This window comes from Helicobacter sp. 12S02232-10, assembly GCF_002272895.1.
Classification (GTDB): domain Bacteria; phylum Campylobacterota; class Campylobacteria; order Campylobacterales; family Helicobacteraceae; genus Helicobacter_J.
Genome location: NZ_MLAQ01000009.1, coordinates 1 through 57,671, shown reverse-complemented (window position 1 = coordinate 57,671; position 57,671 = coordinate 1). Strand labels below are relative to the sequence as shown.

The window sequence follows — 57,671 nt, the reverse complement described above, 5'->3', positions numbered from 1 at the left end:
TAAAAAACGATTTCCAAGTTTTTGATTGGCTGAACGTAATTCCATTGGGGAAGTGGAGATACAAATTAGTCTTTCGATATCAAGTATTTTATCTAAGTCTTGAGTTTGAGTGTATTGATGCGTGAGTTTGAGGCTCAAGAGCTCAGTATAAAGGAATTGAGTTGATAGATTAGCTTGAAGGTATTTTAGTGCGCTTTGAGCATCTTTTACCAAATGCATTTGAATGTAAGTTTCTAGCCCGAAAGAATGAGTGTAGCTCCCAATAGGGAAAAGTGCGTCATTGATTTGTAGAAGCAGAAAGTCTTTATTTATTTCCAATTTTTTCTCCCGAAAGTATGATCTTGAGATCAGGGCTTTCCTTGATCTTGAAATTTGGCTCTGTGTGTGCCATACTTACTGAAATGCGCTTAGAAGAATCCAGTTTTGAGCTTGAGACCGCGTTTTCTATTCCAAGTTTGTCCAGCAGGACTTTAATGGGTTTTTCAAACGGGGTCTTAAACTCAAATTCATTTTCACCAAAAAATAGAGCCGCGTGGCGGTTACCTATTTCATAGCAAATTTTTGCCACTTCGGTGACAGTGTGGGCATAAATACACAGAACTTCTGTCGGCAAAATATTTATGGCAATAATTTTAATGCCTTCTTCAAAGAGAATATCACCTTGAGAAAGCCCCATTTTAGGAGCATCTATTAGTTTTACAGAAATTTCTTCACCCTTTCGGGTTTTCCATCTTGCGATTTTTTTTCTGGTGTCATACCATTCCAAATCAACATAGTCAATTTGGAATTTTGACTCTTCTTTATCGGATAAATTTCCTTTGAGGCATTCTATAGGCATTTTTACTCTTTGATTCTCTTATTAAAGCCAATAGCCTGTGATGATAAGCCAAGCAGGAATCCAAGCTGTAACAATACCTTCAAAAATAGCAAGGTAGGGAACCCAAGGCAATTCTTTTTTCAAAACGGTTTCAATCCAGCCAGTTAGCCATAGGATACCCCATAAGCCCCAAATCACAGCAAACCAGAAACCTTCATCAGTTCCGCTTTTGTAGCTGAGATAAGCAGCAGGAATTGAGTTGATAGCAACAAAAAGACTATACCAACCATAAGGTCTCCAGTCTAAGTTCCAGATATTATTGACAGCTACGAAAAGATAGGTAAAGCCGAAGAGCAATCCTGTAGCAGCAGCATAAAGATCTGTAAGGTTATTTTCAAAATCCCCATGAACAATCACGATAATATTTGCAATTACTGAAAGCAAGCCAGCAAATACGTTCATTACGGCAGTACTTTTGCCATCAGCTTTCATTATTCGGCAAAAACCGTTGTTCATCAAAACAATGGCGACATACATTAATACAAGTCCTAACATTGATTCATCCTTTTAATTAAATTAATATCCCCCAAGTCGGGAGGTTAGACTAGAACAAATTGTAAAGTTGAGCAAGGCTAAGCTTGTCTGCTGGTTTAGAAGTTACCTTTTTACCATCGACTTTAACCTCGTAGGTTTCGGGATTAACATCAATATGAGCAGTCACATCGTTGTTCTTCATATCTTTTTTAGTGACATTGCGGCAGTTTTTAACCGGAAGAACAATTCTATCAAGCTTTAATTTTTCTTTAATACCATCTTCATAGGCCACTTTGGAGACAAAGGTGATATTGGTATCAAATTTAGCTTTCCCGTGATGTGCAAACATTTCACGATAGATTACAGGTTCAGGAGTCGGGATGGAAGCATTTGAATCTCCCATTCTTGCACCTGCAATCATACCACATTTGATAATCATTTCAGGTTTGATTCCAAAAAATGCAGGATGCCAAATTACAAGATCTGCGTATTTACCTATTTCCACAGAACCGATATATTCAGAAATTCCGTGAGCAATAGCGGGATTGATAGTGTATTTGGCAATATAGCGTTTGATTCTGAAGTTATCATTATCGCCTGTTTCTTCTTTGAGTCTGCCAAATTCTTTTTTATTTTTATCTGCTGTTTGCCATGTTCTGGTGATAACCTCACCAACACGTCCCATTGCTTGTGAGTCAGAACTTGTGATAGAAAAAATTCCCATATCATGAAGTGCATCTTCTGCTGCAATGGTTTCAGGTCTGATTCGAGAGTCGGCAAATGCAACGTCTTCTTTGATTTTTTTATCCAAGTGGTGGCAAACCATTAGCATATCTAAATGTTCATCAGCTGTGTTTTTTGTAAATGGAATGGTTGGATTAGTAGAGGCAGGTAGGATATTGGGTTCTCCAGCAATTTTGATAATATCAGGAGCGTGCCCGCCACCAGCACCTTCGGTATGGAAAGTATGGATAGTTCTTCCTGCAATGGCTTTGATTGTATCTTCAACACAACCTGCTTCATTTAAGGTATCTGTATGGATGGCAACTTGCACATCATATTCATCAGCTACATTTAAAGCGTGGTTGATGACAGAAGGAGTAGCACCCCAGTCTTCGTGGATTTTTAATCCTAAAGCACCGCCTTTGATTTGCTCAGCGAGAGAATTTTCATTGGAGCTGTTGCCTTTACCGAAAAATCCGAGATTCATTGTGTATTCTTCAGCAGCACGAATCATTTCTTTAAGGTTCCATTTGCCTGGAGTACAAGTTGTGGCATTGGTTCCATCAGCAGGTCCAGTTCCTCCACCTATCATTGTAGTAATACCGCTATATAGAGCTGTAGGAATTTGTTGGGGTGAAATGAAGTGAATGTGAGTATCTATACCGCCTGCAGTAACAATCATTCCTTCAGCAGCAAGTGCTTCTGTTGCAGCTCCTACGGTCATATTGCCACAGACACCATCTTGCATATCTTTATTGCCTGCTTTGCCTATACCAGCAATTTTTCCATCTTTGATGCCGATATCAGCTTTATAGATACCATTATAATCGATGATCATTGCGTTGGTAATAACTAAGTCAAGTTCGTGAGAATCTGAACTAACGCTTTGAGCCATACCATCGCGTAATGTTTTTCCACCACCGAATTTAAGTTCTTCACCATAGGTTGTGTAGTCTTTTTCGATTTCTGCAAATAATTCAGTGTCTGCCAATCGGACTTTATCGCCTACGGTTGGACCAAACATTGAAGCATATTGTTTTCTTGATATTTTTGTCATTGTAACTCCTTATTTAGAAAAGCCCTTGGCTTTGGCATTATTCATTGCTATGTGTTTGTTGTCGTCATTAACTTGAGAGTCGGCTAGATTATTGAAACCAAATGTTCTTTTATTGCCGCCTACTTCAATGAGGGAAACTGTTTTAGTTTCGCCAGGTTCAAATCTGACTGAAGTTCCTGAAGGAATGTCAAGTCTTTTGCCATAAGCTTTTTCTCTGTCAAATTCCAAAAGCTTGTTGGTTTCAAAGAAATGGAAGTGTGATCCGACCTGAATTGCTCTATCTCCTTTGTTAGTGACTTTGATTTCAATTGCTTGTTTGCCTTTATTGATTTCTATGTCTTCATTTTTAAGGATAAATTCACCGGGGGTAAGTTTTCCATTATCTTCAATAGGAGTATGAACTGTTACAAGTTTGGTTCCATCTGGGAAGCCTGCTTCAATACCCACTTCGTGAATCATAGAGGCTACGCCGTCCATTACATCTTCGGCTTTGAGAATTTTTTTACCTTCGCTCATTAGTTCTGCAACGGTTTTTTTACCTTCTCTTGCCATTTCCATAATCTCACTGCTGATCAAAGCAATCGCTTCGACATAATTGAGTTTAATTCCTCTTTCTTTGCGTTTTTTGGCTAATTCTCCAGCATAGTGGAGCATTAGCTTATCTAACTCTTTTGGATTGAGTTTCATCGTTTCTCCTTAATGAAATTTTCTGAAGTAGCTTTCTTGCTAGATCGAAATTTAATTTTAAGACTATTTTGTTAATAGTTGTCAAAAAATTGACAAAATATTGATTATTTCTTTTGGTCTGAAAGCACGATCAATACGAAAAGTAACGTTATTATCTGTTTAATATTTGTAATATTTTTAGAAATATGCTTAGTGTTGCTTCGCTAATAAAAGTTTATATTAATGAACTAAATAAGATTTATGCTTAGTCTATAAATATTATTTGGATTTATCATTTATGTGGTATAATTGCCAAAATAAATAATCATAAAAATTAGGAGTTACCTATGAGTAAAAACAAAAAACATACTTTTCAGACTGAGATCAATCAATTGTTAGATCTAATGATTCACTCACTTTATTCCAATAAAGAAATATTTTTGCGTGAATTGATTTCAAATGCTTCAGATGCGCTTGATAAATTGAATTATCTTACGCTTACAGACACAAAGCTAAAGGATTTAAAATTCGATCCTCGTATTAATCTAAGCTTTGATGAGAAGAAAAAAACCCTCACTATCGAAGATAACGGGATTGGAATGACTGAAGAGGAGCTCATTGCAAATCTTGGGACCATTGCAAAATCAGGAACAAAAAGTTTTCTGGCTTCTTTGAGTGGGGATAAGAAGAAAGATTCCGCTCTTATTGGGCAGTTTGGAGTCGGATTTTACTCTGCATTTATGGTTGCAGATAAAGTTATTGTGCAAACTAAAAAGGCAGGCGAAGACAAAGCTTATACTTGGATAAGTGATGGGAAGGGGGAATATGAAATATCCTCGTGTGTAAAAGACTCTCAAGGGACACAAATTACGCTTTATCTCAAAGATGAGGATTCAAGTTTTGCAAGTCGGTGGGAAATAGAAAATATTGTTAAAAAATATTCCGAACATATCCCGTTCCCAATCTATTTGAGTTATATTGAGACAAAATTTGAAGGTGAGGGCGAAAATAAAAAAGAAATCAAAGAAGACAAAAACGAACAGCTCAATACCGCTAAGGCGATTTGGAAAATGAGTAAAAATGATCTCAAAGATGAGGATTATAAAGAGTTCTATAAAAGTTTTGCACACGATAATACCGAACCGATGAGATGGATTCATAGCAAAGTGGAAGGAACATTGGAGTATTCCACTTTATTTTTTATTCCAAGTGTTGCCCCATTTGATCTTTACCGAGTGGATTATAAATCCGGAGTGAAGCTTTATGTTAAGCGAGTGTTCATTACTGATGATGATAAAGAATTGTTGCCGCAGTATTTGCGTTTTGTGCGTGGTGTGATTGATAGTGAAGATTTGCCTTTAAATGTTAGTCGGGAGATCTTGCAACAAAACAAGATTTTGGCCAATATCAGGTCAGCTTCAGTCAAAAAAATATTGGGTGAGATTGAAAATATTGCCAAAGACAATGTGGCTTATGAAAAATTTTATTCCCAGTTTGGAAGAGTTTTAAAAGAAGGGCTTTATAGCGATTATGAAAATAAGGAAAAAATTTTAAATCTCTTAAGATTTCATTCGTCTAAACAAGAGGGAAGCATTTCTTTAAAAACCTATAAAGAAAATATGCCTGAGGGGCAAAAAAGCATCTATTATATTATCGGAGAGAATCTAGAGCTTTTAAAAGCTTCCCCGATACTTGAAAAATATGCACAGAAAGGGTATGAAGTTTTATTGATGAGCGATGAGGTAGATGGCTTTGTGATGCCTGGAGTTGGTGAATACGATAAAACACCTCTGAAAGATGCAAGTGCATCTGAGACGCTTCAAGAACTTGGAGAGCAAAAAGTTGATGAGAAGGTTAAAAAGTCTTTTGAAAAGCTCATAGCGTCTTTTAAAGAAGCTTTAGGCGAGCAGGTCAAGGATGTGATTCTTTCCAACTCTCTTTCTTCTCCGGCAGCACTTGTAGGAGATGAACAAAATGCAATGATGATAAATTTAATGCGTCAAATGGGTCAAGAGCCTCCAGTTCAGAAAAAAACGATGGAAATCAATGCAAACCACCCTATTTTAGAAAAGCTCAAAAATAAAGATGATAAGGAACTTTTATCTGATATTGCTCATTTGTTGTATGCTTCTGCAAAACTTTTGGAATCAGGTTCAATCGAAAATGCAAAAGATTTTGCAGATCGTTTGAATAATACGATTTTAAAAACTCTCTAATTTTAAATTGCCCCAATTTTGGGGCGTATTCATAAAACCTGCGATAATGCCCATATTTTCTACAATCAATATTGATTTTTAATATTTTGATGTTATTTTTACTTTTTCTTTTGATCGATCTGAAATATAATAAAATTTTTCAATAATCTGATTCAAATACATCATACAATTGTGTTTCACTATTAAACATTCATTAAAAATAAAATAAAAATTCTTTTAAATTGTTCTAAATTTATGAGATACTGAATGTCTGATCATAAAATTTGGAGAAAAAATGAAAAAAGAATTCAATATAGCTGTTATTAAGGGCGATGGAATCGGTAATGAAGTAATGCCTGAGGGGTTGAAAATTTTAGAATATGTCGATTCGAAGTTTGGCTTGAATTTAAAATTTAAAGAATTTGATTTTGCAAATTGTGATTATTATCTCAAGCACAAAAAGATGATGCCTGATGATTGGTTTGAGATTTTAAAAGATTATGATGCAATTTATTTTGGGGCTGTAGGGATGCCCCAGATCGTTCCTGATCATATTTCTTTGTGGGGGTCGCTTTTAAAATTTCGAAGAGATTTTGACCAATATATTAACCTACGTCCAGTGCGTCTTTTAGATGGTATTCCTTGTCCTTTGGCAGGGAAAAGAAGTCAAGATATTAATTTTGTAGTGGTCAGAGAAAATACTGAAGGGGAATATTCTTCTGTCGGAGGAAAAATGTTTGAGGGAACACCTAATGAATTTGTAATTCAAGAATCCATTTTTACTAGAAGAGGTGTGGATAGAGTACTTGAATATGCTTTCAAACTGGCTGAAAAATCTGAGAGGAAGACACTGACTTCAGCGACAAAATCCAATGGCATTTCGATTTCTATGCCTTATTGGGATGAACGCACAGAGATGATGGCAAAGTCATTTCCAAATGTCAAATATGATAAGCAACACATTGATATTTTGTGTGCAAGATTTGTTTTGCAACCTGAACGCTTCAATATAGTAGTTGCTTCCAATCTTTTTGGTGATATCCTTTCTGATCTTGGTCCTGCGTGTGCGGGAACTATTGGAGTCAGTGCAAGTGCAAATATCAATCCTCAAAGGAATTTCCCCTCACTTTTTGAGCCTGTACACGGCTCAGCCCCAGATATTTTTGGTAAAAATATTGCCAATCCAATCGGAATGATTTGGTCAGGTGCTTTGATGTTGGAATTTTTGGGTGAAAAAGAACCTATGTATCAAAAGGCTTCCAAAGAAATTATCCAAGCTATAGAAAAAGTAGTCAAAGAAGGTCCTAAAACTCCTGATATGGGCGGAAATGCCAAGACCTTTGAGGTGGGTGATGGGATTTGTGCAGTACTTAAAAATCTTTAGGGAGAAATTTTATGTATAAGCAACGTTATCGATATCATATTTTCTTTTTAGTGCTTTTGCTTGCTTTGATCAACTATATTGATCGGGGAGCGTTGTCCTATTCAGGGGAGTTTATTATCGATGAATACGGACTTGATAAAAGCTCTTGGGGGGCAGTGCTTGGATTTTTCGGTTATGGTTATATGTTTGGAGCACTCCTTGGAGGTGTGCTTTCTGATCGATTCGGTCCTAAAAAAGTATGGCTTTTTGCAGGAGTATTTTGGTCGATTTTTGAAATCCTTACAGCGTGGGCAGGAGACATTGGAATGATGTTTTTTGGTGGTTCAGTTTTAGCAGGTTTTGGAGTGATGAGAATTCTTTTTGGATTTGCTGAAGGACCTGCATATTCTGTAATTAATAAAACTATCAGCAATTGGGCAGCACCCAAAGAAAGAGGATTTGTCGTTTCAATGGGGCTTTTAAGTACGCCTTTAGGAGCCTTATTGACTGCTCCTGTAGCGGTATTTTTACTGAGCTATTCAGGAAGTTGGCGGGTTGCATTTATTGTATTGGGGATTGCGGGGCTAATTGCATTATTTTTTCTGATGCAAGCACTGACGGATTATCCCCATCAAAATCCTAAAGTGAGTCAAGAAGAACTTAAAATCATCGGTGAAAAAAGTTTATGTGACACTATTGATAAAACCAAAGCTGATTTAAAATGGTGGCATTTTTTTAAAAGCAGAACCTTGATTTTAAATACGGTTGGGTATTTTGCATTCAATTATGTGAATTTTTTGCTTTTGACTTGGACACCCAAATATCTCCAAGATATGTTTGGTTATGATTTGTTTTCTTTGTGGTATATGGGGATGATTCCTTGGATTGGGGCTTGTGTTACTATTCTTTTGGGTGGCAAAATTTCTGATTTTTTACTGAATAAAACAGGAAGTCTAAAAATTGCTAGAGGCTATTTTGCTGCTATTTTGTTATTTTTGACCACGATTAGTTTTTTGTCGATAAATTTGGTAACTTCAGTAGCTTTAGTGATTGCTATTATTGCTTTGGGGAATGCCTTGAATTCCTTTGCAAATACTGTTTATTGGAGTGTTGTGATCGATACTTCACCTAAAGAAAAAGTAGGCACATTTAGTGGCATAATGCATTTTTTAGGCAATATCGCTTCTGTGCTTGCCCCTACGCTTACAGGATATTTGGTAAGCTCAAAAGGTTATGAAGCTATGTTTATGGCAGCTGCAGCAGTTACTTGCGTGGGAATGTTTTGTATGTTTTTGATCAAACCAGGAAAATTATAGACAAACAAGAAACAGGAGATTAAAATGAAAATATCTATCGGTTCTTTAGGCGGGACAATTTCAATGACTTCAAAAAACAAAGGCGAGGGTGTTGTTCCTAAGCTTTGTGCAAAAGATTTTATTGCAGCACTTCCTGATATTGAGGCAGAACTTTATGCAGAAAGTCTTTTTGCTCTCCCAAGTGGGCATTTAAAATTTGAAATGCTTTTAAGTGCCCTAGATTGGGCGAATACTCAAATAAAAAATGGTGCTAATGGCGTGATCCTTACACAGGGAACAGATACACTTGAAGAAAGTGCTTTTTTATGTGATTTGTTTTGGAATCATCGCGAGCCTTTGATTTTAATGGGAGCAATGAGAGATGCTAATGCTATTGGGGCAGATGGCATTAGGAATCTTTATAGCAGTATTTTATGTGCCCTTAGTCCTAATAGCACAGAAAGAGGGGTGATGGTGGTAATGAATGATACCATCCATACAGCTAGATGGGTGAGAAAATCTCATAGTTTTTCGGTAAATACTTTTTGTTCAGATGGCAAAACTTGTGGCTTTATTTCTGAGGGGAAAGTAGAGTATTTTTATCCTAAATTGAAACGTTTCATTTTACCTATGCCTTCTGTTATGAAAAAAGTATTTTTGTGGGAACAGACTTTAGATGGGGATGCAAGTGTTTTGGAATGGGTCAAACAAACCCAAGATGGCTTAGTTATCAAAGGATTCGGAGCTGGACATATTAGTTTGGAAACAAGTGCGCTACTTGATAGTGTGATAGAAAAAATGCCTGTCGTTGTCTGTACAAGGACAACAGATGGATCCGCAGCTTATCAAACCTATGGTTATAAAGGGGCTGAAATTGATTTGAGAGAGCGGGGAGTTTTGATGGGAGGCTATTTAAGCGGGAGAAAAGCTAGGATTTTATTATGGGCAATCTTAGGGAATGGTTTGAATATGGAGATATATCAAGATTTTTTAGATACCCTTATTGATTAGATAAAGACTTGGTTTTTCAGATATTAAAGATTTTGGATTGCTATTTGTATTTTAAACTTAATAAAAGTTGCCAATTTTTCTAGATAATCTTTAAAGTCTAAAGAACTTTTCAATCAATTTAAATAAAAAGGAGATCAGATGCAAAAAAGACAGCTTTGGTCAAGTCGTCTTACCTATATTTTAACGGTAGCAGGAGCTACGGTAGGGTTTGGAGCAACTTGGCGGTTTCCTTATTTAGTTGGAGAAAACGGAGGTGGGGCTTATGTATTGGTTTTTATCATTGCAATGATTGTTGTGGGCATACCAGTTATTTTGGTAGAAAATGTGATTGGGAGACGTGCCCATATGAATTCTGTAGATGCTTTTGGCGGGTTTGTAGAAGAGAAAAAGATTTCTAAATATTGGAAAATTATCGGTTATATGGGTTTGGCAGGTTCTTTTGGTATTTTGGCTTATTATATGGTGCTTGGGGGATGGGTCATCTCTTATATCGTGAATATTCTTAATGGCACTTTGAATCTTTCTGCTCCTATAAATAAAGAAATAACCTCACTTTTTTATTCCACACATATTGAGCAAGCTCCTTTAGAGATAGGCATTTTTACTTTTATTTTTGTCGCACTGAATTGGTTGATTTTATCTAGGGGGATTATTGATGGGATTGAGCGTTCGATGAAATATCTGATGCCTTTGCTTTTCTTATGTTTGATGGCGATGGTGATTCGTAATCTTACAATGCCTGGAGCAATGGAGGGGGTAAAATTTTACCTTACGCCTGATTTTACCAAGATCACACCCAAGCTCTTTATTTTAGTTTTAGGGCAAGTATTTTTTGCTTTGTCTTTGGGGTTTGGAGTGATGATCACGCTTTCTTCTTATCTGGATAAGAATGAAGACTTGATAAAAACGGCTGCAATGACAGGGGTTTTAAATACTTTTATTGCAATTATGGCGGGATTTATGATTTTTCCTTCGCTTTTTAGCTTTGGTTTGAATCCAGATTCTGGGCCTTCTTTGGTTTTTAAAACTCTTCCGATCGTGTTTTCGCATATGCATTTTGGGAATGCTTTTGGAATTGTGTTTTTTTTACTTCTGATTGTGGCAGCACTAACTACTTCTTTGCCCATCTATGAAGTTATTATCACTGCAATTGTTGAAAAACTCAAATGGAGGCGTCAAAACGCGATTGCTTTTGTTTTGGGGATGATTTTTATTTTCGGGAATATTCCTTGTATTTTGACTTATGGTCCTTGGAGTGAGGTTAAAATTTTTGGAAAAAATATTTTTGATGCTTTTGATTTTATCAGTGGGAATATTTTATTTGTTTTGACGGCTTTGGGGGCGAGTATTTTTGTAGGATGGGTGCTTAGAGAAGACGCAATCAAAGAGCTTAAAAACGGAAATTCTGCAAATGCAAAATTGGTTGGGATTTGGTATAAATATGTCAAGTACGCCATTCCTATAATCATTTTGGTAATTTTTATCAGCGGTTTTATCATTTCTTTTTAGTTTTAATTGGGATTTGGGAAGAAGTTTAAATTTTGATTTCTCATATCCATTCTATTAAAATATATTAATTTTTAATAAAGTATTAAGAAATAATGAATAAAATGTCAATAATATTACTATATAAAAATTAGTAATAAAATTTTTCAGGAGATAATGCAAATGGTCCAAAGGAAGAGACATTTTATTTCAGTTTCACTGATGTTGTTTTTGACAGGCAGTTTTTATTCAGTTTTTGGAGATGAGACCAAAGATTACGAACTTAACAAGATTGTTACAACCTCTACGCGAACCCCCACTTTGATTTCAGAGGCACCAGGTAATGTTACTGTGATGGATCATAAAGAAATCAAAGACAGGACATCCCAGCAGTTGAGTGATATGATGCGGGTAATGGCAGGCATAAAGGTGGATAAAGATGCAGGCTATAACGGAAGACCCCAAGTCTTTATGCGAGGAATCCCTTATGGGACGCTTGTAATGCTAGATGGAGTAATTTTGAATGATTTAGAAGGAGAAATGCGCATTATTCAATCAATTTCAAGTATGGATATTGAAAAAATAGAAGTTGTTCGCGGTCCTTTTAGTAGTTTGTATGGAACCGGCGGGATAGGGGGTGTTATCAACTTTATCACTTCAATGCCTACAAAACTTGAATCAAAAGCGGAGTTGGGTTATGGCAATGAAATTGTCAATGGGGGTGCAGAACAAAATAGAGTTCGCGGGTATTTCAGCATAGGAGATGCTTTCTTTGATAAACGTTTGCGTGTAAAAGCAAGCTATGGATTTACAACAAGCGATGGGTATGCACGTGTGCCTGCATTAATGAAAAAAACATTTGATACAGCTGATAATATTACGGTTAATGGACATACTCCTGCAACAGGAGAGAATGTAGGCAATGTGGGTCGCACGGGATATTTGACAAATAATGTCCATATCAAAGCAGAATATGATTGGGCAGATAAAGATACTACGAGTTTGACGTTTAATATGTCTACGATTAATGAAAATCAAAATTCTGTCAAAACAGATTTAAGAGATGCAAATAATCAGCCTGTTTATGGCGGTAAAATCAGTACCGGCACTACTCCCAATAATTTTTACAGCCCTTTTTATGGGATTGGTTGGTCAGGATTTCGGTTTGAACAAAACTACATCGCTTCAATTTCTCATAAACACTATTTTGATGATGATTCTTCACTCACTACCACGATTTCTAGTGTGGATTTGGTTTCACATTTTGCTGATGGAAATGCTTCTAATAGCAATACGAGTATTTTTGGTGGTCCTGGGGAGTCTTTGGATAATGCTGCGAGCAGTAATTATTTAGATGTGATTTATCAAAATAAACTTTCAGATAAACATACTTTAATGGTAGGTTTTCAAGGTAGGATGATGAGTGCTTCTAACGATAGGAATTATGTGGGTAATTGGACGCAGAGAGATTTTTGGAAGACCTATACCGGTCTTTACAGACAAGATAAAAGCAGTGCTTGGACGATTGCAGCTTGGACACAATTTACGAGTAAATGGAGCGATATTTTTAGCACCAATTTGGGATTGAGATTGGATTATTGGCAGACTTATAATATGACTACGATGGATAAAACTTCTACTGATCCAAGCAGACAGGTTTTGCCCGATACGAAAAAATTCTTTCCCTCTCCAAAATTTGCACTCAATTACAAGCCTTATAAATATACTGTGTTGAAAGGTTCCATCGGGTTGGCATTTCGTGCGCCCAATACAAGAGAGATGTATGCACACGCCCATAGCGGGGATTATCAAGAGAGTAACCCGCTTCTTTCTCCAGAATATGGCTTAGAGTTTGATCTTGGGATTGAACAAGGAAATGCTTATGGCGGGCTTTTTAAGGCATATTACTATCAGACTGAAATGTATAATGCTATTTATAAAAATGGTTCAGGGACTGTTGATGATCCTTATAAAAATATTAACGGCGGACACGAACGCATTAATGGGGTTGAACTTGAAGTTGATCAGAAAATTTATGGGGATTTGTCCTTGATGGCTAATTATACTTTTACCAACGCCCGAGTGATTAAAAATAATGCTGATCCTTCTACAAACGGGCATTATATTGCTTTTATCCCACAACATATGGGGCATTTGGCATTATTGTATGGGGGAGAGGATAGGGAAGGATTTTATGGTTCTTTGCAAATGAATGTACAATCAGGAGCTTACACAAACATAAAAAACACAAAAACTCCTAGCCATACTTTTGGTTCAGTCGATCCGCGAGCGACATTTGATGCTAAAATCGGGTATGAATTCCATAATAAAACCTCACTTTCGCTTAGCTTTTTGAATTTTACCAATGCCCAATATTATGATTATTATAAGACAATGGGAGCTTCATTTTATGTTCAAATCGCAAGCAAGTTTTTTTAGAAAATCTTAAATTGTTTTTGTATTGACAAAATTATTTTTTCTATAATGAGTTACTCTATCGGCAAGCTTTGGTTTTTCCTGCTTACATAAGATTTTGCTATAATCTAATCTTTTAAATTTAGCAGGAACAACCAAATGACAACAAAATGCATATTATTATCTTTAGGGTTGATGATGGGAGTACTTTTTGCTCAAGAAACCCTTACCCCTCAGGAAGCAGCGGATTTTTTTTATCAGAGGTTTGGAGATAAAAATTATCCCCATAAAAAAGTCAATCATACTAAAGGATTTTGTATCGCAGGTCACTTTGACCCTCGAAAAGACATAGATGAATTTGTAAAAATCCCTTTATTGAACACAAAAAGTAAAGTTGTTGCAAGATTTTCCACAGGTGGAGGAAATCCAAATGCAAGTGATCGATTTAGTGTTCATGGTTTGGCACTTAAATTGACTAATGGGAAAGATTATTGGGATTTAGCGATGTTAAACACTGTGATTAATGCAGGAAAAACTCCTGATGTGATTGTGGAATTTTTGAAAGCTGTTTCTGATCCTGATAAGAAAAATTTAGAGGTACTTGCTGGAAAATACCCAAGTGTGCGACGATTTTTGGACTATGGGAAGACACTTGGAGTGCCTTTAAGTCTTGCTAATGTGCAATTTAATACCCAACACGTTTATAAAATTTTAGGGGCAGATGCAAAGATAATGAATGCAAAGATTATTTTTGTTCCCCACGCAGGAATCATTGAGCTTTCTGATAAAGAAGCAAAGAAAGCAGGCGATAACTTTTTAGAAAAAAGATTTCAAGAAGATCTTAAAAAAGGTAGCGTGAAGTATTATATGTATTTAGTTTTGGCTAATCCTAAAGATGTGCTTGATGATATTAGCATACCTTGGGAAAATACAAATAGAAAGATTTTTTTAGGCACATTAGAGTTGGACAAATTTAAAGGCAATTCGTGTAATCTCGATGTATTTTTGCCTGGCATACTCCCTGAAGGTGTCCAAGCTCCCATTGATCCTGTCTTTGAATTTCGCAATCAGGTTTATGGTATCACCCATCAAAGACGGCAATAGTTTTTAACAAATGCTTGATAATGTTGTTGCCAATCCTCCAAGTGAAGTTTCTTTATATTTGAGATTCATATCTTTTCCGGTGTTATACATTGTCAAAATGACTTCATCAAGCGTTACTTTTGGAGCGCTTTTACGGCTCATTGCCATTCTTGCTGCCATAATGGCTTTGATAGCTCCAAAGGCATTTCTTTCAATGCAAGGGATTTGGACAAGACCTCCTACAGGATCGCAAGTTAGTCCCAAATGATGTTCCATAGCGATTTCAGCTGCATTGGAAGCGATAAAAGCATCAGCTCCAAGAACAGAGGCCATAGCAGCAGCAGCCATTGAGCTTGCCACTCCGATTTCAGCTTGACAACCCGCTTCAGCACCGCTAATGCTCGCATTTTTTTTGTAAAGAGAACCGATGAGCATTGCTGCAAGTAAAAAATCCACTGCTTTTTGATCGCTAAAACCTACGGTATGGTTTTTCAGATACAATAAAACGGCTGGATTAACTGCACAAGCCCCATTTGTAGGAGCGGTGATGACTTTTGCACCACTTGCATTCTCTTCAGCTATAGCGATGGCATATAGAGAAATGAAATCAATGATTCCAAGCGGGTCGGTTGTGGCTTGCAATCTACTGAAGAGACCAGGTGCTCTTCTGTGGAGCTTGAGTTTTCCAGGCAATGTGTTATTTTTAGGATGGATACCATTGTGATACACTTCTTGCATTGTTGTCCATATTTCTAAGCAATAGCGATTGATATGTTCAAGAGTATTAAACTGGAGTTCGTATTCAAGGGAGGCTTGAATCAAATTTTTACCTTGCTTATGGCAAAAATCAAGAATGTCTTTGGAATGATTGAAAATAATTTTGAGATCAGGATTTTCTTCTTTTTCTATACCATTTTCCTTGATTTTTTGTAATTCTTGCTGTGTTTTGACAAATCCCCCTCCAACAGAATAGTAGGTTTCTTCATCTAATATGTTTCCATTTGAATCAATCGCTTTTAGTGTCAGTCCATTTTCGTGTAAAAGAAGGAATTGTTTTGAAAATAGAAGGTCTTTTTCGTAATTAAAATCAATTTCTTTTTGCCCGCACAAGAGAAGTTTTTTGTCTTTGAGTGCTTTGGCGATCGTGGTTTCTTGGGTCAAAGTATCGAGATTTTTCGCTTCTAATCCGCTTAATCCCCAAATGATGGCTCTATCGCTTAAATGCCCTTTGCCTGTGAGGGATAAAGATCCATAAAAGCAAACTTGTATTTTTGTGATTTTTTCCAATTTATTCCTAATTTTTTGGCAAAATAAGTTCCCTGCAAGCATTGGTCCTAAAGTATGTGAAGAGGAGGGACCAACCCCTATTTTAAATATATTTAGATTGCTCATATTATTTCCTTATATTTCATTCAAATTTTTGGATTATATGATTAATCTTTAAACTAAAATGTCCTAAATTAACCCATATTTAAATAATAACTTCATTATGTGTTTCTTTTTGTTACTTTATCGAAATATTTTGATGGATATATTTCAAATTGCAACATTGTTTTGTATATAATCAATTCACTATAACACTCTAAATAACAAGCTAAGGATAGGGATGAGCAAGAATGATTTTTTATGGGTATTGAGCCTTTATGGAACTGCCATTGGCGCAGGTGTTTTGTTTTTGCCGATAAAAACAGGCGCAGGTGGTCTTATTCCTTTGATAATGATGCTTGTATTGGCATTCCCGATTACTTTTTTTGCTCATCGTGCTTTGTGTCGTTTTGTATTGTCTTCTTCGGTAAGTTCTGATGATATTACTGCAGTCGCGCAAGAATATTTTGGTAAAGCTGGAGGAATGGTGATTACACTTTTGTATTTTTGCGCTATTTTTCCCATCTTGCTTATTTATAGCGTTGGGATTACAAATACGCTTGAGAGTTTTATTATCCATCAGATGGATTTACAATCCCCTAATCGTTTGTTATTGGCTTTTATTTTAGTTGGGATTTTGGTTTTGATTGTAAGCTTTGGGCAAGAGTTCATTGTTAGGGTTATGAGTACTTTAGTTTTTCCTTTTATCATAGTTTTGATGTTGATTGCGATTTCTTTGATACCTGAGTGGAATTTAAATTTATTTAATAATGTTGATTTTTCTTGGCATCAAGACCTTAAAAAGCTTTGGTTGATGTTGCCTGTAATGGTTTTTGCTTTTAATCATTCCCCTATTATTTCTTCTTTGGCTGTCTATACTAAGGAAAAATACGGGGATATGGCCGATCAAAAAAGCTCTCGCATTATTGGTGCAAGCAATGTTTTAATGATTGTAAGCGTGATGTTTTTTGTCTTTTCTTTTATGATGTGTTTGAGTTATGATGATTTTATCACAGCACAGGATCAAAACATATCTATATTATCTTTGCTTGCAAATATTGCAGGAAGATTTCAAAATCCGATTGTTAAGGCGATTGCTCCGATTTTAGTTTATGCAGCACCACTTATTGCTTTTATTGCGATGGGTAAGTCATTTTTCGGGCATTATTTGGGCGCTCAAGAAGGTTTTAATCGAATTTTGTTTCAGATTTCTAGTGGTAAAATTCCACTAAAAACTGCTAAAAAAATTACTATCGTCTTCACTTTTATCGTTTCTTGGTTGGTAGCTTATGCAAACCCCCAAATTCTAAATATCATTGATAATATCGTCGGGCCGGTGTTGGCAATCATATTATTCATTATGCCTTTATATGCGATTTATAGATTTGATGCGTTAAGAAAATACAAAAGACCTTTGGAAAATTTATTCATTCTTATTTTTGGTTTATTGACCATTTCAGCAGCCGTTTATAGTATTTTTTATTCTTGAGAATGGATATTGGCATTATCATTTTGATTGCTTGAATTTTTGCAATGCAACTCGTATCGAAGCGATTTAAAATAAAGAGTGAAAAAGATTACGAGTATTGATGGTTGTAAGCCATTATGTTTTTTGGCAAATGAGATAAATGACAAATAATGAAAAGATGATAAAAAGTAACATATAGCTTTGAAAATGTGGAAATTTTTTTACAGTTCTTATTTTTCATAAATTCTTAAGTATAATCAATGTCTTTGTGAATAATATTTCCAATATAAAAATAATAAAGAGGTTGTAATGAATAGAACCGGCAGATTATTTATGTTATTTTTAGGTCTTGTTGCAGGAAGCTATGGAGAAGATACAAAAAGTTATCTGCTTAATAGGCAGGTGAGTACAGCTACACGTATGGAGACTACTACCGATAAGGCTCCTGGAAATGTGAGCGTGGTCACTTCTGAAGAAATGAAAGAAAGAAGCCCTCAAAAAGTAAATGATTTTATTAAAAATTATGAAGGGATTCATATTCTCAATGACGCAGGGCTTAATCCGCGTCCTGCCATTACAATACGCGGGATCAGTAAGGGAACTTTGGTAATGCTTGATGGGGTGATATTGAGTGATTTGGAAGGAGAAAATCGGATTCTTGATGAGCTTTCTCTTTATGATATTGAGCGGGTGGAGGTAGTACGCGGACCTTTTTCAAGTCTGTATGGAACCGGAGCGATTGGAGGCGTGGTAAATTTTATCACTTCTATGCCCACAAAGTTTGAAAGTATGGCACTTTTGGGATATGGCAATGCATTTAAAAAACGTGAGGCGGATATGAATTTGACTAGAGGATATGTGAGTCTAGGAGATGCGTTTTTAGATAAAAGATTACGCATTAAAGCGAGCTATGGCTTCACAAGTTCAGGAGGATACCCCAGCGTGCCAGCTTTTGGAAATCAGGCTGATTTTTCAAAACTGAGTGGTAGTGGTATTACTGGTTTTTTTGTCGATAAAGCAGGCAACTATATTGCTGGAGATGCTGGAAGAAGGGAATATGTTTTGAATGATGGAAGAGTGAAGATGGAGTATGATTGGAGTGACAATGATACGACTGGTGTTATGGCTTCTATTTCCAATCATCATTATAATTTTGTAAATCCTAAAACAACTTTGAAAAACGCTCAAGGGCAACCCGTATACGGCAACCAAGATTACAATCCATTTGTGGGGAGCGGTTATGCAGGAATTGGGAGCTATACACACTATATAGGTTCCATCTCCCACACGCATACATTTAGTGATGATTCGACATTGAAGGCTGTTTTTTCAAGTGTAAATCTTTACAGTTATTGGCTTGATGCCTCCACCTCTTCTGTTCCAGCTCCGAATTTGGCGGGGGGTAGGGGATATTCTCAAGATATTTATACTTCTAGTAACTATTTGGATCTCATCTATACTAAAACATTTGACACACAGATCTTGACTGCGGCATTACAAGGGCGTTATATGTGGTTAGAACAGCTTAATTACGGATTGAGTGATTGGCGGGTAAGAGATTACGATTTAGGATTGCAAAATGCTTTTGGAGGCAGGGCATTTTTGGCAGCGGGATTTGTCCAGCTTGATAGCAATTGGACATCTAATTTAAACACAACTTTGGGGTTGCGTTATGATTATTGGGAAAATTTTGACAATTATACTCAAGTGAATGCGCAACGAAGTTTGGTTGGAAATATTGTTCAAAATAGTGTATCTCCAAAGGCTTCCATCAATTATAATCTTTGGGATAGAGTGATTTTTAAAGCTTCCGCAGGGACTGCTTTTCGCGTGCCTACTCTTAGAGAGATTTTTAGGATTAGCACAGCGACCCAAAAGTGGCTTGACAATCCTAATTTGAAACCCGAAAAAGGTATTTCTTTTGATGTGGGTGGGGATATTAATACTTTTTTTGGAGGTCTGTTAAAAGTCTATTATTTTCAAACTGAGCTTGATAATATGATTTATCGATCAGGGAATGGCAAAGATATTAATCCCTACCAGAATAAAAATGCAGGACACGGGCGTATAAATGGGGTTGAGATAGGATATATACAGCCATTGGGTGCTGCTTTGACTTTAAATGCAAGCTACACCTATACGAATGCTAAAATTATTAAGAATTCTGCAAATCCCGCTACGCAAGGAAAATTCATCCCAAATACTCCGCAACATATGGCCCATATTGCTTTGCTTTATGGTGCTAAATACGGGTTTTATGGGTCGATTGCTGGGAATTTCCAGTCTGACTCTTATAGTGATGATACAAATACAAAGATTTTTAAACATACGTTTGGATATTATGATACACAACTTTATTTTGACGCGAAATTAGGGTATGTGATGAAAAATAATTTTGATTTAAGTATCAGTTTTTTAAATTTTACAAACAACAGATATTATGATTATTATCAAGTTGCAGGAGCGTCTTTCTTTGCACAAACAAGCATAAAATTTTAATACAAGGCACAAAATGTTAGAAGAAATACAAGATTATTGGAACGATCGTTCAAAGACTTATGCGCAGGACAATCTTGAAGAATTAGCGAGTATGAAGAGGGAAAAATGGAAAGCTGTTTTTTCAAAATATTCTCCGATGCCTTTTGAGAAAGTCAGCGTGCTTGATATCGGTTGTGGTCCGGGAATCTTTTCAATTATGCTTTCAGAATTGGGTGGGGATGTGAGTGCTTTGGATTATACGCCAAAAATGCTTGAAGAAGCTAAAAAAAATGCTTCAAAACAAGGGGTAAGTATCAATTTTTTTCAAGGAGATGCGCAAAAACTTCCATTTGAAGAAGGGTATTTTGATTTGGTGGTCTCAAGAAATCTGACTTGGAATTTAAATGATCCGCTTAAGGCTTATCAAGAATGGTATCGCGTACTGAAGAAAGGCGGGAGAATGCTGAATTTTGATGCAAATTGGTATTTACATCTTTATGAACAAGAGCATAAAAAACGTTATGAAAAAAATAGGGAAGAGGTTGCTAAGCTTGGAATCCCTGATCATATGACAAATGCTTACCCCAATTCTCAGAAAATGGAAGAAATTGCTAAATCCCTACCGCTCAGCAAAATCCATCGCCCGCAATGGGATATAAAAGTGCTTGAATCAATTGGTTTTGAAATATTGGCTTTTGATAGGGAGTTTTATCAAGAAATTTGGGATGAAACTGAAAAATTAATGTTTAAATCTACCCCAATGTTTCTCATTGCGGTGCAAAAATAAATCATTGCAGAACAATCTTTTTCAAAGAGCAAAAATGCGCAAAGTTTTGTCCAAGCAAACAATTTTCCAAACTTTTTTGCGAAAATAAAAACTTGCCATCACAGACAAAACCAAATTCTTCCAAATTTGTATTGTTAAGCAAACTACGAATTTCTTTTAATAAAAAACTATCTGTTTGAAATTTTGAAAAAATTGCAAAGAATTAATCCATATTAGGCTTTTGCAGATAGGCAGTAATTTTTAAGAGGGTTTGAGGGATCATTTTTCTTGTAACTCTTCACTCAAGAATTTTCCTGTATAACTATGCGTTTTTTGATAATTTTTTGCTATTTGAGAAGGTGTGCCCATATCTACGATTTTTCCTCCTTTGTCTCCACCTTCAGGTCCAATATCAATGATATAGTCAGCATTTTTTATCATATCTAGATTGTGTTCGATTACAATCATTGAATTTCCTAGCTCTACAAGATGATGGAGGACTTTTGTGAGTCTGTCTACATCCGCAAAATGCAAACCTGTAGTCGGTTCATCTAGAATATAAAGCGTCTTTCCTGTATCTTTACGACTGAGTTCTTTGGCGAGTTTGATTCTTTGGGCTTCACCCCCGCTTAGGGTCACGGCATTTTGCCCAAGCGTAATATATCCTAGACCTACATCTTGAAGTGTTTTTAGTCTAGAGAAGATTTTTGGAATCTTGGCAAAAAATTCACAGGCATCATCAACACTCATATTTAAAACATCTGCAATGGATTTGCCTTTATATTTGATTTCAAGCGTTTGAGGATTGTATTTAGCGCCATTGCACGCATCGCATTTAACCATCACATCAGGTAAAAAATGCATTTCGATTTTTATTTCCCCTTCCCCTTGACATTTTTCGCAACGACCACCTTTGACATTAAAACTAAAACGCCCCACACCATAGCCCAAAATCTTTGATTCTTTGACTTCGGAGAATAAAATTCTAATATCATCCATCACGCCTGTATAAGTGGCTGGATTGCTTCTAGGGGTTCTACCGATGGGGGTTTGATCAAGATATATTACTTTATCAAGCATTTCAAGACCACTGATTTCGACTCCATCGCATTTTTTTACTTTTCTAGCATTATTAAGAAGCTCTTGGGCGACGGGCAAGAGAGTTTGGAGGATCAGAGAGCTTTTTCCGCTCCCACTCACTCCTGTAATGCAGACAAAATTTGACAATGGGATTTTAAGGCTTAGATTTTTAATGTTATTGATCGTAACATTTTTGATGCCCAACCATTTTTTTTGGGGTCTGTTGTGGGGATAAGAAATGGATTTGACCCCACTGATATATTGAGCTGTTTGCGTATTGCTTGAAAGCATTGCTTTTATTGTGCCTGCAAATACGACTTCTCCGCCGTTTTTTCCAGCTCCTGGACCGATATCTACGATAAAATCAGCATTTTTAATCGTTTCTTTGTCGTGTTCGACGACAATCACTGTATTGCCTTTTTCCTGAAGGCTTCTAAGTGTTTTGATGAGTTTGAGAGTATCGCGCTCGTGTAGTCCAATGCTAGGCTCATCTAAAACATACATTACACCTGTAAGCCCACTACCGATTTGGCTAGCGATACGGATTCTTTGGCTTTCACCTCCGCTGATGGTTCTAGCATCTCTACCTAGACTCAAATACCCAAGCCCCACATCATAGAGAAAAAAAAGTCTTTCGCGGATTTCTTTTAGAATGGAGTCAGCTATGAAGCGTTGCTGTTTGTTGAGGTAAGAAAAATTTTTTTCATCATTAAAGAATGCATACGTCTCTTCAATAGGCATATCAATCACATCGCCAATCCCGAGTCCTGCGACCTTTACACTTAAAGAAGAAGCTTTGAGACGATGACCTTTGCAACTCCCGCAAAGTTTTTCACTCATATAATCGCTCAAATCTTTTTCATCCTTAAACATATCATAGGCGATTTGAATAATACCTTTCCAAGGTCGTTTGAGGGTGGAATTCTTCCAAGTGAATGTAACTTCAGATCCGTTTCCATAAAGCAAAGCATTTTGTTCATAATCTTTGAGTTCTTCAAAAGATTTATCCGTATCTATTTTATTATTTTTACAAAATCCATTAAAAAGTTCGGCGTAATAATTGCGGTTAAAGCCAAAAATTACTTTAATACCACCTTTGTTGAGTGGCAAAGATTTGTTGAGAATTTTTTTGATGTCAATGCTGTATTTACTCCCAAGTCCCCCACAATCTTCGCAAGCTCCTTTGGGCGAATTGAATGAAAAACTCAAAGGCTCTAAAGGTTCAAAACTGATTTTGCAATCAAAACAGGCTAAATGCTCGCTGTAATGAATCAGTTGGTTATGCTCTCCCTCTTTTTCGTTTAGTATTTCCACTTCTATTTCGCCATAAGTTTCTTTTAAAGCTTTTTCTATGCCTTGAGCGATTCTAGAATGATTATCTTGGTGAATACTGACTCTATCGATTACAGCTTTTATCGTGTGTTTTTTGGTTTTAGATAAGTTGATTTCTTCGTCCAATCGAACCATCACCCCATCGATATAAGCCCGCACATAGCCTTTTTGACGCAATGAAAGGATTTTGTCATTGAAACTGCCTTTTTTCTCTTTGATGAGCGGGGCTAGGATAATGATTTTTGCGTTTTGGGGTAATGAAAGAATTTGATTGATGATATCTGTTTGACTCATTTGAGAGATTGGCTTACCACAAATATGGCAATGTTGTGTGCCGACTCTAGCGTAAAGAAGTCTTAAATAATCATAAATTTCAGTAATCGTTCCCACGGTGGAGCGGGGGTTCTTGCTGGTAGTTTTTTGATCAATGGCAATGGCTGGGGTTAAACCTTCAATCTTATCTACGTTGGGTTTGCCGACTTTATCGAGGAATTGTCTAGCATAGCTAGAGAGGGATTCGATATACCTTCTTTGCCCTTCAGCATAAAGCGTATCAAAGGCTAAAGTGGATTTTCCTGAACCGCTAAGTCCAGTAAATACGATCAATTTGTTTTTGGGAATTTCTAAGTGGATATTTTTAAGATTATTTTCTTTCGCGCCAATGATTTGGATTTTGTCTAACAAGTTGCACTCCTTGCAATGTCTGAAATTATATCAAAAATTACGGTGTTTAAATAGCTGAAGTATTGATTTATGTTTATTCTAAAGTCAGATTCCCTCCTAGATTAAGAGGGAAAATTTTACTTAGGCTTTTGAAGAGTTTCTTGATTTTAAGATTCTTTGCGCACAACTGCCTATAATGATTAAGGCGCAAGCTAAAATTGCCAAATCTTTAATAACCAAGCGTCCTGCTCCTGAAAGATAGGGAAATCCGTAGTTTGGTCCGCCAAGATTCTGAACCCACGCTTCAGGCGTAGTGACTAAAAAGGAAAGAGTTACTAATGTCATTAAAAATACAAGAGTTCCTCCTATAATTCCCAAATAAGGAAAGATAATGCCTAAAAGAGTCAGCGTGCCAAAAGTAATAATCAAAATGCCAAGACCGTAAGAAACCAGATAAGTCCTATTTTCCTGATGCCATTGCGCATTTTGTTCATTAGCAGTTCCTTCTGGAATTTTATGGAATTTATAGTCTTTAGCATCTTTGTAAAGAAAGCTACTTAAAGGAGAATTTGCGACAAAGGGCGTTATTCCTTCTGCTTCGTAATTTACAAACTTCAACCCTCCTATCCAAATAAAAATGATAAAAATAGCAATGTGTGCCATAACGGTTCCACTGCACCTCAACCCCGCAAGTTTTTCCAAAGTCGTATTACTCAACAAGACTTATCCTTTAGCATTTGATTTTTCTTGATTCAGAATAAAAACCAAGGGGATATTTTTAGCTTTTTTAAGATAATTTTTAGTAAATCAAATAAATTATCATTTATAATAACAAAATATTTTATTTGGCAAAAAATTGTTTTCAGAAAAGACAAGAGGAGTAGCTTTAATAAAGAAGAATCATTCAAGGTTATTTGAGTAGTTTTAAGGCTTCTTTGATGATCTCTTGGGTATTTGAACTTTGGATGGATTTGAAAACTTTTAAAATATCTGTATTTTTAAATCCTAAACTTTGCAAAGCCATAAAAGCATCATTGCGCGCACCATCTTTTTCAGGGACATTTCGAGCTTCTGTTAGTTCAGAAAAGAAACCGGCAAGATCAACCATAATTTTGCCCGCTCCTTTGGCTCCGATACCTGGGACGCGTTGGAGAGCTTTGATGTCTTTGTCTTGAATGATTTGGCTGAAAGTTGTTGGCGTATAAGTTGAGAGAATTGCAAGTGCTACTTTGGGTCCTACGCCATTGATTTTAATCAGGCGTTCAAAAGTGATTTTTTCTATTTCTTCAAGAAAACCAAATAAAAGATGTGCGTCCTCACGAATGATTTGTGTGATTAAAAGCTTTATTTTTTGATCTTTTTTTGTGCTGATGGCATAGCTTGCATTCGTTGAAATATGGATTTCATAAATAATACCACCAACGTCAAATTCTGCAAGGGTGGGTTCAAGTTTGTGGATCATGCCAATCATTCCTGCAATCATTGTTTTTCCTTATTTGATTTTTGTTATTTTTTTTGTCGAAGGATTGATCATAATATCGGTGTTTTCACCATCTTTGAGAATCAGTGTTTCATCGCTTGCTCTAGGATAATCGCGATGATAGACGATTTGGTTTTCGAGTTTCCATTCGGTTTGAGTGCGTATTTTAGCCCCCAATGTTTCATTTTCTATTTCAAATAGGCTTTGATTAAGATCTTTGACATTGTTTTGGAGTTTTAGAAGCTCTTTTTTAAGAATTTTGAGCTTTTTAAGGCAGGCAATAAAATCATAATAGATTTTTTTAATATCGCTTTCATTGAGCATTGCTTGTCTGGCTGGGTTGGGGGCGACTTTTATTTTGTCAATGATAGGCTTATGTTCTTTGGCACTTGACATTAAAAATTGATATTCTTTCATCATTTCGTGCATTTTTGTTTTTAACAGAGATATTTTTTTGTTGATAAATTCCATTGTTTGTTTTGTTTTAATATCTGAAGATGCGGATATGACAAATTTGTTTTCGCCTCCTTGTATTTCTTTGAGGTTGCATTCTTTAGCAAAGTGTAGCTTATTGTTTGACTTTAGATTTTTAATCGTAATTTTTTTAGCAAAGATTGTGCTTCCGCTTGCGATTTCAATCGTGCATTCATCAGATTGCACAAAACCCGTATCAAGATTTTTTACATCAAAACTCTCGCCATAAAATTGTCCTTTATGCGTTGTAACTTTTGCTTCTTGTGCGCGTATAATGCTGCTTTGGTGCGTCTGACCTTCAATAGAGATTTTTTGTGCGCAAAGTTCGACGTTTTCCCCGATACTGCCAATAACATTGATGTTTGAGGCTTCAATAATCATATTTGCATTGATAGCATCGATAAACTCATCTTCGGATTTTATGGTTAGTGTAATTCCGCTTTTAAGACCTCCTAAAAGCATTGGGGCGTTGATGGTTTTAATGGTATCAAATTCATAGTTTGTGTTGAAAGTGATGGCGTTATTGTCAATTTTTACATATGCTGTGATTTGGGATCTAAAGATTATTTTTTCTGGGGTTTCTTCTTTTTTGACATAATTTTTATTATGTGTGATGGGTGGCATTTGCTCTATATTTTTGGTATCTGTTTTTATGTAGATACCCTTGAGGTTTCTCCCATTTTTTCCTTTAACTGGTTTGATGTATTCAGCAATTATTTCATCAACGCCTACTCCAAAAAAAGAATTTTCCGGAGCTTTTCTTCCATTTTTTTCCCATTGTTCTTTGAGGATAAAATTAAATTCTGCAGGTTTGTAGGGTATGAAATCAGGAGCACTCTTAAGAAGAATTTTTTGAGGGCACCCTCCTTGCTTTGAAAATTCTTGAAATTGGACTTTTAGATTTTCGCGCTGTTCGTATTGTTGCCTGAAAATGATTTTGTTTTGTGCCATTAATGAATCAATAATGCTAAATATTTCTTCATAAAAATGTTCATCATCAATAATTGTGAAATGATTATCTAGCAAAAGGTATATTTTGTCTGCTTGAGGTGTAATCTCAAGTTTGAGCCCGTAGTCTTTGGTTTTAGGCTTGATTCTGATATCATAGTTTTGAGAGACAAAAAAATCTTCTTTGGTATAGAAGCTGTCTTTTTCAAATTGAATGAGTTCGTTTCCAGTGATGATATGGTATTCGTCTTTTTCGTGGATTTTGATGTTTGTATGGACATTTAAAACGTCAAACCAAAGATGTTTTACATCAATTTTTGATCCGAGTGAGAACTGCTGGAGCTCTTCGTTGATGTCTTCGCAATTTTTTACCACTTGCGGGATAAAATTCGGGGCGTCCATACATTCTCCAATAATAGTGTTGTTTGGTAAAATATCGGAATTATTTTACAACAATTAGGATTAAATATTAATTTCTCTTTAATTTAAAGGAATATTTTGTTAAAGAAAGCATTTTTTACCAATAGTAGCGGGATTATGTGTTCAAGGATTTTCGGGTTTTTGAGGGATTTATATACTGCCCATATTTTAGGTGCGGGAATGTATAGCGATATCTTTTTTGTGGCTTTTAAATTTCCTAATCTTTTCAGGCGCATATTTGGAGAGGGTGCTTTTACTCAAAGCTTTTTGCCAAGCTTTATTTCCAGCAAGAAAAAAGGCATTTTTAGCGTGAGTACATTGATCTTGTTTGCCTTTATTCTTTTAGTCTTGAGTTTTGGAGTTTGGGTATTTTCAGGATTTGTGACCAAAATTTTGGCTTATGGTTTTGATGAAAAAATGATTGCCTTGGCTGAACCGATTGTAGTGATTAATTTTTGGTATCTTGAGCTTGTCTTTATTGTCACATTTCTTGGCACGCTTTTGCAGTATAAAAACAGCTTTTGGGTCAGTGCTTATAATACCGCGTTGCTTAATATCTGTATGATCGGAGCTTTGTATTTGGCAAGAGATAAAGATTCGATGCAGATTGTGTATTTTTTAAGTTATGGGGTTTTATGCGGGGGAGTGGCGCAGATTTTATTGCATTTTTATCCGTTGCATCGTTGGGGTTTTTTTAAGCTTTTCAGTGTGGGTTTTAGACATCTTTGGAGGATTTTTTTTTCGTGTCCGAAGGGCGCGAAGCATTTGGCTCTAAAGGCAAAAGAGGATTTGAAAGCTTTTTTTAAGCAGTTTTTTCCGGCTATTTTAGGGAGTTCTACGGCTCAAATCGCTTCATTTATTGACACGATGCTTGCTTCATTTTTAGTCAGTGGGAGTATTTCGTATTTGTATTATGCTAATCGGATTTTTCAGCTTCCTTTAGCAGTTTTTGCCATAGCGATTTCGACAGCTCTTTTTCCAATGGTGGCCAAAGCAATCAAAAATTCAGAAGAAAAACGCGCTTTAGATAAGATGAAAAAATCTTTTTGGTTTTTGTTTATGATGCTTTGGATGTGTTCTATCGGGGGTATCATACTTAAAAATGAGATTATGTGGCTTTTGTTTGAAAGCGGGAATTTTCACAGGAGTGATACTTTAGCTTCGGCTAATGTGTTTGCAATGTATATGATTGGTTTGTTGCCTTTTGGGTTGTCAAGGATTTTTTCTTTATGGTTTTATGCACACAAGCTTCAAGGCAGGGCTGCTAAAATTTCAGCCATTTCGCTATTGTTTGGGGTAGCGTGTTCATTGGTGCTAATGCGTTATTTTGAGTCTGCTGGACTTGCTTTGGCAGGAAGCTTAAGCGGGATAATGCTTTTTATTCTTAGTGTCAAGGAATTCGGGCTTGGTAACTTTTGGAGTATAATTGCTTATCCAAAAGGCTGGATTGCGCTATTTTTGATGGGGGTTATCGAAGTAGGGGCGTTGTATTCTTTTTTATATTTTTTTCATATCAGTTAAAAGGTCGATGATGAAGATTTATGATACCAAACAAAAACAGAAAGTGGATTTTGTCCCGATAGTCCCTAAGAAAGCAAGGATTTATGTTTGCGGTCCGACAGTTTATGATAACGCTCATTTGGGACACGCTAGAAGTTCCATTGCGTTTGATTTGCTTGTACGTACATTAAAACTCAGTGGCTATGAAGTGATTTTTGTGAAAAATTTTACTGATATTGATGATAAAATCATTAAAAAAGCTCTTGATACAAATGTTGATATTAAAGAACTCAGTTCGCACTATATCAGATTGTATTTGGAAGATATGGAAGCTTTGGGTGTGAAGCGAGCGGATAAAGAGCCTAAGGCAAGCGAAAATTTCGAAGCGATTGTGGGGCTTATCCATAAGCTTTTAGATAAACAAATCGCTTATAAGACTTCCAACGGAGATATTTATTTAGATGTAAGTAAAGACAATCTTTATGGGAGCATTAGCCATCGAGGTACGCAAGAAGATAACAATATTAGTCGAGTGGGTGAAAATGAGGAAAAGCGGAATGAAAAAGATTTTGTTTTATGGAAATCCTATAAAGGAAAAGATGATATTGGTTATGAGACCTCATTAGGAAAGGGTCGTCCGGGATGGCATATCGAATGTTCTGCGATGATTGAGGATAGCTTGGCTTATGCTGGTGAGCCTTATCGGATTGATATTCACGGCGGGGGTGCAGATCTTGTATTTCCCCACCACGAAAACGAGGCTTCTCAGACCCGTTGTGCTACTGATGTGGAGATCTCTAAATATTGGATGCATAACGGCTTTGTCAATATTAATGGCGAAAAAATGAGCAAAAGCTTGGGAAATAGCTTTTTTATCAAAGATGCATTGAAAGTTTATGACGGAGAGATTTTGCGGAATTATCTCTTAGGGACGCATTATCGGGCAATTTTAAATTTTAATGAAGAAGATTTATTGGTGAGTAAAAAGCGTCTTGATAAGCTCTACCGGCTTAAAAAAAGGGTTGAGGGAGAGGTAGGGGAGGTTGATGAAAAATTTAAGTCAGCTATGCTTGAAGCAATGAGCGATGATTTAAATATTTCTAAAACATTGAGTGTGCTTGAAGAAATGATGGGGGCATCCAATGATGAATTGGACAAAAATCCTAAGAATAAAGCATTTAAGGCAAAAGTTCTAGGAAATATCGATTTTGTCGATAGGCTTTTAGGCATCGGAGGGAAGAAAGCTTCAGATTATTTTCAACTTGGGGTGAGTGAAGAACAAAAGGCTTGGATAGTTTCTCAAATATCCTTGCGAGATCAAGCAAAAAAAGATAAAGACTTTGCTTTAGCTGATAAGATTAGAGACGAACTTGCAGGCATTGGGATTGGATTGATGGATACGCCACAAGGTTGTGTGTGGGAAAAAATGGCTTGAGTTTAGGAAGATAGATAAATTTTCAATATTTTTTATTTTGATGTATTTTCGATGATTGCGAATTTTACATAATTTTTATTACAGATGAAATGTTGCTATCAAAGAGATTTATTAACACGATTTTTTCAGCTTGGTTTCAGGATGATAAGGCAAGGATAAGCCTTTAGAGAGTAAAACCCCCTCAATTTATCCCTTAAATATCACGCAGCGATTATGATTACTTTGGCTACAAAAGGCTTTAAATTTATTTTTCATAAAAATCATAATGTTAAAATGCTTTTATTCCATCAGGGAAAACAACAATACAATGTAAAGAAAGGCGTGAAATGCAATTTTTTGAAGTTAAATTAGAATTGGACAAAGAGGGGTTTTTAGATCCTAAATACGGCGGGAATGCTTCAAAAGGATTTTTGGATAATGAGGGCTTGCCTGATTTTTCTCCAAAAATCTCTTGGGAAAGTGTGGCTGGGGCTGATAGCTATGCGCTTGAATTGATTGATTATGATGCGTGCAGCGTGTGTGGGAAGATTTTTGTGCATTGGGTTGTAGCAAATATTACTTCAAACGTGCTTGAAGAAAATGCTTCAAGAGAAGATAAAAATATTCTTCAAGGTGTCAATTCTATGACGCAGGGATTTTACAGAGGGGATGGCGATGAGACACAAAAGCGCGCTTCTAATGTTGCTTGCAGTAAATATATCGGTCCAATGCCACCAGATAAGGATCATCACTATCTTGTGAATGTTTATGCACTCGCTTGCAAAAAGTTGGATTTACAAACCCCATTTTTTATCAATCATCTCCACGATGCTATGAGAGGGCATATCTTAGGGATAGGACGTACAGAATTTAAATACAGACAGTATAAAAGATAATTTTTTTTGATTTTATTAAACGGTTTTGTATTTTAGAATAATTTTATTTTAATTCATAATAAATTGTTATATAATATTCTTCATCATAATTTGAAATTTATCAAAAAGGAAAAATAGATGAAGAAGATATTGATCGGAGCCGTTTGTGCCGTAGCTTTAAGTGGAATTTTGGCAGCTGAAGATAGTGGCGTGTTTGTGGGCGTGAGTTATCAGGGCGGACAAGCATCTTTGAATGAAAAGTATGATGGTCTTGTGAAAATGAATGGCACATCTATTCCTAATCAAGATATTCACGAGAAATATAATAAGAATCCAATGATGAATGGTGCAGGTATCAAGCTTGGATACAAACAATTTTTTGGAAATTCTAAATGGTTTGGTCTGCGTTATTATGCTTTTTTGGATTATGGGTATGCGAATTTTGGCAAGATAATTCCCGATTTGGATTCTTCTCCAGATAACCCTACATATAAGAGTTATTACACACATATGTTGAGCTATGGTGTAGGCATTGATACTTTATGGAATTTTATCAATAAAGATAATGCAAGTTTTGGTATTTTTGCAGGCATTGGTGTAGGAGCTGATACGTGGATTGCCAATGGGAAGGATTTTCAAGAAAAATTTTTTCCAAAAGGAAAAGTGGGGTATGTAAATTTTCAAGCTACGATCGATGCAGGATTGCGAACCAATCTCTACAAACACCACGGCTTTGAAGTCGGCGTGAAAGTTCCACTGTTGCAAGATAAAATCTTTAACGATAAAGATGATACTATTCCTACTGAAGTACCTATAATAACCGCAGATATGAGCAATACAACAAAAGTCCAACGGAATTATTCTGTTTATGTGAGCTATCTCTACACTTTTTGAGGAATAAAAATAAATGAGTATAAATGATAAAAAATTTTTTTTGTTATGGGGGGGGGGTATTGATGGCTTTGGCCATGCCCCTTTGTGCCGAAAATAGCGGTTTATTTTTGGGAGTGAGTTATCAAATTGGCTCAGCAAGCTTTTTTCAAGAGAGCAAAACGCAAGTTCAAGGCATTTCTGAAACCACTTCCAATAAAGTGGAAACAACCAAGCCCGAAGATGGTGCAGGTATCAAGCTTGGATACAAACAATTTTTTGGAAATTCTAAATGGTTTGGTCTGCGTTATTATGCTTTTTTGGATTATGGGTATGCTGATTTTGGTACTTTAAAAGGTAAGGATCGCCATAGTCATATGTTTAATTATGGTGTGGGGGCTGATACGCTTTGGCAAGTATTTGATTTTCCAAATATTAGTTTTGGATTTTTTTGTGGCGGGAGTGTGGGAGCTGATAGCTGGATAGGGAATGGTAATTATACGAATTTTCAAGCTTTGGTTGATGCAGGATTGCGAACCAATCTCTACAAACACCACGGCTTTGAAGTTGGCGTGAAAGTTCCCTTTTCTCAAAATAAAAATTTCAAAACGACAAAAAATTCTTCCTATGCGAATACAATAGAAGAAAACAGAACCAATGTCCGCTACAATTCTTCATTTTATGCCAGTTATTTTTATACGTTTTAAATCCCAAAGAGTTTAAAACTCTTTTCTAGGATCACCCGAACCATACATAATATGGGTTTTGGGATCAATAACAATTGCATTGACATCTCCCATCACGGGTTTTGTAACGATTTGATATCCCATTTTTTTGAGATTATCTTTGACATCTTGAACCATCCCGTATTTTTCAATCCTGATTTCATCTGGAAGCCATTGCATATGAAATCTAGGAGCTTCTATGGCTTCAGAAATATCCATTTTATGATCAATCACATTGCTAATGACTTGTAAAACGGTTGTAATGATCCTTGCGCCTCCAGGACTCCCCACTACCATAAAGAGTTTTCCGTCTTTAAGGACAATAGTTGGAGACATAGAGCTTAGAGGTCTTTTGTTCGGTTCTATCGCATTGGCATCTCCCCCTACAAGACCATAGAGATTGGGCGTTCCAGGTTTGATAGAAAAATCATCCATCTCGTTATTGAGTAAAAATCCAGCTCCATCAACTGCGGCGGCACTGCCATAAGAAGCATTGATGGTATAGGTAACACTGACAGCATTTCCCCATTTGTCGGCTACAGAATAATGGGTTGTATTATGTCCTTCGTGGATTTGCCCTAAACCTGGGTTGATTTTGGAACTTGGGGTAGCAGCATTAGGCAAAATATTTTGATAAATCTTTTTTGCATAGGCTTTGTCTATGAGTTTTGCAACAGGGACTTTTATAAAATCAGGATCCCCCATAAAAACTGATCTATCTGCATAAGCTTGTCTCATTGCTTCAGCCATAATATGGATAGTTTTGCTTGATCCAAAGCCAAGCGCTCCGATGTCAGCATTTTCCATCACGTTAAGGATCTCAATGATGTGGGTTCCGCCAGAACTAGGTGGAGCCATTGATACGATTTCATAGCCTCTATAGTTGCCAATCACAGGCTTTCTCCAGACTACATTATAGTTTGCCAAGTCTTCTTTGCTAATAATCCCGCCATTTTTTGCCATATCTTTGACTATAAGATCAGCTATTTTGCCGTGATAAAAAGCTTTTGACCCCTCTTTTTGGATAAGTTCTAATGTTTTGCCTAAGTCTTTTTGAACAAATATGTCGCCTTCTTTATAAGAACTACCATCTTTTTTGAGAAAATATTTTTTGCTTGAGGCAAATTTTGAAAAATCTTTTTTGGCTTCAGCCATTGTCTCCCCTTGTCTTTGGGTAATGACAAAACCTTTTTGAGCAAGTTCAATGGCGGGTGCGATAAGCTCAGAAAGTTTTTTTGTACCATATTTTTCAAGCATTGCACTCATTCCTGCGACGGTTCCAGGAACTCCAGCAGCAAGATATCCGATTGTGCTTGCCTCAGGGATGACATTGCCTTTTTTATCCAAGTACATATCTTTTGTGGCTTTCAGAGGGGCTTTTTCTCTAAAATCAAGCGTGATATTTTCCCCATTTGCCAAGTGAATCACGGCAAATCCGCCTCCACCTATATTGCCTGCTGCAGGATGGACAACTGCGAGTGCATATCCCACAGCGACAGCAGCATCAATTGCATTACCGCCTTTATTGAGGACATCTTTACCGATTTTATTTGCCAATTCATTGCTGGAAATGGCAAGTCCTGTGGTTGTGTCTTTTATCGGCGGGTAAGCAGCTGCACTTAATATTTGAAGAAAACCTATAAAAAATATGAACGCTAGAGATTGAGCGAAAAATTTTTTCATTCTTGTTCCTTTTGAGGTATTAAAATTTGTATGAGTTTGGATTTTAACAATAACCAATGTTTTTATGCAAGAAAATTATGAAATTTTTTTCTTGTTATTTCGTATTGTTTCTATTTGAGACTTTTGGAAATGTTTTAAATGTCTTTATTTGATAATTAAAGTTGTATTTAAGCCTATAAAATATTTTTTGAAAAAATTCTTTATTATCAAAAATACGATTTTGTAGCAATTTTTTTGTTTTTTCCCAATCTTGTGATTATATTTATGCTTGCTTTTAAATTATGGTTAATCTCTTTTACGACATTCTATGACAAGCTTAAAATTTTATGCTGTATTTTGATTTGTTTCATAGGTAAAATGATATAAAATATAATATTATACAAAAATTTAAAAGGTGCATAATGGCTCTTGCTTTGGCATTGAAATATCGTCCGACTCAATTCAGCGATCTCATCGGACAAGAGAGCGTTTCTCAGACGCTATCTTTAGCGCTTGATCATTCGCGTATTTCTCACGCATATCTTTTTAGCGGACTTCGTGGGAGCGGGAAGACGAGTTCGGCAAGAATTTTCTCACGCGCACTTCAATGCGAAAAGGGTCCTACAAGCACACCGTGTGGCGAGTGTGATAATTGCAAAGCCGCACTTGAAAATCGCCATCTTGATATTATTGAGATGGATGCGGCTTCTAGCAGAAAGATTGATGATATCAGAGATCTGATTGAACAAACTAAATATCGTCCTAGCTACGGGAGATATAAGATCTTTATCATTGATGAAGTCCATATGCTCACAAAAGAAGCTTTTAATGCGCTTTTAAAGACACTTGAGGAGCCGCCTGATTATGTAAAGTTTATCTTGGCAACCACTGATCCTCTCAAACTCCCTGCGACTATTTTGAGTAGAACACAACACTTCAGATTTAAAAAGATTCCTCATAAAGCCGTTGTTGCCCATATTGCCAATATTTTAGATAAAGAAAGCGTTAGTTATGAGCCAGAGGCTTTGGAAATTATTGCTAGAAGCGGTTCGGGAAGTTTGAGAGATACGCTTACCATTGCTGATCAAGCGATTAATTTTTGCAATAAACATATTACGACTGCTAAAATCACTGAAATGTTAGGGGTGGTCGATCCTTATACGCTTAGGGAGTTTTTTAACTCGATTTTTCAATCTGATGAAGCAAAGCTTGAAGAAATCTTATCTTTGTTGGAAGAATATGAATGCGAGATGATTGTTGATGAAATGACATTGTTTTTAAAAGAGGCTTTACGTTCCAAAGATAAAGATTTTCCGGTTGTTCTTGTTGATAGGTTTTTGCGTATTTTGACTGAAAGTAAGTTTTTACTCAATCTGAATTCTGAAGGAAGTTTTGTTTTATTGCTAATGAGTTTGAAAATGCGAGAAGCGATGAAAGTCAGAGATATTGATTCAATGATTAGAGAGTTGGAATCCAATCTTTTTTCATCTCAAGGGTTAGTGTCCCAGCCTTTGGTTTCAAGTCCAAAAAATATTTCTTCTCCAAAACCTGAAGAGAGTGCCTTATCTTGTGGTAAAACTGCTTTGAGAGAGAACTTATTTGAATCTTTGATTGTTAAAATCTATGATCGCAACAAAAGACTTGGGGAGATTTTTGAAAAAAATATTGCTTTTGTATCTTTTGAAAATTCTGTTTTAAGTTGGAAATCTAAGGCTAGTGGCGAAGAACGGACAATGCTTGTGCAAAATTATTCCCATATTAAAATGATGGTTCAAGAAATTTATGGGGTTTTGACTAAAATCAATTCGATTCAAGACGTTCAAGAAGATCCCGTTTTTTTGGAAAATCAATCTGAAAATATTCCCATTCAAGAAAAACCTATTCTTGAGCAAAAAGTTTCACGAGATCAAAATTTTGAGGCAGAATTTCAGAAAAAGACCGATGAGGTTTCTCAAAAACCTGTCTTAAAAGCCCCACACGAAATTTTTTTAGAAGAAAATAAGGAGCTTGTCGAAAATATTAAAGTCCATTTAGGGGCAACGAAGATGATAATTTTAGAGGATGAAAAGAAGGATTTGTGAAAGAAATTTGTGCTGATCTTGAGAATATTTTTATTGTCACCAAATATTTGAAAGAGATTGCTTTAAATGCTAATAAAGTTTTTTTATTGCGGGGTGATTTGGCGAGTGGTAAAACAAGTCTTGTACGTACTTATAGTGAGTCGATTTATCCCAATGAGATGGTGACTTCCCCTACTTTTAGTGTGATGCATCAATATGGCGATATTTATCATTATGATCTCTATAATCGAACTTTGAAAGATTTGCTTGCTTTGGGGCTTTTGGAGTGGCTTGAAAATGAGGGGACGCATTTTGTGGAATGGGGAGATGAGACTTTAGAAGTGTTGCTTAGAGAAAATGGGTATGATGTTTGTGTGATTGAATTGTATAAGCGTGAAAATGATCGAATTTATAGGATTTTTAATGAATAAGCTCAAAGCTCAAAATCTTAGCAAACAAATCAAAAAGACAAAAATTGTTTATGATGTTTCCATTGAGGTTTCAAGTGGGGAGGTTGTAGGTCTTTTAGGTCCCAATGGGGCGGGAAAAACGACTACTTTTTATATGATATGTGGGTTATTGCAACCTAGTGGGGGAAAAGTATTTCTTAATGATATTGATCTTTCAGGTTATCCTTTACACAAGCGTTCGAATATGGGAATCGGGTATTTGCCCCAAGAGTCGAGTATTTTTAAAGAATTGAGTGTGGAGGATAATTTGGCTTTGGCAGCAGAAACTTCTTTCAGGAATTCTAAGGAAGCTCAAAATAAAATCGAACAAATGCTTGAAGCCTTTAACATTGCTCCTATACGCCACCGCAAGGGGATATCTTTAAGCGGGGGTGAAAGAAGAAGAGTAGAGATTGCTAGGGCTTTAATCAAAGATCCTAAGTTTATTTTGCTTGATGAGCCTTTTGCTGGCGTTGATCCCATTGCAGTCATTGATATTCAAAAGATTATTGAGCAATTAGTGTCTTTAAATATTGGTGTGCTCATCACTGATCATAATGTCAGAGAAACGCTCTCAGTCTGCCATCGGGCTTATGTCATCAAAAGCGGGTCATTGCTTGCAAGCGGGAATAGCGAACAGATTTATGAAAATCCTTTGGTGAGAAAATATTATTTGGGCGAAAACTTTAAGGTATAACGATGGCGCAAGGGGCTAGACTACGTCAGAATACAAGCATTAAAAATAAGCTTTCCACGACACTTAAAAGTTGGTTGCCTATTCTTCAAAGCAATGTTTTTGATATGGAAGAAACAATCAATGAATATGCTAAGGAAAATCCTTATGTCACTCTTCAAAGTTCAATTGTAAGAGATTTTAGTTCCAAACTTAAGAAACCCTATCCTAATTCTCCTGCAAAAAATTCTATCAGTGACAAAATAGAGTCTTTAAGTATTTATGAAAAGAGTCTTTATGAAACCCTTGCTGATCAGCTTCTGCCCCCACTTTTTCCGACTCAAATTTCTGTGAATATTGCTTTGGATATTATTGATAATATCGATGAAGAGGGGTATTTTGAAGCAGATGAGAAAGAACGCGCTCAGAGTTTGGGAATTGGGCTTGAAGAATATCAAAAAGTGAGGCAAAGATTTGCCTATCTTGAACCCAAAGGCGTAGGGGCAAAAAACCTCATTGAGTCATTTTTGTTCCAGCTCCAAGATCATTCAGAGATTTCTGATGATGTTTATTCTTTGTGCGTGAAAATCATCAATGATTTATCCAACCACAAAAACTATAGCACTTTAAAAGATTATTTAGAAGCGATGAAAGTGATTAGAACTTTTAAAAACCCTCCCGCTTTAGCTTTTTTTCAAAAAGATCCCTTTGTGATTCCTGATATTTTGGTGATTGAAGATGGTGGAGAAATACAAGTTCGGCTTAATGATGAGTATTATCCGAGTGTGATTATTGAAGATATTAAGGTTAAAACTTCTGGGCAATATTTAAAGAATAAATTGAAAGAAGCAAGAGATTTGATTGATGCTTTAGATATGCGCAAACAGACGATTCAAAAAATTGGCTTGATGATTGTGGAATATCAATATGATTTTTTCAAAGGCGGAGAAATCAAACCAATGAAGCTTAAAGATATTGCAGATGAATTCGGACACGCTCCAAGTACTATTTCACGAGCGATTTCAAACAAATATCTTGAATGTTCAAGGGGAATTTTGCCGATTAAAAGCTTTTTTACAACTGCAATTGATGGAGATACTTCAAATGCCTCTATCAAGGATTTTATCAGCGAACTCATTAAAAATGAAAATCAAAAAAAGCCTTTGAGTGATCTGAAAATCCTACGGCTTATTGAAGAAAAATTCCAGCTTAAAATGGTTCGAAGAACAATTACAAAATATCGAAAACAACTCAATATAGCAAGTTCAAGCGAAAGAAAAAAGCTTTATGAGATAAGTGTGGGAACGTGAGTTTGGATATAAAAATCATTGTGCTATTTTAAGATTTTTGGTCACAAAAACCTTTTAAAGTTTTCAAATTTGTGTTTTTAAAGGATTTTGTCCTGTTTAAAAAAAACAGGAGCTATTTTTTAGCTTTTCCTGCGATGATGAAACGCAAGGCATTGAGTTTGATAAATCCTGCTGCATCTTTTTGATTATAAACATTGTCTTCTTCAAAGGTGCTATAAGCTTGATTGAACAAAGAATTTTTAGATTCTCTTCCAGTGATGATAACATTGCCTTTGTAGAGTTTGAGGGTTACTTTGCCTGCAACATTTTCTTGTGTTTTATCTATGAGGGCTTGGAGTGCTTTTCTCTCAGGAGAAAACCAATAGCCATTATAAATCAATGAAGCATATTTTGGCATCAATTCATCTTTTAAATGTGCTTCTTCTCGGTCTAGGCAAATTGATTCGATAGCACGGTGGGCTTTGAGTAAAATGGTTCCGCCTGGAGTCTCATAACATCCTCTTGATTTCATACCGACATAGCGATTTTCTACCAAATCCAATCTACCAATCCCGTGTTTTCCTCCAAGTTTATTGAGTTTGTCCAAGAGATTTGCTGGGCTTAAGGAAATACCATTAATGCTCACAGGATCGCCGTTTTTAAATTCAATACTGATGGCTTCAGGAGTATCAGGAGCATTCATTGGAGAAACGCTCCATCGCCACATATCTTCTTGGGGTTCAACGGCAGGATCTTCAAGGATCTGCCCCTCATAAGAGATATGCAATAAATTAGCGTCCATAGAATACGGGGATTTTTTACCTTTTTTTTCAATGGGTATTCCTGAATTTTGGGCATAATCAAGAAGCTTTTCCCTTGAGTTTAAATCCCATTCCCTCCAAGGGGCAATGATTTTAATATCAGGATTGAGTGCATAGGCGCCAAGTTCGAATCGAACTTGATCGTTTCCTTTGCCTGTAGCCCCGTGAGATATTGCATCTGCACCGACTTGTTTGGCAATTTCGACCAATCTTTTTGCGATTAAGGGGCGTGCGATACTTGTTCCTAAAAGGTATTCGCCCTCATAAATGGTATTAGCACGAAACATTGGGAATACGTAGTCGCGTACAAATTCTTCTTTTAGATCTTCTATGAAGATATGTTCAGGTTTAATGCCAAGTTGTTGTGCTTTTTCTCGGGCAGGTTCGACTTCTTCGCCTTGTCCGATGTCGGCAGTAAAAGTGATGACTTCGCAATGATAATTATCTTGAAGCCATTTTAGAATCACGCTTGTATCAAGCCCGCCTGAATATGCCAAAACCACTTTTTTAATATTTGTATTTGCCATTTTTGCCTCATTTGTGTAAAGTTTATGAATTCTATCAAAAGTTGTATAAAAGTGATATACTCTAGCGCGAAAAGGGTCGAAAATTATTTTTAAAAAGGGTTTGAATGCAAATGATTGATTGGGTCGGTATCATTTTAATAACCGGAGTTATTTTGTTTGGGATTTATAAGCTTTTAAATTTAAAGAGTTCTTCTAAAAAAGGGTGCGGATGTGGGGGAAATGGAAAATGTTCAAAACCAAAAGCCTATCATTTTGACAATAAAAAATCTTGAGAGTTTTTGTTAAATATTTGTAATATTTTAAGAATCCATTGCAAAAAAAATCTCAAGCGGGTAGTTTTTGCCGATTTTTTTAAGGTCAAGATAAGCATTAATGATTGGAAATTCATTTTTTGAATAAGTGCTTAAGCGTTCGCTTACAAGGTCTATCATTTCCAAATTAAGGAGTATGTAAAGATAGCTTTTTTCAGCCTTTTCATTTTTGTCAGCAAGGTATTCAAAAAGCTTAAGCCAAACATCTGGTGAAAGAAAAGGCTTGGATTCTTTGGCAAGTTTGAGGTAATTGTTTTGATCGTAGTTTGCTTTTTCGCATAATTCGGCAATGGTTTTGCGTTCAAGTGTTGTGCGATTTTGAGAGTAGGCGATAAAAAGTTCTTGAAGCATTTCTTTATCCAAAAACCCTCCAGAAAGCTCAAGAGCCTTTTGAATTTCTTTGTCATTCCCTTTTTGAATGATCTGGGTAAAAGCGTATTTTTTAAAATCAACATTGAGGCTTCCTTTGAGGATCTCCAAAGCAAACTTAAGATCTTTTTGAATTTTATTACGGGTATTCTTAATGAAGAATTCATTTTCTTCAGATAAATCGTATTTTTTTAAATCCTGATTATTGCCTTGTTCGACTTGATCATATGTTTCAAAAAGCTTGTCTATTTTGGCATAGGAGCTTTTAGGAGTGTTTAAGTCTGGTTTTAATTCAAATCGCGCCAAGATTTTTGAAAGAAAGCTATAGTGTTGATTTTTATAGTTTTGTTTTGTAAATGTTTTTTTGGTGTTTTGCTCAATGATTTGATTGACAATTTTTTCGAAATCCCTGTTGTTATTGTATTTGACGAGCAAACCTCTGATCCATTCGCCTAAAAAAAATATCAAAGACAAAACAAAAAATATTAAAATCACAATTGTAATCCAAACAGCGACAGGAAGATTTACAGATTGCGATTGATGGGGCGTGGATAGCGTATAAGTGCTTGAGTCTAAACTATAGATATAAATACCTACTGCAATGATGAATAAAACAGCAAAAATAATATAATATTTGAATTTCATCTTTCACCCCTGTTTTTGGACTTTTCGTGCAATTCCCTACAGTTGATACAGTATTTGGCGTGTGGCTTAACTTTTAATCTTTGAATATCGATTTCATCATCGCACATTTCACAAATCCCATAACTTTTATTTTTGATTTTTTGCAATGAATGCATTATATCTTTTAATTCTAACCCGTGTTTTTGTATCATCAAAAAATCAAGCTCACCTTGAAGATTTGCAGAGACAATATCACTCTGATCTTTTAAATTTGCAGCGTATAACTCTATTAAATTGGTATTTCTCAGATTAATATTAGAAGTTATCTCCTCAAGCCTTTCTTTTAGCATACGTTCAAAAAATTTGAGATTTTTATTGTCCAACTCATTCTCCTTATTTATGATATGGATGGCAGTTTATGATGCTGAAAGCTCGATAGATTTGCTCACATAAGATAATTTTTACAATTTTATGGCTGAAAGTTAGGAGGCTTAGGCTGACAGGAAAGCATTTTTTTAGAAAATCTTCTTCAAATCCATAGGCTCCGCCGATAAAAAAATTGATTTTGCTTTGGTTCTCAAACAAAGCACTGAATTCAATGCTGTCAAGTATTTTTCCTCTTGGATGTAAAGCAATGTTTTTACCTTCTGTCATAAAGGGTTGAAAGGCTTTTGTGTAAGATTGTTTGGCATTTTTTTCTGAAATTTTTTGGGCATTGGATATTTCGGCATTCATAATATCTTGAACGATCAAATTTACTCCAAATTGTTTGCATTGCTTTTGGTAGTGCTGTACAAAAAGATTGAGTTCTTGGTTTGTTTTAGTGATCGAGTATAGGTTGCATTTCATAGTGAGGGTTGAGCATAAGGATTAAATCGCTTAAAGTTTTTTTAAGCTCTTTTCGATGGACGACCATATCAATAAGACCGTGTTCAAGTAAAAATTCAGCCGTTTGGAAACCTTCGGGTAAGTCTGCACCGATGGTTTGTTTGATGACTCTAGCCCCTGCAAAGCCAATCATTGCTCCAGGTTCTGCAATGATGAGATCACCTAAAAATGCAAAAGAAGCACTTACTCCCCCAAAGGTCGGATCTGTCAGCAAGGAAATAAAAGGTAGTTTGGCTTCAGTAAGTTTGCTCAATGCGGCACTAGTTTTTGCCATTTGCATTAAAGAATAAGTCGATTCTTGCATTCTTGCTCCACCACTTGTAGAAACGATCAGTAAAGCTTGTTTTTTTGTCAAAGCTCGGTTGATAGAACGTACAATTTTCTCCCCCTCTACAGATCCTAGACTTCCCCCCATAAAGGCGAAATCAAAAACTGCGATTTGAAGTGGAATATGATTGATGGTTGCTTCTCCACATATTACAGAACTTGGGCGTCCTGTTTTTGCCTCATATTTTTTAATTCTTTGTTTATAACTTTCTTTATCGACAAAATTCAGCGGGTCAATGGGCTTAAGAGTTTTGTCATATTCTATAAAACTTCCTTCATCACACAAAAGAGCAATGCGATCATTTGCAGATATTCTGAAGTGATAGTTGCATTTGGGGCAGATGTGAGATTGGGAAAAAACTTCCTTGTAGTACATCAAAGCCGAACATTTCGGACACTTTATCCAGTGGCTAGAGGCATCTTTTTGCGTTGATTTACTTTCATCTTTTTTAAGATTTTTTAAAAAATCCGCAAACCCCATTTCTAGTCCTTTTTTGCAATTTTTAAAATCATATCAAAGATTTGCTTATTTCTGCTTACGAGTAAAAAGTGTTCAGAGCTTTTTATCCATAAATGCCTACATAGAAATAGCCCAGCTTTGGAATCGTATTTTCTTATTTTTCCTCCAAAAAGCATAAAATTGGCGTAGTGGGCGTAAGCAAGCGAAATTGCACTAGCTCCGAGCGAACGAAATTTTATTTTTTGTTCAAAAAGTTTAGTGGCAAGATCGGGGTTTGAGTAGGCTTTTTCAAAAATTCCGCATTTTGCAGGGAGACTGCTTTGGGGGATTGGTGTTGTGAGGCAATCAGAAAGCTTTACAAATCTTATCCCCTCTCCAAGATCAAAATAAGCAGTTTGGGAACAAAAATTAATAATGATTGCCTCTTTGGTTTGTCCGCTTTCATCGCATAAAGCCACTGAAGCACCATAATAAGGAATATTTGAGATATAATTGTCGCTTCCATCTAGGGGATCTAAAACAACGACATTTTTCCCATTTCCCTGAATATAGCCTGATTCTTCAGAATCAATATTGGCTATGGGTAGCAAATGCTTGGTAAAAATTTCTTCACTGATTAAATCCGCTCCCAGACTAACATCTCCACCCGCTCCAATTTGATGTTCTTGCATATATTCAAGTTTTCGTTGTGATAAAATTTCGATGATTTGTCGGCTAGCCTGAATCGACGCTTCTATAAAATCGCTCAAAAAATATCCTTGAATGCGGTCTTGTTTTGAATCTAGATTGCCATTATAGTGATTTTATTTTAAGCGAAACTTTAAACAGGAGAATGTGTGCAAGGATATATTTTAAATACAATCCCAATAAAAAACGAAGATTTGATCGTGCATATTCTGACACCTTTTGGCATTAAGAGACTTTACCGATTTTATGGGGCTAGGCACAGCATTATTCATTTGGGCAAAAAAATAGATTTTGAAGAAGAAGGAAACGGATTTTTTCTACCCAAGCTCAGAAATGTAATGCATTTGGGGTATCCTTGGGAAAATAATTTAGATAGAGTATATATTTGGCAAAGGTTCATTGGACTTTTAAATAAACATCTTTTTGATATTTATGAGCTTGATAGTTTTTATTTCAATATGCTTCAAGATGGTGCGATCAAGCTATCCAAACAAAATCCTTTACGTGTGGGGCTTGAAATGTATGCGGAGCTTTTGAGTTTTGAAGGTAGGGGGGATAAGGGGGAAAGGTGTTTTATTTGTGGGAGCAAGACGGGAGAGCAAATCAGTCTTGCGAGAGCTTTTTTATTTGCTCACCCAACTTGTATCGGAGGCAAGACATTTAAGAAAAGTGACATCTTAAAATTCCTTGCTTTAAAAACCACTCTGCACTTTTGTGATGAAGACGTGGAGAGAATGTGGGAAATCCTTACGAAAGGGTTGTAACATCTTGATAAGGATTTTGTGAATAAGGATGGATAATTTTGGGATCTGCAAGCAAACAGACATTTCGCGGATCTTTGTTTTCATAATCGATTTTGCTTAATAAATCCCTTGCTATGTTTAATCTAGCTGCTTTTTTATCGTTAGAATCAACCATAATCCAAGGTGCATAGGGGGTATGGGTTCTTGAAAACATTTTTTCAAATGCCTCTGTGTATTCGTCCCATAGGCTAAGGGATTTGGAATCAATGGGGCTTAGTTTCCATATTTTAAGCGGATCGGTTTTGCGACTTTTAATACGGCGTTTTTGCTCTTCTTGATTGACGTTGAGAAAATATTTAAAAATCATTGTACCACTTGAGATGAGCATTTGCTCAAGGTTTGAGACTTGATAAATGAATTGTTTATATTCTTCTTGTGTGCAAAACCCCATTACTTTTTCAACTCCTGCTCGGTTGTACCAACTTCTGTCAAAAAATACAATTTCTCCTCCAGATGGAAGCGTGCTAATATAGCGTGTGAAATACCATTGAGATTTTTCGGTCTCTGTGGGTTTTTGAAGCGCTACAATGCGACATCCTCTAGGATTTAAATGTTCGGTTAAAGCTTTGATAGTACCTCCCTTCCCTGCACCATCTCTGCCTTCCATAATAATTACGATTTTTTGGTTGTTTTTTTTGACCCAATTTTGAAGTTTTACAAGTTCAATTTGGAGTTTGATGATTTCTTCGTTATAAAACCATTCTTTGAGTTTTTTATTTTTCCTATAGACGTGTTTTTCATTGGGTTGAGATTCAGGACGAATTGTTATTACAGGGTTTTGTTTTGACATTTTATCTCCTTTGTGTATATAATGATTATATCGAAATAGGGGGCGTTTATGAAAAAGTTTTTGACTTTTTTAGGAATTGACAATGAGGCAAGTCTGATATTATGCCAGCATTATGCCGAAAAGTTTGATGTAAGAATGCGGGTTGAAAATGAGAAGATTTTATTGGAAGGGAAAGATACTCAAAAGGTTTTTGAATCCATCAAATCTGTTTTTGGGGATAAAGTAATCGAGTCAGATAATTTGACAGCCTCCATTATAGATATTTTAAAGAAAGGTAATAAAAAAATCGCCACCGCAGAAAGTTGCACCGGAGGGCTTTTGGCGTATCAATTCACATCAGTATCAGGAGTTTCAGATGTTTATGAGGGTGGCATTGTCAGCTACAGCAATGCCATCAAACATAAGTGCTTGGGTGTAAAAACAGAGTGGCTTGAAAAATATGGCGCAGTCAGTGAGCCTGTAGTGCGCGATATGTTAAGTGGAGCACTGAAGGTTTTTGGCGTTGATTATGCGATTGCTACAAGCGGGATCGCAGGACCTAGTGGGGGAAGCTTGGAAAAACCTGTGGGAACAGTTTATATAGGGGTTCAAAAGGTTGGGAATTTGGCGATTATTGAGAGGTATTTATTTAAGGGAGGGCGTCAGAAAATTCAAAAACAGAGTTGTGCAAGTGCCTTGGAAATGTTGGCAAAAATTCTTTAAAAGTTTCTCTAAAAAGCTTGACAAACCCATATAAAAAAATTATAATTTCGCTCTTTTGTTAGAGTAAATCTCACGAAGAAACAAATAACCGTTTATAGATTTATATATTATTTATTTAAAGTTTATTAGATGCTATGACCCGTTAGCTCAGTTGGTAGAGCAATTCCCTTTTAAGGAATGGGCCGTTGGTTCGAATCCAACACGGGTCACCATTAAATTTTAATAAATAGAAGTGGCCCCTTCATCTAGCGGTTAGGATACCACCCTTTCACGGTGGCTACAGGGGTTCGAGTCCCCTAGGGGTCACCACTTTTATTCTCGATTTCCCCGATATTGTTATTTGAAATATCCGAGTTGGTCGCTTAGCTCAGTTGGTAGAGCGCTACCCTTACAAGGTAGATGTCACAAGTTCGAGTCTTGTAGCGACCACCATCAGGATATCTGGAGCGGTAGTTCAGCTGGTTAGAATACCTGCCTGTCACGCAGGGGGTCGCGGGTTCGAGCCCCGTCCGCTCCGCCACTTCATTTCTTTTAAATTGATTCAAACTTATGTTTTTTTAATTTTTATTGTTTTTAGAATTTTCCGACCCCTTCATCTAGTGGCCAAGGATACCACCCTTTCTAGGTGGGAACGGAAGTTCAAATCTTCCAGGGGTCGCCATTTATTTAGGGCATTCTAAAAATAAGACAAAATGACTATTATTTCTCAATTCTCTTTTAGTATCTAGATTAATGATGACTTCTTTCCTTTGATTGAGGGTACCTGAAAGTTCTTTTTTGATGACGATCTTACATCCTTTTATATCAAATATTTGAGGGATTTTATCAATAATAATCCTATATCTGTCTATAGAAACCTTTTTGAGAGGATACTTTTCATAAGGGGCGATGGCAGAGTATCTATCGATAGATTTTTGAGCGTATTTGTATTCATAAATCTTGCCGTTGATGTTTGTGATTTGAGTGAAAGAATCTTCTAGGGCAAAGGTTTGAACCTGTTGTTTTGTTTGATATACGGCTCCTTCCATAAATTTTTGAAGTTCTTTTGAATGGATGATTAAAAAAAGTTCTTTTTCTTTTTTTTCTAAAACAAGCTCATTTTTTTTCGGCTCATAGAATTCCTCTTGAATAAAAATTACTTTTTTTGGTTTGGTATTTTCTTTGAGAAATTCTTGTTCAGGAGTTTTTTTGGTTTGAGATGGTTTTGAAGAGGGTTGTTTTATTTTTTTTGCAGAAGTGTTTTGAGGTTCCTTATGGTCTGAGGGTGAGTCAGTGGAGTTTTCATTTGAAATGCTTGTTTGCACGGGGGCTTTGATGATGGGAAGATCAATAGATTCTTTTTCTGTAGGCGGGTTTGGGGTATTTTGGTTTTCTTCTCCATATCCGAGATTTGTTAAGATAGCAAAGAAAATTAATGCCGATAAAACCTTTTTCATTCAAAAACTCCTATAAGTTTTAAAGTTTTGGTTATGATTACATAACTGAATAACTATAAATCTAGTCCTGAAAATTATAAGAAAATTATCATTAAAGAGAAGCAAGTTTATGAAAAAAATTGCGATTTTAGGAAAACCCAATGTTGGGAAGAGTTCTTTATTTAATCGTTTGATCAAAGAGAGAATTGCCATCACTTCAGAAATTTCAGGCACCACTAGAGATGTGAATATAAAAAATATTTCCCTTGAAGGCAATCAAATTCAGATCTGTGATACTGGCGGACTTGATCAGAGTTCCTTGCTGTTTTCTAGGATTAGGGAGTTGAGTTTAAAAACGGCAAATGAAGCTGATCTTGTGCTTTATATAACAGATGGAAAGATTATTCCCCAAGATGATGATAAAAAACTTTTTAGAGAAATCTGCAAGATCAATAAAAAATGCCTTTTAGTCGTCAATAAGGTCGATAATGACAAAGAAAAGCAATTTGCCTATGAATTTATCTCTCTTGGCGCAAAAGAAACTTATTTCATTTCTGTAAGCCATAATCGAGGCATTTCTGCACTTATAAGTGGGATTTTATTTGAGTTGGGGTTGCGCTGTGAGGGATCTTATGAGAAGCAGGAAGAAAATGAAGATATCCTTGATTTTATTGAGAGCATAGAGGAGGAGAATGCTCAAAATGAAGATAATCAATCAATGGAGGAAATCATTCAAGTCGGGATTATCGGGAGGGTAAATGTCGGGAAAAGCTCTTTATTGAATGCACTTATCGGGAAAGAAAGGAGTGTCGTTTCTGAAACTGAAGGAACAACGATTGATCCTGTCGATGAAGAGATTTTTATTGGGGATAAAAGGGTTTGTTTTGTAGATACGGCAGGAATCAGACGAAGAGGAAAAATTGAGGGCATTGAAAAATATGCACTGGATAGAACGACTAAAATATTAGAAAAGAGTCAAATTGCTTTGCTTGTCTTAGATACAAGTGTGCCTTTTGTCGAGCTTGATGAAAAAATTAGCTCTTTGGTAGATAAACACGCTTTAGGTGTTATTTTAATCTTGAATAAATGGGATATCAGGTGTGCAGAATACAAGGAAGTTATTACAGAGTTAAAAAGAAAATTCAGATTTTTGGAATATGCACCTGTATTGACTGTGAGTGCTTTGAATGGCAGGCATATCAGAGAGCTTAAAGAAAAGATATTGGAAGTCTATGAGTCTTTTTCTTATCGTATTCCTACAAGCACTCTAAATGAAGCGATTTCAGAGGCAACTAGACGTCACCCTCTCCCAAGCGATCACGGAAAGATCGTAAAAATTTATTACGCAACTCAGTATGATACCCATCCCCCAAGAATCGCCTTAGTGATGAATCGCCCAAAATCTTTGCATTTTAGTTATAAAAGATATTTGGTTAATTTTATGAGGGAAAAATTTAATTTTATAGGATCTCCTATTATTTTTACCCCTAGAGGGAAAAATCAAATTCAAGATAAGGAAGAGAAATGTTAGAGTTAATCGGGATGATCGATCTTGAAAGATATGGCGGAGAGTGGTTGGAAATGGCTAGAAAACCATTTTATTTTCAAAATAAATGCATAGCTTCAAAAGCTCTTTATAATGATATAGAATACAAGGACGGAAAGCCTTATAAAATAAAGGTGCGTAATTCTTGCGTGACAAAGCAAGGAAAAATTAATGTTTCTGATGGAAAAGCAAAAATTGTAGGAGCAGATAATCGTTCTTTAAGTGTAAGTTTTAGTTTTTTTACCGATTGGATGCGAAAGCCTAATTATGAGGTATTGTATCTTGATAAAGATTATAGCCAAGCTGTGATCGGTACTTTGAACAAAAAATATCTTTGGATTTTAAGCCGAAAAGTTTTGGATAGGTCAGCTATTGAAAAATTGCTAGAAAAAGCCAAAGCAATGGGTTATGATACAACAGATATTATTTATGATGATTGGGAAATGCTAAAACAAATTAAGCCGTCTTTTTTAGGTATCTAGATACGCAAAATGAAGTTTTTTACTCCCTCAAAGGCAACGATGATTGCTACGCTCACTTCAACTTTTTTGGTGATCGTGAAGTTTGGAGTTGCAGTCTCTAGCGGTTCGATCGTTGTTTTGGCAAGTGCGATTGATTCGTTGCTTGATATATGTATGTCGGCGTTTAATTATTTTGCACTCAAGGAAGCAGAGAAACCAGCTAATAAAAATTTTAATTACGGCTTTACGAAGATCCAATATATTGCTACCACAATTGAGGGAGTGGTCATATTGGGATCGGCGGGCTATATTTTTTATGAATCTGTCAGCCGTTTGAATTCTGAGATTTCTTTGAACGATACTGGGGTTGCGATTTGGGTGATGGTATTGAGTATAATCGTCGTGGGCTGTTTAGTACTTTTTTTAAACAAAGTTGCCAAAATCAGTGGTAATGAAGTGATTCAAGCTGATGCTTTGCATTATAAGAGCGATTTATTCAGCAATGGCGCAATTTTGGTTTCGCTTGTGGTGATTGAGTTGAGTGGTTTTTATCTCATAGATCCCATTCTTGGGATGTTGATTGCAGCTTATATTGCATATGGGGCTTTTAAGATTATTAAATCGGGTGTTTTTATGTTGCTTGATAGGGCGCTAGATGAAAAAACCCAAAATCATATTTTAGACATTCTTGATACAAGCTCAATTTTGGGGTATTATAATTTAAAAACTCGCATTGTCGGAGAAAGGGTATTTGTAGTATTCTATGCGGTATTTGATAAACAAATTACACTTTTGCTTGCGCACGGGATTTCTGACGATATAGAAAGGAGGATTGAAAAGATTGATTCAAGTAAAAAATGGGAAATTATTATCCACTTGGAGCCGGCGGAGTATTTTGAAAACAGCAATTTCAGTTTTATAAAAAGGAAGAGTTTTTGAAACATTACATTGATTTTATTCATTCTAAAAATATTACAAAATCGACCATTTATCCTTATCTCAAATGTGATATCCTTGAGGCGCAGATTTTACGTTATATGGCAAAGGCTTTGCTGAATGGGGGCGATGAATTTAACGTTTTAAGTTTGCTTGAAAATGTTTTTGATAAAAAAGAAGCTGCAATGCTTGAACATCTTCCAAAAATCAAAAATCTTTTAGAGCTTGGATGGGTAGTACAAAGCGGGTTTATTGCAACTAGAACAAATGAAATTGCGATTTTGGAGCTTTTGAATGCAAATATCGCTTTAAGCCCAGGTTTTTTAAAACTTTTAGAAGATGGCTCATTAAATCTTGAACTCCCTGAAATCATTCCTTATGAGGATCATTTGGAATATCTTAAAGATCAGTTTTTAAGGATTGATTTGCTTCAAAAACTTAGCTATGGTTTTCAAAAAGTCCCCTCTATCTCGCTGTCTCGAACAAAGTATCGGTTGAAATTGCTTGAAGAAAGGATTTTATCTCGATTAGAAATTACCAAAACCCCTATTCAGGTTCAAACCTTGATCAAAGAAAATGCGCTCAATTCCAAAGAAGAGATTATTTTTTTTGCATTGCTTAAAGAAGAATATTCTGGGGGTGATGACAATTTACGCGATATGAACAATTTGATAGATTTAGTCAGTCAAGATGAATATGAACGCATTAAAAATCGCTCTCTTCTTGATGAAAAAAGCACTCTAGTTGAAAAAAATCTCGTAGATTATGATGAAATGCTCAACCCTTTTGGGGGTATCAGCCGAACATTTTTTATTCCTGAAGATATCTTGCAAATCATTGTTCATCCCAACCGAAAAAAGAAAAGGACTAAAATTACTTTGGAATCTTTAGTCAAAGAACAAGAAATTTTTGAGATCCTTGAGCCTAAAGTCGGGCTTGATGAGGTGATTTTGTTTCCCAAGACCAAAGAAACGCTTGATGCTCTTTTGAAACAAGTGGATACAAAAGTCATTGCGCGCCTGAAAAAATGGGGCGTGAAAGAAAAAGGCAAGGGAATTGATGCACGGATTATCTTTTATGGACCTGCAGGCACGGGAAAGACTCTCACTGCTTTAGGAGTTGCTAAAAGTCTTAAAAAGCCTGTGATTAGTTTTGATTGTTCTAAAATTCTCTCAATGTATGTAGGAGAATCAGAAAAAAATGTTCGCAAGATATTTGATGGGTATAAAGAAATCGCTCAAAAATTCAAGAATAATCCCATATTGTTGCTAGATGAAGCTGATCAATTTCTCAGTACGCGTGTGAGTAGCGGGAGCGGGGTTGAAAAAATGCACAATCAAATGCAAAATATTTTTTTAGAGCAGATTGAAAAATTTGAAGGTATTTTAATTGCCACTACAAATCTTTTAGAAACGATTGATTCAGCATTTTCAAGAAGATTTAATTATAAAATCGAATTCAAAAGACCTTCTTTGGAGCAAAGAATCTCATTATGGAAAAAATATCTTCCTAAAAATGCCGCATACCAAAAACCTTATACAATATCTTCTTTAGCGATGGAATTAGCAGAATATTCTTTGAGCGGGGGACAGATTTCTTTAGTGATTAAAAATACCGCTTATAAAGTTGCTGTGCGTGCTAATGCGGTATTTCAAAAAGAAGATTTTATTGAAGAAATCAAAAGAGAGCAGAGCGGAAATTTTGATAGTGAGAGAAATATGGGGTTTCAATCATAAATATCAAGATTAATTCATTTTTAATAAAGGTTTTTAATTTTTATTTAATTATTTAATAGTAATATTGTATATTCTAAACATTAAAGGAGATAGAATGAGACAACCTAGATTAAAAATTTTGATGCTTTTACCCTTAATAGGAGTTTTGGGTTTTGGCTTTGATAAGAATCTGGAGAAGGAGAAAGAGGCGACGGGGATTGATTTGCCGGTTCAGGAGTGGAAGTTGCCTGCTGCAATGCAAGAAGATGGCTATATTGATGAGAGCAAGATGCCAAAAGGGTCAAAATATACTGAAATGGTTATTTTAGGGAATAAAATTTTAAATGAAACCACAAAATATATCGGACCACAAGCAAAAGACCCTAAAAAAAGGTATGCGGGGAATAACTTATCTTGTTCAAGCTGTCACGCTGCAGGCGGGACAAAGCCATTTCAATCTGCTTTTGTAGGTATTTGGGGAAGATTCCCTCAATACAGATCCAGAAGTGATTCTATCAATACTTTAGAAGATAGAATTAATGGATGTATGCAAAGAAGTTTGAACGGCAAGTCTTTGCCATTGAATTCACAAGAAATGAAAGCAATGATAACTTATATGCAGTGGCTTTCTCAAGGGATTCCTGTCGGGGCAAAAGTGAAAGGTCAAGGCTTGGTTAAAATGGCTTTATTAGATCGTGCCGCAGATCCTAAAAAAGGTAAAGTTGTGTATGATGAAAAATGTGTTGCTTGCCATCAAGCTGATGGTCAAGGGATGAAAAATACTGATGCTAAAGGAGCTTATTATATTTTCCCACCGCTTTGGGGTAAAGATAGCTATAACACCGGTGCGGGAATGCATCGCGAGTTAAAAGCTGCAGCTTATATTAAAGCCAATATGCCTCAAGGAAATCCTGATTTAACAGATGAGGAAGCTTATGATGTAGCTGCTTATATCAATTCCCAGCCACGTCCTGTGAAAAAAGGTGGAGAAAAAGACTTCCCTGATAAAAGAGTGAAGCCTGTAGATGCTGTTACCGGACCATATTTGGATAAATTCCCTCAAAAACAACATCTCTTTGGTCCATATAAAGAAATGATGAAATAACTATAAAATATTGATGGGGTCCATATCAATCTCAAACCCCATCTTTTCAGAATAAGAACTGATTGAATGTAGAACTTTCATCATCGCGATATGAGAGAGAGAGCGGAGAAATATCTGATACCGATATTTTGAAGCAATCTTTTCAATCGCACATTTTCCTGCTCCTATAATTACAATATCTTCGTTTTTATTGTTTTCCAAAATTTTTAAAATAAAATCCATATTTTGCAAGGTTTTTTTTTCGTCTTTATCTGAAAAATTGATTGTGGCAAGTTTGGAATAGGGCGGGTAAGAATGCGATCTATGTGAAAGCTCGAAATCTAAAAAATCTTCATAGTTGTCTGCAAAGGTTTGTAAAAAATCGCTATTGAGACTTTGAACAATCACTTTGCCATTTTCTTTCCTGCCACTTCTCCCTGCAAGTTGGTGCATTAAAGCAACTGCTTTTTCATAGCTCCTATAATCAGCACTTCTTAAAAGATGATCAATCCCTAAAATAATCGCTAAATTGACGTTATGGTAGTCGTGACCCTTGCTGATCATTTGCGTTCCGATGAGAATATCGGTTTTTTGATGGTTGAAGTCATTGAGTATTTTTTTTAGCTTATTTTGGGTGCTTGTGTGGTCTTTGTCAAAAATACCGATAGAGGCTTCAGGCAAAAGCTCTTTAAGTTCTATAGCCACTTGAGCGGTTCCAAGTCGTTGCGCCGAAAGATTGGGGCTTTTGCAATTGGGGCATTGTGATGGAATGGGTAGAGTGTAGTTGCAATAATGACAAGAAAGAATCTTTTTATCCAGATGTAAGCTCATATCAATACTACAAAAAGGGCATTGCACGCTTTGACCGCATTCTTGACATAAAAGAGTTTTAAAATTTGCCCGAGTGGGCAAAAATATGACTGCCTGTTCTTTTTGCCTTAACATATCTTTTAAATGCTTCAGGATAAAAGGAGTGATTTGCGTGGGCATTTTTTCAAAAAAAACTTCTTTTTTTGAATTAAAATGTCTGCCTTTGAGGCGTATCAAAGCGTCGTTTTTTTTTGCATTGTGGTAGGTTGTGAGGCTTGGAGTTGCTGATCCTAAAATGATTTTTGTTTTTGTCTTGTTGGCGAGGTATAAACTGATATCCCTAGCATTATATCTTGGCTTGGTTTGGGATTTATAGGCATCATCGTGCTCTTCATCAACGACAATAAGACCTAAGTTTTTCAAAGGCAAAAAAAGTGCGCTTCTAGCTCCGGCAATGATTTTTATACTGCCCTCTTTGATTTTTTCAAGCATTTCTTTTTTTTTCTTGCTTGAAATTTTGCTGTGCCAAATTCCCACGATATTGCCAAAAACGTTTTCAAGGCGTGTTTGTATTTGAGGAGTGAGGGAAATTTCAGGCATCAAAAAAATGGCGTTTTTGTTTTGTGCAAGTGTTTCAATGAGTAGATGGATATAAACTTCAGTTTTTCCGCTTCCTGTGTCTCCAAAAAGCAGGCTATAATCTTTAGTTTGAGCAATTTCAAGAGCCTTTTTTTGACTAGAATTTAGCTCTTTAGCACAATAAGACTCTAAAGGAAAGGTTTTAAAATCCCCCTCTTTGTCAAATGGAGTAAAAAGCCCATAAGCCTGACCATAACTACAGCAATAATATTGCGAGATGAAATCTGCCAAAATGATTTGATTAGAACCAAAATACCAAGAGGTTTTAAACGCCTCTTTGCAGGAAAATTCAGGCTTTTGACACGTCTTTAAAATGACGCCTTGCATTTCTTTGTTTTTGACCCGTATGCGTGTGATATCACCTTTTTGAAAGGTAATTTCGGATTGATAGGTTAAGATAGGGGAATTAGTTTTTAAGGGGGCTATTTGATAATAGTTCATTTATTGAGCGATTTTTTGGAGCAGGCTCTTTAGATTTTGATTGAGAATGGAATATTCTTGGATTTTATTCAAATGCATCTCGAGCAATTCTGTGAGTTCGATGTTTTTATCATTAAAAGTTTGTGTAATTTCTTCTTTTGCTTCTTGAGTAAATCCATCAAGCTTGATTTGAAATTTTCTGCCTGAAATCTTGATTTCAATGTTTTCAATGCATTCTTGAATCATTGTTCCAGCACTTCAGCGATTTTGTCATAAAGCTCTTGAACGCTTTTTTCTTTAAGGGCAAGTTCTTCATAAAGCGAAGAGATTTGCCTGTCTTTTTCTTCGCTTTGCGCCATCAAAGTGGTGACTTTTAGGCGTAATTGTTCGTTTTCACTTTCTTGGGATTTGATTTTTTGTAATAAAAGGTCGATTTTTTCACTCAATTTGTCAATCAATGCCATTTTTACTCCTTGAAGTAATTTTTGCGATTCATTCGAATTTAAGTATAATTGTAACAAATATTTTATTGTTTTTAGGGATTGTGATGGCAAATTTTATACTTAATTCTGCTTATTCGCCCGCAGGAGATCAACCTGAAGCGATTGAGAGGATTACTCAGAGCATTCTAAAAGGCAATGCTTATCAGACACTTATTGGGGTAACAGGTAGCGGAAAAACCTACACGATGGCAAATATCATTGCCAAACTCAATATGCCCACTTTGATTATGAGCCATAATAAAACCCTGTGCGCCCAGCTTTATAGCGAATTTAAGGGATTTTTTCCAAAAAATCACGTCGAGTATTTTATTTCTCATTTTGATTATTATCAGCCTGAAGCTTATATCCCTAGGCGCGATCTTTTTATCGAAAAAGACAGCGCTATTAATGATGATTTAGAGAGGCTTAGGCTTTCAGCTACAACTTCTTTGCTTGCTTATGATGATGTGATAGTCGTTGCAAGTGTTTCAGCTAACTACGGCTTGGGAAATCCAAACGAATATCTTACGATGATAGAAAAGGTTGAGGTCGGACAAAGACGCAATTATAAGGAATTTTTGCTCAAACTTGTAGATATGGGCTACAGCAGAAACGATAATTATTTTGATCGGGGAAGTTTTAGGGCACACGGGGAAAGCGTGGATATATTTCCTGCTTATAATGAAGTCGAATTTATCCGCATTGAATTTTTTGGAGATGAGATTGAGAGGATTGCAGTTTTTGATAATATCGAGCGTACCCAAATCAAAAAGCTTGATTCTTATGTCTTATATGCTGCAAATCAATTTATCGTCGGGCAAGAGCGTTTGGCATTAGCGATTAAAAATATTGAAGAGGAATTGGGCGAGCGTTTGGCTTTCTTTCAAAAAGAGGGCAAAATCATTGAAGCAAACAGACTCAAAAGCCGCACGGAATTTGATTTAGAGATGATTGGGGCTAGTGGGATTTGCAAAGGCATTGAAAACTATGCGCGCCATCTTACAGGCAAAGCACCAGGCGAGACGCCTTATAGTTTGTTGGATTATTTTGCTCAAAAAGGAAGACCTTATTTAGTGATTGTTGATGAATCCCACGTAAGTTTGCCGCAATTTGGCGGAATGTATGCTGGGGATATGAGCCGAAAAAGCGTGCTTGTCGAATATGGCTTTCGCTTGCCCTCTGCTTTGGATAACCGCCCCTTAAAATTTGATGAGTTTATCCATAAAGCACCCCATTATCTCTTTGTATCTGCTACGCCTGCAGAGCTTGAAATCAAGCTTTCCAAAAACAATATCGCTGAGCAAATCATTCGCCCCACAGGTCTTCTTGATCCTATGTATGAAGTAAGGGACAGCGATACGCAAGTTCAAAATCTCTATGATGAGATTAAAAAGGTGGTTGCAAGAAAAGAGCGGGTATTAATCACGACTTTGACCAAAAAAATGGCAGAAGAGCTTTGTAAATATTATACGGATTTGGGTTTGAAAGTGCAGTATATGCATAGCGAGATTGATGCCATCGAGCGAAACCACATCATCAGAGGATTGAGGCTTGGGGAATTTGATATACTCATTGGTATCAACTTATTGCGTGAAGGGCTTGATTTACCTGAAGTTTCTTTAGTGGCGATAATGGATGCAGATAAAGAAGGTTTTTTGCGTAGTGAGACGAGCCTGATACAGACGATGGGCAGAGCGGCGAGAAATATCAACGGCAAAGTACTTTTATACGCCAAAAAAATCACTAAAAGTATGAAAAAAGCGATGGAAATCACTGATTATCGCCGTGCCAAACAAGAAGAGTTTAATAAAGCCCATCACATTATCCCAAGATCTGTTGCTAGAAATGTCGAAGAAGAATTACGCTTAGAATCAAGTGCGAATGCAAAACTTTATGAAAAGGCTTTGAAAAAAAGCAAAATCCCCAAAACTGAGCGCGAAAACATCATTAAAGAATTGAATAAAAAAATGCAAGAGAGTGCCAAACGCCTTGATTTTGAAGAAGCCGCAAGATTGCGCGATGAAATTGCCAAAATTCGTAGCCTGTGAAATAAAATCAAAAAATAATTAGTTTAAAGAAAATTACAAAAGGATACAAAGGAAAAAAATGAATTTAAATAATAAATTAAAAGGAGTTATGCCCCCCCCCCCATAAACCCTTTCAAGATTGTTGTTTTTTTATTAGGGGCGTTACTTATAACAAATCAAAAGAAATTCAAA

General features: G+C 36.1%; 50 protein-coding genes and 5 tRNA genes (1 of these 55 running past the window's edge). 33 read left to right on the top strand and 22 right to left on the bottom strand.

Annotation, left to right across the window (positions count from 1 at the left end):
• The 5 genes in view from BKH41_RS07675 to ureA are tightly spaced (at most 49 nt apart) and all read right to left on the bottom strand, a layout consistent with a single transcriptional unit that may run on beyond the window.
• Positions 1-312: the 5' end (the start) of an urease accessory protein UreF gene (locus BKH41_RS07675; RefSeq protein ID WP_095298728.1), read on the bottom strand. The gene continues 366 nt to the left of window position 1, outside the view; the window shows 312 of its 678 coding nt (coding positions 1-312); the start codon lies at positions 310-312; its stop codon lies beyond the left edge, outside the window.
• Positions 305-838 carry an urease accessory protein UreE gene (ureE, locus tag BKH41_RS07670; protein WP_095298668.1) on the bottom strand — a complete coding sequence of 178 codons (534 nt, stop codon included), beginning with the start codon at positions 836-838 and terminating at the stop codon, positions 305-307. The genes BKH41_RS07675 and ureE overlap by 8 nt, the downstream gene beginning before the upstream one ends.
• A gap of 21 nt (positions 839-859) precedes the next feature.
• Complete coding sequence (locus BKH41_RS07665; RefSeq protein WP_095298666.1) at positions 860-1,372, bottom strand: AmiS/UreI family transporter; 513 nt, start codon at positions 1,370-1,372, stop codon at positions 860-862.
• A gap of 49 nt (positions 1,373-1,421) precedes the next feature.
• Complete coding sequence (ureB, locus tag BKH41_RS07660) at positions 1,422-3,131, bottom strand: urease subunit beta (protein WP_095298663.1); 1,710 nt, start codon at positions 3,129-3,131, stop codon at positions 1,422-1,424.
• Positions 3,132-3,140: 9 nt separating this feature from the next.
• Positions 3,141-3,818: an urease subunit alpha gene (gene ureA / locus BKH41_RS07655; RefSeq protein WP_095298661.1), complete on the bottom strand. Its 678-nt coding sequence runs from the start codon at positions 3,816-3,818 to the stop codon at positions 3,141-3,143.
• Positions 3,819-4,144: 326 nt separating this feature from the next.
• Here ureA and htpG point away from each other — a divergent pair, with 326 nt between their 5' ends.
• The 7 genes from htpG to BKH41_RS07620 all read left to right on the top strand — a co-directional run bounded on the left by htpG (position 4,145) and on the right by BKH41_RS07620 (position 14,665).
• Positions 4,145-6,013 carry a molecular chaperone HtpG gene (gene htpG / locus BKH41_RS07650; protein WP_095298658.1) on the top strand — a complete coding sequence of 623 codons (1,869 nt, stop codon included), beginning with the start codon at positions 4,145-4,147 and terminating at the stop codon, positions 6,011-6,013.
• Positions 6,014-6,287: 274 nt separating this feature from the next.
• Positions 6,288-7,376 carry a tartrate dehydrogenase gene (locus BKH41_RS07645; RefSeq protein WP_095298655.1) on the top strand — a complete coding sequence of 363 codons (1,089 nt, stop codon included), beginning with the start codon at positions 6,288-6,290 and terminating at the stop codon, positions 7,374-7,376.
• Positions 7,377-7,387: 11 nt separating this feature from the next.
• Entirely contained in the window at positions 7,388-8,671 is a 1,284-nt protein-coding gene (locus BKH41_RS07640) for an MFS transporter (protein ID WP_095298653.1), read from the top strand.
• Positions 8,672-8,695: 24 nt separating this feature from the next.
• Positions 8,696-9,661: an asparaginase gene (locus tag BKH41_RS07635; protein WP_095298651.1), complete on the top strand. Its 966-nt coding sequence runs from the start codon at positions 8,696-8,698 to the stop codon at positions 9,659-9,661.
• 138 nt (positions 9,662-9,799) lie between these two features.
• Positions 9,800-11,170, top strand: coding sequence for a sodium-dependent transporter (locus BKH41_RS07630; protein ID WP_095298648.1), 1,371 nt, complete (start codon positions 9,800-9,802; stop codon positions 11,168-11,170).
• A 153-nt stretch (positions 11,171-11,323) separates the two neighbouring features.
• Entirely contained in the window at positions 11,324-13,585 is a 2,262-nt protein-coding gene (locus BKH41_RS07625) for a TonB-dependent receptor (RefSeq protein WP_095298646.1), read from the top strand.
• A 135-nt stretch (positions 13,586-13,720) separates the two neighbouring features.
• The gene (locus tag BKH41_RS07620) at positions 13,721-14,665 is read left to right on the top strand and encodes a catalase (protein WP_095298644.1); all 945 of its coding nucleotides are present in this window, start codon (positions 13,721-13,723) and stop codon (positions 14,663-14,665) included.
• A gap of 3 nt (positions 14,666-14,668) precedes the next feature.
• Here the strand turns inward: BKH41_RS07620 and BKH41_RS07615 are convergent, their stop codons facing one another.
• Positions 14,669-16,036 carry an L-serine ammonia-lyase gene (locus BKH41_RS07615; protein WP_095298642.1) on the bottom strand — a complete coding sequence of 456 codons (1,368 nt, stop codon included), beginning with the start codon at positions 16,034-16,036 and terminating at the stop codon, positions 14,669-14,671.
• Between the two features lie 214 nt (positions 16,037-16,250).
• On the opposite strand from BKH41_RS07615, the gene BKH41_RS07610 reads away from it, so the two are divergent.
• The 3 genes from BKH41_RS07610 (at position 16,251) to BKH41_RS07600 (ending at position 20,742) form a co-directional block, all read left to right on the top strand.
• Positions 16,251-17,498, top strand: coding sequence for an aromatic amino acid transport family protein (locus tag BKH41_RS07610; RefSeq protein WP_095298640.1), 1,248 nt, complete (start codon positions 16,251-16,253; stop codon positions 17,496-17,498).
• A gap of 288 nt (positions 17,499-17,786) precedes the next feature.
• On the top strand, positions 17,787-19,976 hold the full coding sequence (locus BKH41_RS07605; RefSeq protein WP_095298638.1) for a TonB-dependent receptor: 2,190 nt from the start codon (positions 17,787-17,789) through the stop codon (positions 19,974-19,976).
• A gap of 13 nt (positions 19,977-19,989) precedes the next feature.
• Positions 19,990-20,742, top strand: a complete 753-nt coding sequence (locus tag BKH41_RS07600; RefSeq protein ID WP_095298636.1) for a class I SAM-dependent methyltransferase — start codon at positions 19,990-19,992, stop codon at positions 20,740-20,742.
• Positions 20,743-21,000: 258 nt separating this feature from the next.
• On the opposite strand, the gene uvrA is transcribed toward BKH41_RS07600, so the two are convergent.
• The 4 genes from uvrA to BKH41_RS07580 form a co-directional block, all read right to left on the bottom strand.
• Positions 21,001-23,817, bottom strand: coding sequence for an excinuclease ABC subunit UvrA (uvrA, locus tag BKH41_RS07595; protein WP_095298634.1), 2,817 nt, complete (start codon positions 23,815-23,817; stop codon positions 21,001-21,003).
• Between the two features lie 120 nt (positions 23,818-23,937).
• Entirely contained in the window at positions 23,938-24,459 is a 522-nt protein-coding gene (locus tag BKH41_RS07590) for a DUF417 family protein (protein WP_095298726.1), read from the bottom strand.
• 247 nt (positions 24,460-24,706) lie between these two features.
• Complete coding sequence (gene ruvA / locus BKH41_RS07585; protein ID WP_095298632.1) at positions 24,707-25,279, bottom strand: Holliday junction branch migration protein RuvA; 573 nt, start codon at positions 25,277-25,279, stop codon at positions 24,707-24,709.
• 9 nt (positions 25,280-25,288) lie between these two features.
• A complete protein-coding gene (locus BKH41_RS07580) occupies positions 25,289-27,100 on the bottom strand; it encodes a FapA family protein (RefSeq protein WP_095298630.1) in 1,812 nt (603 codons plus the stop codon).
• Positions 27,101-27,196: 96 nt separating this feature from the next.
• Between BKH41_RS07580 and murJ the strand changes: the two genes are divergently transcribed.
• The 5 genes from murJ to BKH41_RS07555 all read left to right on the top strand — a co-directional run bounded on the left by murJ (position 27,197) and on the right by BKH41_RS07555 (position 32,484).
• Entirely contained in the window at positions 27,197-28,639 is a 1,443-nt protein-coding gene (gene murJ, locus BKH41_RS07575; protein ID WP_095298628.1) for a murein biosynthesis integral membrane protein MurJ, read from the top strand.
• 10 nt (positions 28,640-28,649) lie between these two features.
• Entirely contained in the window at positions 28,650-30,053 is a 1,404-nt protein-coding gene (gene cysS / locus BKH41_RS07570) for a cysteine--tRNA ligase (protein ID WP_095298626.1), read from the top strand.
• A 326-nt stretch (positions 30,054-30,379) separates the two neighbouring features.
• The gene (locus BKH41_RS07565; RefSeq protein ID WP_095298624.1) at positions 30,380-30,928 is read left to right on the top strand and encodes a YbhB/YbcL family Raf kinase inhibitor-like protein; all 549 of its coding nucleotides are present in this window, start codon (positions 30,380-30,382) and stop codon (positions 30,926-30,928) included.
• Positions 30,929-31,045: 117 nt separating this feature from the next.
• Entirely contained in the window at positions 31,046-31,801 is a 756-nt protein-coding gene (locus BKH41_RS07560) for an outer membrane protein (RefSeq protein WP_095298622.1), read from the top strand.
• 23 nt (positions 31,802-31,824) lie between these two features.
• Entirely contained in the window at positions 31,825-32,484 is a 660-nt protein-coding gene (locus BKH41_RS07555; protein ID WP_095298620.1) for an outer membrane protein, read from the top strand.
• Between the two features lie 12 nt (positions 32,485-32,496).
• Here the strand turns inward: BKH41_RS07555 and ggt are convergent, their stop codons facing one another.
• A complete protein-coding gene (gene ggt, locus BKH41_RS07550; RefSeq protein ID WP_095298618.1) occupies positions 32,497-34,185 on the bottom strand; it encodes a gamma-glutamyltransferase in 1,689 nt (562 codons plus the stop codon).
• Between the two features lie 401 nt (positions 34,186-34,586).
• Between ggt and BKH41_RS07545 the strand changes: the two genes are divergently transcribed.
• The 4 genes from BKH41_RS07545 to BKH41_RS07530 are packed head-to-tail and all read left to right on the top strand — an operon-like array spanning position 34,587 to position 38,656.
• On the top strand, positions 34,587-36,245 hold the full coding sequence (locus BKH41_RS07545; protein WP_180762777.1) for a DNA polymerase III subunit gamma/tau: 1,659 nt from the start codon (positions 34,587-34,589) through the stop codon (positions 36,243-36,245).
• Positions 36,242-36,655, top strand: a complete 414-nt coding sequence (gene tsaE, locus BKH41_RS07540) for a tRNA (adenosine(37)-N6)-threonylcarbamoyltransferase complex ATPase subunit type 1 TsaE (RefSeq protein ID WP_095298614.1) — start codon at positions 36,242-36,244, stop codon at positions 36,653-36,655. Before BKH41_RS07545 ends, tsaE begins: the two co-directional genes overlap by 4 nt.
• The gene (gene lptB, locus BKH41_RS07535; protein ID WP_095298612.1) at positions 36,648-37,370 is read left to right on the top strand and encodes an LPS export ABC transporter ATP-binding protein; all 723 of its coding nucleotides are present in this window, start codon (positions 36,648-36,650) and stop codon (positions 37,368-37,370) included. Before tsaE ends, lptB begins: the two co-directional genes overlap by 8 nt.
• Positions 37,371-37,372: 2 nt before the next feature.
• The gene (locus BKH41_RS07530; protein ID WP_095298610.1) at positions 37,373-38,656 is read left to right on the top strand and encodes an RNA polymerase factor sigma-54; all 1,284 of its coding nucleotides are present in this window, start codon (positions 37,373-37,375) and stop codon (positions 38,654-38,656) included.
• 112 nt (positions 38,657-38,768) lie between these two features.
• On the opposite strand, the gene BKH41_RS07525 is transcribed toward BKH41_RS07530, so the two are convergent.
• Positions 38,769-39,983 (bottom strand): argininosuccinate synthase, encoded by a 1,215-nt coding sequence (locus BKH41_RS07525; protein ID WP_095298608.1) that lies wholly within the window; start codon positions 39,981-39,983, stop codon positions 38,769-38,771.
• Between the two features lie 104 nt (positions 39,984-40,087).
• Here BKH41_RS07525 and BKH41_RS09830 point away from each other — a divergent pair, with 104 nt between their 5' ends.
• Positions 40,088-40,255 (top strand): hypothetical protein, encoded by a 168-nt coding sequence (locus tag BKH41_RS09830; protein WP_180762776.1) that lies wholly within the window; start codon positions 40,088-40,090, stop codon positions 40,253-40,255.
• Between the two features lie 27 nt (positions 40,256-40,282).
• On the opposite strand, the gene BKH41_RS07520 is transcribed toward BKH41_RS09830, so the two are convergent.
• From BKH41_RS07520 to BKH41_RS07500, 5 genes are read right to left on the bottom strand one after another with little or no spacing between them, the layout of a single operon-like run.
• On the bottom strand, positions 40,283-41,308 hold the full coding sequence (locus tag BKH41_RS07520) for a hypothetical protein (RefSeq protein WP_095298606.1): 1,026 nt from the start codon (positions 41,306-41,308) through the stop codon (positions 40,283-40,285).
• Complete coding sequence (dksA, locus tag BKH41_RS07515; RefSeq protein WP_257875441.1) at positions 41,305-41,670, bottom strand: RNA polymerase-binding protein DksA; 366 nt, start codon at positions 41,668-41,670, stop codon at positions 41,305-41,307. Before dksA ends, BKH41_RS07520 begins: the two co-directional genes overlap by 4 nt.
• Positions 41,671-41,680: 10 nt before the next feature.
• The gene (gene rlmH, locus BKH41_RS07510; protein WP_095298605.1) at positions 41,681-42,136 is read right to left on the bottom strand and encodes a 23S rRNA (pseudouridine(1915)-N(3))-methyltransferase RlmH; all 456 of its coding nucleotides are present in this window, start codon (positions 42,134-42,136) and stop codon (positions 41,681-41,683) included.
• Entirely contained in the window at positions 42,108-42,983 is an 876-nt protein-coding gene (gene accD, locus BKH41_RS07505) for an acetyl-CoA carboxylase, carboxyltransferase subunit beta (RefSeq protein ID WP_095298603.1), read from the bottom strand. Before accD ends, rlmH begins: the two co-directional genes overlap by 29 nt.
• A gap of 2 nt (positions 42,984-42,985) precedes the next feature.
• Positions 42,986-43,711, bottom strand: a complete 726-nt coding sequence (locus BKH41_RS07500; protein ID WP_095298601.1) for an inositol monophosphatase family protein — start codon at positions 43,709-43,711, stop codon at positions 42,986-42,988.
• A gap of 87 nt (positions 43,712-43,798) precedes the next feature.
• Between BKH41_RS07500 and recO the strand changes: the two genes are divergently transcribed.
• Positions 43,799-44,413, top strand: a complete 615-nt coding sequence (gene recO, locus BKH41_RS07495; RefSeq protein WP_095298599.1) for a recombination protein RecO — start codon at positions 43,799-43,801, stop codon at positions 44,411-44,413.
• Here recO and ppk2 read toward each other — a convergent pair.
• On the bottom strand, positions 44,397-45,242 hold the full coding sequence (gene ppk2, locus BKH41_RS07490; protein WP_095298596.1) for a polyphosphate kinase 2: 846 nt from the start codon (positions 45,240-45,242) through the stop codon (positions 44,397-44,399). The two genes, recO and ppk2, sit on opposite strands and share 17 nt — an antisense overlap.
• Before the next feature lie 48 nt (positions 45,243-45,290).
• Here ppk2 and BKH41_RS07485 point away from each other — a divergent pair, with 48 nt between their 5' ends.
• The 6 genes from BKH41_RS07485 to BKH41_RS07460 all read left to right on the top strand — a co-directional run bounded on the left by BKH41_RS07485 (position 45,291) and on the right by BKH41_RS07460 (position 46,605).
• Positions 45,291-45,944 carry a CinA family protein gene (locus tag BKH41_RS07485; RefSeq protein WP_095298594.1) on the top strand — a complete coding sequence of 218 codons (654 nt, stop codon included), beginning with the start codon at positions 45,291-45,293 and terminating at the stop codon, positions 45,942-45,944.
• Positions 45,945-46,080: 136 nt separating this feature from the next.
• Positions 46,081-46,156, top strand: a tRNA-Lys gene (locus tag BKH41_RS07480).
• A gap of 22 nt (positions 46,157-46,178) precedes the next feature.
• A tRNA-Glu gene (locus tag BKH41_RS07475) sits at positions 46,179-46,253 on the top strand.
• Between the two features lie 47 nt (positions 46,254-46,300).
• Positions 46,301-46,376 (top strand) — tRNA-Val (locus BKH41_RS07470).
• 11 nt (positions 46,377-46,387) lie between these two features.
• Positions 46,388-46,464: transfer RNA gene (locus BKH41_RS07465), tRNA-Asp, on the top strand.
• A 65-nt stretch (positions 46,465-46,529) separates the two neighbouring features.
• Positions 46,530-46,605 (top strand) — tRNA-Glu (locus tag BKH41_RS07460).
• A 1-nt stretch (position 46,606) separates the two neighbouring features.
• On the opposite strand, the gene BKH41_RS07455 is transcribed toward BKH41_RS07460, so the two are convergent.
• Positions 46,607-47,380: a cell surface protein gene (locus BKH41_RS07455; RefSeq protein WP_095298593.1), complete on the bottom strand. Its 774-nt coding sequence runs from the start codon at positions 47,378-47,380 to the stop codon at positions 46,607-46,609.
• A gap of 109 nt (positions 47,381-47,489) precedes the next feature.
• Here BKH41_RS07455 and der point away from each other — a divergent pair, with 109 nt between their 5' ends.
• The 5 genes from der (at position 47,490) to BKH41_RS07430 (ending at position 53,122) form a co-directional block, all read left to right on the top strand.
• The gene (gene der, locus BKH41_RS07450) at positions 47,490-48,890 is read left to right on the top strand and encodes a ribosome biogenesis GTPase Der (protein ID WP_095298591.1); all 1,401 of its coding nucleotides are present in this window, start codon (positions 47,490-47,492) and stop codon (positions 48,888-48,890) included.
• Positions 48,884-49,387, top strand: coding sequence for a lipocalin family protein (locus tag BKH41_RS07445; RefSeq protein ID WP_095298589.1), 504 nt, complete (start codon positions 48,884-48,886; stop codon positions 49,385-49,387). Before der ends, BKH41_RS07445 begins: the two co-directional genes overlap by 7 nt.
• A 9-nt stretch (positions 49,388-49,396) precedes the next feature.
• A complete protein-coding gene (locus tag BKH41_RS07440) occupies positions 49,397-50,305 on the top strand; it encodes a cation diffusion facilitator family transporter (RefSeq protein WP_095298587.1) in 909 nt (302 codons plus the stop codon).
• Complete coding sequence (locus BKH41_RS07435) at positions 50,302-52,038, top strand: ATP-binding protein (RefSeq protein ID WP_095298585.1); 1,737 nt, start codon at positions 50,302-50,304, stop codon at positions 52,036-52,038. Before BKH41_RS07440 ends, BKH41_RS07435 begins: the two co-directional genes overlap by 4 nt.
• A 94-nt stretch (positions 52,039-52,132) precedes the next feature.
• Positions 52,133-53,122, top strand: a complete 990-nt coding sequence (locus BKH41_RS07430; protein ID WP_095298583.1) for a c-type cytochrome — start codon at positions 52,133-52,135, stop codon at positions 53,120-53,122.
• Here the strand turns inward: BKH41_RS07430 and BKH41_RS07425 are convergent, their stop codons facing one another.
• The 3 genes from BKH41_RS07425 to BKH41_RS07415 are packed head-to-tail and all read right to left on the bottom strand — an operon-like array spanning position 53,123 to position 55,434.
• The gene (locus BKH41_RS07425; RefSeq protein WP_095298581.1) at positions 53,123-54,991 is read right to left on the bottom strand and encodes a primosomal protein N'; all 1,869 of its coding nucleotides are present in this window, start codon (positions 54,989-54,991) and stop codon (positions 53,123-53,125) included. It lies immediately after the preceding gene.
• Positions 54,992-55,216, bottom strand: coding sequence for a hypothetical protein (locus BKH41_RS07420; protein WP_095298579.1), 225 nt, complete (start codon positions 55,214-55,216; stop codon positions 54,992-54,994).
• Positions 55,213-55,434 (bottom strand): DUF904 domain-containing protein, encoded by a 222-nt coding sequence (locus BKH41_RS07415; RefSeq protein ID WP_095298577.1) that lies wholly within the window; start codon positions 55,432-55,434, stop codon positions 55,213-55,215. Before BKH41_RS07415 ends, BKH41_RS07420 begins: the two co-directional genes overlap by 4 nt.
• An 83-nt stretch (positions 55,435-55,517) precedes the next feature.
• Between BKH41_RS07415 and uvrB the strand changes: the two genes are divergently transcribed.
• Positions 55,518-57,500 carry an excinuclease ABC subunit UvrB gene (gene uvrB / locus BKH41_RS07410; RefSeq protein WP_095298722.1) on the top strand — a complete coding sequence of 661 codons (1,983 nt, stop codon included), beginning with the start codon at positions 55,518-55,520 and terminating at the stop codon, positions 57,498-57,500.
• Positions 57,501-57,671: the final 171 nt, after the last annotated feature.

Bases quoted from the DNA above. Each gene is read 5' to 3' on its own strand.
- BKH41_RS07620 (WP_095298644.1), top strand. From the start codon at position 13,721: ATGACAACAAAATGCATATTATTATCTTTAGGGTTGATGATGGGAGTA.
- BKH41_RS07615 (WP_095298642.1), bottom strand. From the start codon at position 16,036: ATGAGCAATCTAAATATATTTAAAATAGGGGTTGGTCCCTCCTCTTCA.
- BKH41_RS07635 (WP_095298651.1), top strand. From the start codon at position 8,696: ATGAAAATATCTATCGGTTCTTTAGGCGGGACAATTTCAATGACTTCA.
- cysS (WP_095298626.1), top strand. From the start codon at position 28,650: ATGAAGATTTATGATACCAAACAAAAACAGAAAGTGGATTTTGTCCCG.
- BKH41_RS07555 (WP_095298620.1), top strand. From the start codon at position 31,825: ATGATAAAAAATTTTTTTTGTTATGGGGGGGGGGTATTGATGGCTTTG.
- BKH41_RS07425 (WP_095298581.1), bottom strand. From the start codon at position 54,991: ATGAACTATTATCAAATAGCCCCCTTAAAAACTAATTCCCCTATCTTA.
- der (WP_095298591.1), top strand. From the start codon at position 47,490: ATGAAAAAAATTGCGATTTTAGGAAAACCCAATGTTGGGAAGAGTTCT.
- ppk2 (WP_095298596.1), bottom strand. From the start codon at position 45,242: ATGTCAAAACAAAACCCTGTAATAACAATTCGTCCTGAATCTCAACCC.
- BKH41_RS07520 (WP_095298606.1), bottom strand. From the start codon at position 41,308: ATGAAATTCAAATATTATATTATTTTTGCTGTTTTATTCATCATTGCA.
- BKH41_RS09830 (WP_180762776.1), top strand. From the start codon at position 40,088: ATGCAAATGATTGATTGGGTCGGTATCATTTTAATAACCGGAGTTATT.
- lptB (WP_095298612.1), top strand. From the start codon at position 36,648: ATGAATAAGCTCAAAGCTCAAAATCTTAGCAAACAAATCAAAAAGACA.
- BKH41_RS07455 (WP_095298593.1), bottom strand. From the start codon at position 47,380: ATGAAAAAGGTTTTATCGGCATTAATTTTCTTTGCTATCTTAACAAAT.
- BKH41_RS07590 (WP_095298726.1), bottom strand. From the start codon at position 24,459: ATGGCACACATTGCTATTTTTATCATTTTTATTTGGATAGGAGGGTTG.
- BKH41_RS07530 (WP_095298610.1), top strand. From the start codon at position 37,373: ATGGCGCAAGGGGCTAGACTACGTCAGAATACAAGCATTAAAAATAAG.
- accD (WP_095298603.1), bottom strand. From the start codon at position 42,983: ATGGGGTTTGCGGATTTTTTAAAAAATCTTAAAAAAGATGAAAGTAAA.
- BKH41_RS07430 (WP_095298583.1), top strand. From the start codon at position 52,133: ATGAGACAACCTAGATTAAAAATTTTGATGCTTTTACCCTTAATAGGA.
- BKH41_RS07665 (WP_095298666.1), bottom strand. From the start codon at position 1,372: ATGTTAGGACTTGTATTAATGTATGTCGCCATTGTTTTGATGAACAAC.
- ruvA (WP_095298632.1), bottom strand. From the start codon at position 25,279: ATGATTGCAGGAATGATTGGCATGATCCACAAACTTGAACCCACCCTT.
- BKH41_RS07610 (WP_095298640.1), top strand. From the start codon at position 16,251: ATGAGCAAGAATGATTTTTTATGGGTATTGAGCCTTTATGGAACTGCC.
- BKH41_RS07630 (WP_095298648.1), top strand. From the start codon at position 9,800: ATGCAAAAAAGACAGCTTTGGTCAAGTCGTCTTACCTATATTTTAACG.
- ureB (WP_095298663.1), bottom strand. From the start codon at position 3,131: ATGACAAAAATATCAAGAAAACAATATGCTTCAATGTTTGGTCCAACC.
- BKH41_RS07565 (WP_095298624.1), top strand. From the start codon at position 30,380: ATGCAATTTTTTGAAGTTAAATTAGAATTGGACAAAGAGGGGTTTTTA.
- BKH41_RS07580 (WP_095298630.1), bottom strand. From the start codon at position 27,100: ATGGACGCCCCGAATTTTATCCCGCAAGTGGTAAAAAATTGCGAAGAC.
- ureA (WP_095298661.1), bottom strand. From the start codon at position 3,818: ATGAAACTCAATCCAAAAGAGTTAGATAAGCTAATGCTCCACTATGCT.
- ggt (WP_095298618.1), bottom strand. From the start codon at position 34,185: ATGAAAAAATTTTTCGCTCAATCTCTAGCGTTCATATTTTTTATAGGT.
- ureE (WP_095298668.1), bottom strand. From the start codon at position 838: ATGCCTATAGAATGCCTCAAAGGAAATTTATCCGATAAAGAAGAGTCA.
- BKH41_RS07440 (WP_095298587.1), top strand. From the start codon at position 49,397: ATGAAGTTTTTTACTCCCTCAAAGGCAACGATGATTGCTACGCTCACT.
- BKH41_RS07415 (WP_095298577.1), bottom strand. From the start codon at position 55,434: ATGGCATTGATTGACAAATTGAGTGAAAAAATCGACCTTTTATTACAA.
- BKH41_RS07420 (WP_095298579.1), bottom strand. From the start codon at position 55,216: ATGATTCAAGAATGCATTGAAAACATTGAAATCAAGATTTCAGGCAGA.
- BKH41_RS07605 (WP_095298638.1), top strand. From the start codon at position 17,787: ATGAATAGAACCGGCAGATTATTTATGTTATTTTTAGGTCTTGTTGCA.
- BKH41_RS07545 (WP_180762777.1), top strand. From the start codon at position 34,587: ATGGCTCTTGCTTTGGCATTGAAATATCGTCCGACTCAATTCAGCGAT.
- BKH41_RS07625 (WP_095298646.1), top strand. From the start codon at position 11,324: ATGCAAATGGTCCAAAGGAAGAGACATTTTATTTCAGTTTCACTGATG.
- BKH41_RS07560 (WP_095298622.1), top strand. From the start codon at position 31,046: ATGAAGAAGATATTGATCGGAGCCGTTTGTGCCGTAGCTTTAAGTGGA.
- BKH41_RS07525 (WP_095298608.1), bottom strand. From the start codon at position 39,983: ATGGCAAATACAAATATTAAAAAAGTGGTTTTGGCATATTCAGGCGGG.
- BKH41_RS07600 (WP_095298636.1), top strand. From the start codon at position 19,990: ATGTTAGAAGAAATACAAGATTATTGGAACGATCGTTCAAAGACTTAT.
- BKH41_RS07485 (WP_095298594.1), top strand. From the start codon at position 45,291: ATGAAAAAGTTTTTGACTTTTTTAGGAATTGACAATGAGGCAAGTCTG.
- BKH41_RS07445 (WP_095298589.1), top strand. From the start codon at position 48,884: ATGTTAGAGTTAATCGGGATGATCGATCTTGAAAGATATGGCGGAGAG.
- BKH41_RS07645 (WP_095298655.1), top strand. From the start codon at position 6,288: ATGAAAAAAGAATTCAATATAGCTGTTATTAAGGGCGATGGAATCGGT.
- rlmH (WP_095298605.1), bottom strand. From the start codon at position 42,136: ATGAAATGCAACCTATACTCGATCACTAAAACAAACCAAGAACTCAAT.
- BKH41_RS07640 (WP_095298653.1), top strand. From the start codon at position 7,388: ATGTATAAGCAACGTTATCGATATCATATTTTCTTTTTAGTGCTTTTG.
- htpG (WP_095298658.1), top strand. From the start codon at position 4,145: ATGAGTAAAAACAAAAAACATACTTTTCAGACTGAGATCAATCAATTG.
- uvrB (WP_095298722.1), top strand. From the start codon at position 55,518: ATGGCAAATTTTATACTTAATTCTGCTTATTCGCCCGCAGGAGATCAA.